59 protein-coding genes and 1 pseudogene (1 of these 60 running past the window's edge) are annotated in these 55,388 nt (G+C 58.7%); 22 read left to right on the top strand and 38 right to left on the bottom strand.

Annotated elements, in window-relative coordinates; translation table 11 throughout:
• The 3 genes from TU76_RS23460 to TU76_RS23450 form a co-directional block, all read left to right on the top strand.
• Positions 1–154, top strand: the final stretch of a protein-coding gene (locus TU76_RS23460; RefSeq protein ID WP_019828149.1) for a methionine ABC transporter ATP-binding protein. 854 nt of this gene lie to the left of the window's left edge; 154 of the gene's 1,008 nt are visible here — the last part of the coding sequence; its start codon lies off the left edge, out of view; its stop codon occupies positions 152–154.
• The gene (locus TU76_RS23455; RefSeq protein WP_019828150.1) at positions 154–828 is read left to right on the top strand and encodes a methionine ABC transporter permease; all 675 of its coding nucleotides are present in this window, start codon (positions 154–156) and stop codon (positions 826–828) included. The genes TU76_RS23460 and TU76_RS23455 overlap by 1 nt, the downstream gene beginning before the upstream one ends.
• Before the next feature lie 81 nt (positions 829–909).
• Positions 910–1,680, top strand: coding sequence for a MetQ/NlpA family ABC transporter substrate-binding protein (locus TU76_RS23450; RefSeq protein ID WP_019828152.1), 771 nt, complete (start codon positions 910–912; stop codon positions 1,678–1,680).
• A 183-nt stretch (positions 1,681–1,863) separates the two neighbouring features.
• Here the strand turns inward: TU76_RS23450 and TU76_RS23445 are convergent, their stop codons facing one another.
• The 9 genes from TU76_RS23445 to coxB form a co-directional block, all read right to left on the bottom strand.
• A complete protein-coding gene (locus TU76_RS23445; RefSeq protein WP_048352585.1) occupies positions 1,864–2,499 on the bottom strand; it encodes an SCO family protein in 636 nt (211 codons plus the stop codon).
• Complete coding sequence (gene cyoE / locus TU76_RS23440) at positions 2,496–3,395, bottom strand: heme o synthase (protein WP_048352584.1); 900 nt, start codon at positions 3,393–3,395, stop codon at positions 2,496–2,498. Before cyoE ends, TU76_RS23445 begins: the two co-directional genes overlap by 4 nt.
• Positions 3,383–4,432, bottom strand: a complete 1,050-nt coding sequence (locus TU76_RS23435; protein WP_019828156.1) for a COX15/CtaA family protein — start codon at positions 4,430–4,432, stop codon at positions 3,383–3,385. Before TU76_RS23435 ends, cyoE begins: the two co-directional genes overlap by 13 nt.
• Positions 4,433–4,443: 11 nt before the next feature.
• Positions 4,444–5,037: a hypothetical protein gene (locus TU76_RS23430; RefSeq protein ID WP_048352583.1), complete on the bottom strand. Its 594-nt coding sequence runs from the start codon at positions 5,035–5,037 to the stop codon at positions 4,444–4,446.
• Positions 5,012–5,749, bottom strand: coding sequence for an SURF1 family protein (locus TU76_RS23425; RefSeq protein WP_048352582.1), 738 nt, complete (start codon positions 5,747–5,749; stop codon positions 5,012–5,014). The genes TU76_RS23430 and TU76_RS23425 overlap by 26 nt, the downstream gene beginning before the upstream one ends.
• A 7-nt stretch (positions 5,750–5,756) precedes the next feature.
• A complete protein-coding gene (locus tag TU76_RS23420; protein WP_019828161.1) occupies positions 5,757–6,644 on the bottom strand; it encodes a cytochrome c oxidase subunit 3 in 888 nt (295 codons plus the stop codon).
• A gap of 12 nt (positions 6,645–6,656) precedes the next feature.
• Positions 6,657–7,229, bottom strand: coding sequence for a cytochrome c oxidase assembly protein (locus tag TU76_RS23415; RefSeq protein ID WP_019828162.1), 573 nt, complete (start codon positions 7,227–7,229; stop codon positions 6,657–6,659).
• A gap of 82 nt (positions 7,230–7,311) precedes the next feature.
• On the bottom strand, positions 7,312–8,901 hold the full coding sequence (ctaD, locus tag TU76_RS23410) for a cytochrome c oxidase subunit I (protein WP_048352581.1): 1,590 nt from the start codon (positions 8,899–8,901) through the stop codon (positions 7,312–7,314).
• A gap of 82 nt (positions 8,902–8,983) precedes the next feature.
• A complete protein-coding gene (coxB, locus tag TU76_RS23405; protein WP_048352580.1) occupies positions 8,984–10,108 on the bottom strand; it encodes a cytochrome c oxidase subunit II in 1,125 nt (374 codons plus the stop codon).
• Between the two features lie 345 nt (positions 10,109–10,453).
• On the opposite strand from coxB, the gene TU76_RS23400 reads away from it, so the two are divergent.
• Complete coding sequence (locus TU76_RS23400; protein WP_019828166.1) at positions 10,454–11,089, top strand: hypothetical protein; 636 nt, start codon at positions 10,454–10,456, stop codon at positions 11,087–11,089.
• A gap of 88 nt (positions 11,090–11,177) precedes the next feature.
• Here TU76_RS23400 and TU76_RS23395 read toward each other — a convergent pair whose 3' ends face one another.
• The 3 genes from TU76_RS23395 to TU76_RS23385 all read right to left on the bottom strand — a co-directional run bounded on the left by TU76_RS23395 (position 11,178) and on the right by TU76_RS23385 (position 13,105).
• A complete protein-coding gene (locus TU76_RS23395) occupies positions 11,178–11,891 on the bottom strand; it encodes a carbonic anhydrase (RefSeq protein WP_019828168.1) in 714 nt (237 codons plus the stop codon).
• Positions 11,892–11,981: 90 nt separating this feature from the next.
• The gene (locus TU76_RS23390) at positions 11,982–12,473 is read right to left on the bottom strand and encodes a 2-thiouracil desulfurase family protein (protein ID WP_048352579.1); all 492 of its coding nucleotides are present in this window, start codon (positions 12,471–12,473) and stop codon (positions 11,982–11,984) included.
• Positions 12,470–13,105, bottom strand: coding sequence for a 2OG-Fe(II) oxygenase (locus TU76_RS23385; RefSeq protein ID WP_019828170.1), 636 nt, complete (start codon positions 13,103–13,105; stop codon positions 12,470–12,472). Before TU76_RS23385 ends, TU76_RS23390 begins: the two co-directional genes overlap by 4 nt.
• A gap of 152 nt (positions 13,106–13,257) precedes the next feature.
• Here TU76_RS23385 and TU76_RS23380 point away from each other — a divergent pair, with 152 nt between their 5' ends.
• A complete protein-coding gene (locus TU76_RS23380; RefSeq protein WP_048352578.1) occupies positions 13,258–14,010 on the top strand; it encodes a DUF2059 domain-containing protein in 753 nt (250 codons plus the stop codon).
• A 34-nt stretch (positions 14,011–14,044) separates the two neighbouring features.
• Here the strand turns inward: TU76_RS23380 and bipL are convergent, their stop codons facing one another.
• A complete protein-coding gene (bipL, locus tag TU76_RS23375; protein WP_046809339.1) occupies positions 14,045–14,986 on the bottom strand; it encodes a phospholipase BipL in 942 nt (313 codons plus the stop codon).
• Between the two features lie 108 nt (positions 14,987–15,094).
• Between bipL and TU76_RS23370 the strand changes: the two genes are divergently transcribed.
• Both TU76_RS23370 and TU76_RS23365 read left to right on the top strand, forming a co-directional pair.
• Positions 15,095–15,679, top strand: a complete 585-nt coding sequence (locus tag TU76_RS23370; protein WP_048352577.1) for a DUF6436 domain-containing protein — start codon at positions 15,095–15,097, stop codon at positions 15,677–15,679.
• Positions 15,680–15,719: 40 nt separating this feature from the next.
• Complete coding sequence (locus TU76_RS23365) at positions 15,720–18,101, top strand: penicillin acylase family protein (RefSeq protein ID WP_048352576.1); 2,382 nt, start codon at positions 15,720–15,722, stop codon at positions 18,099–18,101.
• A 154-nt stretch (positions 18,102–18,255) separates the two neighbouring features.
• Here the strand turns inward: TU76_RS23365 and ubiA are convergent, their stop codons facing one another.
• Together ubiA and TU76_RS23355 are read right to left on the bottom strand one after the other, a co-directional pair.
• Positions 18,256–19,146 carry a 4-hydroxybenzoate octaprenyltransferase gene (ubiA, locus tag TU76_RS23360; RefSeq protein ID WP_046809336.1) on the bottom strand — a complete coding sequence of 297 codons (891 nt, stop codon included), beginning with the start codon at positions 19,144–19,146 and terminating at the stop codon, positions 18,256–18,258.
• Positions 19,146–19,709 (bottom strand): chorismate--pyruvate lyase family protein, encoded by a 564-nt coding sequence (locus TU76_RS23355; RefSeq protein WP_019828177.1) that lies wholly within the window; start codon positions 19,707–19,709, stop codon positions 19,146–19,148. Before TU76_RS23355 ends, ubiA begins: the two co-directional genes overlap by 1 nt.
• A gap of 203 nt (positions 19,710–19,912) precedes the next feature.
• Here TU76_RS23355 and TU76_RS23350 point away from each other — a divergent pair, with 203 nt between their 5' ends.
• From TU76_RS23350 to TU76_RS23335, 4 genes are all read left to right on the top strand, one after another.
• Positions 19,913–20,080: a rubredoxin gene (locus TU76_RS23350; RefSeq protein WP_003437744.1), complete on the top strand. Its 168-nt coding sequence runs from the start codon at positions 19,913–19,915 to the stop codon at positions 20,078–20,080.
• Positions 20,081–20,119: 39 nt separating this feature from the next.
• On the top strand, positions 20,120–21,268 hold the full coding sequence (locus tag TU76_RS23345) for an NAD(P)/FAD-dependent oxidoreductase (RefSeq protein ID WP_048352575.1): 1,149 nt from the start codon (positions 20,120–20,122) through the stop codon (positions 21,266–21,268).
• A 189-nt stretch (positions 21,269–21,457) separates the two neighbouring features.
• Positions 21,458–21,733, top strand: coding sequence for an HU family DNA-binding protein (locus TU76_RS23340; RefSeq protein WP_016782719.1), 276 nt, complete (start codon positions 21,458–21,460; stop codon positions 21,731–21,733).
• Positions 21,734–21,925: 192 nt separating this feature from the next.
• Positions 21,926–22,306: a helicase gene (locus tag TU76_RS23335; RefSeq protein ID WP_048352574.1), complete on the top strand. Its 381-nt coding sequence runs from the start codon at positions 21,926–21,928 to the stop codon at positions 22,304–22,306.
• A 61-nt stretch (positions 22,307–22,367) separates the two neighbouring features.
• Here the strand turns inward: TU76_RS23335 and TU76_RS23330 are convergent, their stop codons facing one another.
• From TU76_RS23330 to exbB, 6 genes are all read right to left on the bottom strand, one after another.
• Entirely contained in the window at positions 22,368–23,762 is a 1,395-nt protein-coding gene (locus tag TU76_RS23330) for an aminoacyl-tRNA deacylase and HDOD domain-containing protein (RefSeq protein WP_048352592.1), read from the bottom strand.
• A 79-nt stretch (positions 23,763–23,841) separates the two neighbouring features.
• Positions 23,842–25,917, bottom strand: a complete 2,076-nt coding sequence (gene recG, locus TU76_RS23325; protein WP_019828183.1) for an ATP-dependent DNA helicase RecG — start codon at positions 25,915–25,917, stop codon at positions 23,842–23,844.
• A gap of 8 nt (positions 25,918–25,925) precedes the next feature.
• Complete coding sequence (locus TU76_RS23320; RefSeq protein ID WP_019828184.1) at positions 25,926–26,846, bottom strand: hydrogen peroxide-inducible genes activator; 921 nt, start codon at positions 26,844–26,846, stop codon at positions 25,926–25,928.
• A 160-nt stretch (positions 26,847–27,006) separates the two neighbouring features.
• Positions 27,007–27,753, bottom strand: coding sequence for a TonB family protein (locus tag TU76_RS23315; RefSeq protein ID WP_019828185.1), 747 nt, complete (start codon positions 27,751–27,753; stop codon positions 27,007–27,009).
• The gene (gene exbD, locus TU76_RS23310; protein ID WP_019828186.1) at positions 27,750–28,175 is read right to left on the bottom strand and encodes a TonB system transport protein ExbD; all 426 of its coding nucleotides are present in this window, start codon (positions 28,173–28,175) and stop codon (positions 27,750–27,752) included. The genes TU76_RS23315 and exbD overlap by 4 nt, the downstream gene beginning before the upstream one ends.
• A 6-nt stretch (positions 28,176–28,181) precedes the next feature.
• Entirely contained in the window at positions 28,182–29,162 is a 981-nt protein-coding gene (gene exbB / locus TU76_RS23305) for a tonB-system energizer ExbB (RefSeq protein ID WP_019828187.1), read from the bottom strand.
• 189 nt (positions 29,163–29,351) lie between these two features.
• Between exbB and TU76_RS23300 the strand changes: the two genes are divergently transcribed.
• On the top strand, positions 29,352–30,209 hold the full coding sequence (locus TU76_RS23300) for an SDR family oxidoreductase (RefSeq protein WP_048352573.1): 858 nt from the start codon (positions 29,352–29,354) through the stop codon (positions 30,207–30,209).
• Between the two features lie 25 nt (positions 30,210–30,234).
• On the opposite strand, the gene TU76_RS25365 is transcribed toward TU76_RS23300, so the two are convergent.
• From TU76_RS25365 to TU76_RS23270, 6 genes are all read right to left on the bottom strand, one after another.
• Positions 30,235–30,975, bottom strand: a complete 741-nt coding sequence (locus tag TU76_RS25365) for a hypothetical protein (protein WP_048352572.1) — start codon at positions 30,973–30,975, stop codon at positions 30,235–30,237.
• 67 nt (positions 30,976–31,042) lie between these two features.
• Positions 31,043–31,423: a RidA family protein gene (locus tag TU76_RS23290; RefSeq protein WP_019828190.1), complete on the bottom strand. Its 381-nt coding sequence runs from the start codon at positions 31,421–31,423 to the stop codon at positions 31,043–31,045.
• Positions 31,424–31,447: 24 nt separating this feature from the next.
• Positions 31,448–33,553, bottom strand: coding sequence for a bifunctional GTP diphosphokinase/guanosine-3',5'-bis pyrophosphate 3'-pyrophosphohydrolase (spoT, locus tag TU76_RS23285; RefSeq protein ID WP_019828192.1), 2,106 nt, complete (start codon positions 33,551–33,553; stop codon positions 31,448–31,450).
• A 60-nt stretch (positions 33,554–33,613) separates the two neighbouring features.
• A complete protein-coding gene (gene rpoZ, locus TU76_RS23280) occupies positions 33,614–33,877 on the bottom strand; it encodes a DNA-directed RNA polymerase subunit omega (RefSeq protein WP_016782707.1) in 264 nt (87 codons plus the stop codon).
• A gap of 168 nt (positions 33,878–34,045) precedes the next feature.
• The gene (gene gmk, locus TU76_RS23275; protein ID WP_019828193.1) at positions 34,046–34,666 is read right to left on the bottom strand and encodes a guanylate kinase; all 621 of its coding nucleotides are present in this window, start codon (positions 34,664–34,666) and stop codon (positions 34,046–34,048) included.
• A gap of 13 nt (positions 34,667–34,679) precedes the next feature.
• Positions 34,680–35,543 (bottom strand): YicC/YloC family endoribonuclease, encoded by an 864-nt coding sequence (locus TU76_RS23270; protein WP_019828194.1) that lies wholly within the window; start codon positions 35,541–35,543, stop codon positions 34,680–34,682.
• 194 nt (positions 35,544–35,737) lie between these two features.
• Here TU76_RS23270 and rph point away from each other — a divergent pair, with 194 nt between their 5' ends.
• Together rph and TU76_RS23260 are read left to right on the top strand one after the other, a co-directional pair.
• A complete protein-coding gene (gene rph, locus TU76_RS23265) occupies positions 35,738–36,460 on the top strand; it encodes a ribonuclease PH (protein WP_019828195.1) in 723 nt (240 codons plus the stop codon).
• A 49-nt stretch (positions 36,461–36,509) separates the two neighbouring features.
• Positions 36,510–36,878, top strand: a complete 369-nt coding sequence (locus TU76_RS23260; RefSeq protein ID WP_019828196.1) for a DUF4870 domain-containing protein — start codon at positions 36,510–36,512, stop codon at positions 36,876–36,878.
• Positions 36,879–37,024: 146 nt separating this feature from the next.
• Here TU76_RS23260 and TU76_RS23255 read toward each other — a convergent pair whose 3' ends face one another.
• Complete coding sequence (locus TU76_RS23255; protein WP_003437806.1) at positions 37,025–37,804, bottom strand: exodeoxyribonuclease III; 780 nt, start codon at positions 37,802–37,804, stop codon at positions 37,025–37,027.
• Positions 37,805–37,886: 82 nt separating this feature from the next.
• Between TU76_RS23255 and pyrE the strand changes: the two genes are divergently transcribed.
• On the top strand, positions 37,887–38,528 hold the full coding sequence (pyrE, locus tag TU76_RS23250) for an orotate phosphoribosyltransferase (RefSeq protein ID WP_046810733.1): 642 nt from the start codon (positions 37,887–37,889) through the stop codon (positions 38,526–38,528).
• Between the two features lie 111 nt (positions 38,529–38,639).
• Here pyrE and argB read toward each other — a convergent pair whose 3' ends face one another.
• From argB to coaBC, 4 genes and pseudogenes are all read right to left on the bottom strand, one after another.
• Positions 38,640–39,545, bottom strand: coding sequence for an acetylglutamate kinase (gene argB, locus TU76_RS23245; RefSeq protein WP_019828199.1), 906 nt, complete (start codon positions 39,543–39,545; stop codon positions 38,640–38,642).
• 25 nt (positions 39,546–39,570) lie between these two features.
• Positions 39,571–40,944: pseudogene (locus tag TU76_RS23240) on the bottom strand (phosphomannomutase/phosphoglucomutase); the annotation flags it as partial.
• A 101-nt stretch (positions 40,945–41,045) separates the two neighbouring features.
• Complete coding sequence (dut, locus tag TU76_RS23235) at positions 41,046–41,501, bottom strand: dUTP diphosphatase (RefSeq protein ID WP_019828201.1); 456 nt, start codon at positions 41,499–41,501, stop codon at positions 41,046–41,048.
• Positions 41,502–41,506: 5 nt separating this feature from the next.
• Entirely contained in the window at positions 41,507–42,715 is a 1,209-nt protein-coding gene (gene coaBC, locus TU76_RS23230; protein WP_019828202.1) for a bifunctional phosphopantothenoylcysteine decarboxylase/phosphopantothenate--cysteine ligase CoaBC, read from the bottom strand.
• Between the two features lie 122 nt (positions 42,716–42,837).
• Between coaBC and radC the strand changes: the two genes are divergently transcribed.
• On the top strand, positions 42,838–43,512 hold the full coding sequence (radC, locus tag TU76_RS23225; RefSeq protein ID WP_046810731.1) for a RadC family protein: 675 nt from the start codon (positions 42,838–42,840) through the stop codon (positions 43,510–43,512).
• A 3-nt stretch (positions 43,513–43,515) separates the two neighbouring features.
• Here the strand turns inward: radC and TU76_RS23220 are convergent, their stop codons facing one another.
• Complete coding sequence (locus tag TU76_RS23220; RefSeq protein ID WP_048352570.1) at positions 43,516–45,102, bottom strand: ABC transporter substrate-binding protein; 1,587 nt, start codon at positions 45,100–45,102, stop codon at positions 43,516–43,518.
• A gap of 502 nt (positions 45,103–45,604) precedes the next feature.
• Here TU76_RS23220 and rpmB point away from each other — a divergent pair.
• Positions 45,605–45,838: a 50S ribosomal protein L28 gene (gene rpmB, locus TU76_RS23215; protein WP_019410280.1), complete on the top strand. Its 234-nt coding sequence runs from the start codon at positions 45,605–45,607 to the stop codon at positions 45,836–45,838.
• A gap of 11 nt (positions 45,839–45,849) precedes the next feature.
• Positions 45,850–46,005 carry a 50S ribosomal protein L33 gene (rpmG, locus tag TU76_RS23210; RefSeq protein WP_003437824.1) on the top strand — a complete coding sequence of 52 codons (156 nt, stop codon included), beginning with the start codon at positions 45,850–45,852 and terminating at the stop codon, positions 46,003–46,005.
• Between the two features lie 100 nt (positions 46,006–46,105).
• Here rpmG and TU76_RS23205 read toward each other — a convergent pair whose 3' ends face one another.
• The gene (locus TU76_RS23205; RefSeq protein WP_048352569.1) at positions 46,106–46,402 is read right to left on the bottom strand and encodes an I78 family peptidase inhibitor; all 297 of its coding nucleotides are present in this window, start codon (positions 46,400–46,402) and stop codon (positions 46,106–46,108) included.
• A 229-nt stretch (positions 46,403–46,631) separates the two neighbouring features.
• Positions 46,632–46,994 (bottom strand): cupin domain-containing protein, encoded by a 363-nt coding sequence (locus tag TU76_RS23200; RefSeq protein ID WP_019828207.1) that lies wholly within the window; start codon positions 46,992–46,994, stop codon positions 46,632–46,634.
• Between the two features lie 169 nt (positions 46,995–47,163).
• Between TU76_RS23200 and TU76_RS23195 the strand changes: the two genes are divergently transcribed.
• Positions 47,164–48,657: an aldehyde dehydrogenase gene (locus TU76_RS23195; RefSeq protein WP_048352568.1), complete on the top strand. Its 1,494-nt coding sequence runs from the start codon at positions 47,164–47,166 to the stop codon at positions 48,655–48,657.
• A gap of 139 nt (positions 48,658–48,796) precedes the next feature.
• Positions 48,797–49,945, top strand: a complete 1,149-nt coding sequence (locus TU76_RS23190; protein ID WP_048352567.1) for an MFS transporter — start codon at positions 48,797–48,799, stop codon at positions 49,943–49,945.
• On the opposite strand, the gene TU76_RS23185 is transcribed toward TU76_RS23190, so the two are convergent.
• Positions 49,946–51,496 carry a phospholipase D family protein gene (locus tag TU76_RS23185; protein WP_037032670.1) on the bottom strand — a complete coding sequence of 517 codons (1,551 nt, stop codon included), beginning with the start codon at positions 51,494–51,496 and terminating at the stop codon, positions 49,946–49,948.
• Between the two features lie 35 nt (positions 51,497–51,531).
• A complete protein-coding gene (locus TU76_RS23180) occupies positions 51,532–52,953 on the bottom strand; it encodes an aminotransferase-like domain-containing protein (protein ID WP_019828211.1) in 1,422 nt (473 codons plus the stop codon).
• A 171-nt stretch (positions 52,954–53,124) separates the two neighbouring features.
• Between TU76_RS23180 and TU76_RS23175 the strand changes: the two genes are divergently transcribed.
• Positions 53,125–53,358, top strand: coding sequence for a DUF1127 domain-containing protein (locus tag TU76_RS23175; protein WP_046810730.1), 234 nt, complete (start codon positions 53,125–53,127; stop codon positions 53,356–53,358).
• Positions 53,359–53,407: 49 nt separating this feature from the next.
• Here the strand turns inward: TU76_RS23175 and TU76_RS23170 are convergent, their stop codons facing one another.
• Entirely contained in the window at positions 53,408–54,709 is a 1,302-nt protein-coding gene (locus TU76_RS23170) for an NAD(P)/FAD-dependent oxidoreductase (RefSeq protein ID WP_046810729.1), read from the bottom strand.
• Positions 54,710–54,856: 147 nt separating this feature from the next.
• Between TU76_RS23170 and TU76_RS23165 the strand changes: the two genes are divergently transcribed.
• The gene (locus TU76_RS23165) at positions 54,857–55,210 is read left to right on the top strand and encodes a YkgJ family cysteine cluster protein (RefSeq protein WP_019828214.1); all 354 of its coding nucleotides are present in this window, start codon (positions 54,857–54,859) and stop codon (positions 55,208–55,210) included.
• The last annotated feature ends 178 nt before the right edge of the window (positions 55,211–55,388 follow it).

The following is a 55,388-nucleotide window of genomic DNA, read 5'->3' as shown; positions in this document are numbered from 1 at the left end:
AACGGGTGTGGACTACAGCATCCTGGCTGGTCGCATTGACCGCATCAAAGACACCCCTTATGGGCAACTGACCCTCGCCATCACCGGTGGGGACATGGAAGCGGCTTTCGCCAGCTTCGTTGCCGCTGACGTTCATATGGAGGTGCTGCGCTAATGGACGCTTTCTTGAGTTTTTTCTCCAACATCGACTGGCTGGAAATCTGGCTGGCCACCGGCGACACCCTGATGATGCTCGGCGGTTCGCTGCTGTTCACCATCGTGCTGGGCCTGCCGCTGGGTGTGTTGCTGTTTTTGTGCAGCCCGCGCCAACTGTTCGAACAAAAGACCGTGTACGCCTTTCTGTCGCTGGCGGTGAACATTCTGCGTTCGCTGCCGTTCATCATCCTGCTGATTGTGATGATCCCCTTCACAGTACTGATTACCGGCACCTCGCTGGGCGTCGCCGGTGCAATTCCGCCACTGGTGGTGGGCGCTACGCCGTTCTTCGCCCGTCTGGTAGAAACCGCACTGCGTGAAGTGGATCGCGGGATCATCGAGGCCACCCAGGCAATGGGCGCCAGCACCCGTCAGATCATCACCAGCGCCTTGCTACCTGAAGCGCGCCCCGGCATCTTTGCAGCCATTACCGTGACCGCCATCACTCTGGTGGGTTACACGGCGATGGCCGGTGTGGTCGGCGCAGGCGGTCTGGGTGACCTGGCAATCCGTTTCGGCTATCAACGCTTCCAGACCGACGTAATGATCGTCACAGTGGTGCTGTTGCTGATTCTGGTGCAAATTCTGCAAACCGTTGGCGACAGGCTGGTGGTTCACTTTTCGCGTAAGTAAACGCGACCCGCGTCAATAAACGTAACCGCCAGCCAACGGCTGGCAGATACCTGAACCCAGGTATTCACAAGGAGTTGCTGAATGAAGAAGTTATTTGCTGCTGTGGCCGCTGTTGCGGCGTTTTCGGCCCACGCGGGCGACCTGTCGGTAGCCGCTTCTCCGGTGCCGCATGCCGAGATCCTGGAGTTCGTGAAACCTGCACTGGCCAAAGAAGGCGTGAACCTTAAGGTCAAGGTCTTCACCGACTACATCCAGCCAAACGTACAAGTGGCCGAAAAGCGTCTGGACGCCAACTTCTTCCAGCACCAGCCGTACCTGGATGAGTTCAATAAGGCCAAGGGCACACACTTGGTCAGCGTTGCAGCCGTTCACCTCGAGCCGCTGGGTGCTTACTCGAGCAAGTACAAAAAGCTGGATGAACTGAAGGACGGCAGCACCGTTGTCATCCCCAATGACGCCACCAACGGCGGCCGTGCCCTGCTGTTGCTGGACAAGGCAGGCCTGATCAAGCTCAAGGACTCGACCAACATCCTGTCCACGGTCAAGGACATCACCGCAAACCCTAAAAACCTGAAGTTCCGCGAGCTGGAAGCCGCCACCATTCCGCGCGTGCTGACCCAGGTTGATCTGGCGCTGATCAACACCAACTACGCGCTGGAAGCCAAACTAAATCCGGAAAAAGATGCGCTGGTCATTGAAGGCAGCGACTCGCCTTACGTGAACATTCTGGTAGCTCGCCCGGACGACAAAGAGTCGGCTGACATGCAAAAGCTGGTGGCTGCCCTGCATACCCCGGAAGTGAAAGCCTTCATTCTGGAAAAATACAAAGGCGCCATCGTTCCGGCGTTCTAAGCACTACCTTGTAGAGACTCTGTTGCAGGTCAGGCCCTATTGGGGGAGCGAGCAGGCTCGCTCCCACAGTTGCCGTTTCCTGCCGCTGCCGCAGGCTGCGATAAGGGCAGTAGGACCTTCATAGACTGAGGGTCGCTTCGCACCCCTTCGCTGCCTTCGGCAGCGACTACAGGCTTCTTTCCCTTACTTGCGCTCAACCAACCCCGGCAATTGGGCAACCATCTTCTGGTTGTTGAACGGTGCGCGGATGAAACCTCGCTGAGTGCCGTCCGGCCCGATCAGCGCCAGGTTGCCGCTGTGATCCACGGTGTAGTTCGGTTTGCTGGTGTCCGCCGGAATAAACGGAATGCTCACTGCGTTGGCCAGTGTTTGCAGTTCCTCGATGGAAACTGGGGTCAGGCCCACAAACTGCGGGTCAAAGTAGCCCAGGTATTGCTTGAGCTGTTGCGGTGTATCGCGATTGGGGTCGACGCTGACCAGTACGATTTGCAGTTTGTCCTGCACCTCTTTAGGCAGCTCGCTTTTGATCTGACGCAGCTGAGCCAGGGTGGTCGGGCAAATGTCCGGGCAGAAGGTGTAGCCAAAAAACAGCATGCTCCACTTGTCTTTCAGCGCGTTCATCACCACCGGCTGACCGTCTTGGTTGGTCATCGTCACATCCGGCAACTGGCGGCTTTGCGGGAGCAGAATGATCCCGGCATCAATCAGGGACGTGTTGTCGCCCTGCTCCTTGCCCGACATCATTTTGTTGAACGTCAGGCCCATGACCAACGCCACCAGCGCAACGAGGATATAGACGGTTTTTTGAGTTTTAGTCATAGGTTCAACACTAGGTAGTGATCGACAAGCAGCGCGATAAACAGCAAGAACAGGTAGTAGATAGAATACTTGAACGTGTTGATCGCCGCGTGCGGCTGGGTGCCACGGTACAGCACCCACGCCCAATGCAGAAAGCGTGCGCCCAACCCTAGCGCACACACCAGATAGAGCAAGCCGCTCATGTGAATCACAAACGGCAGCAAGCTGACTGCCAGCAGCACCAAGGTGTACAGCACGATATGCACCTTGGTGTAGTGCTCGCCATGGGTCACCGGCAACATCGGGATATCCGCCTTGGCGTATTCCTCCTTGCGATGAATGGCCAGCGCCCAAAAATGCGGCGGGGTCCAGGCGAAGATAATCAACACCAGCAGCAGCGGCTCGGCGGTGACATGCCCCGTGACTGCCACCCACCCGAGTAATGGCGGTGCCGCCCCGGCCAAGCCGCCGATCACAATATTTTGCGGCGTGGCCCGCTTCAAGAAACCGGTGTAAATCACTGCATAACCGAGCAAGGAAGCCAGCGTCAGCCAGGCGGTTAGCGGATTGGTAAACACCAGCAGCAACCCCATCCCCGCCAAGGCCAACAACAGGGCGAAGGACAGCGCGCCAAGCGGTGACACACGCCCCTGAGCCAACGGGCGTTTATGGGTGCGAGCCATGACGGCGTCAATGCGCCGGTCCACCACATGGTTGACCGCCGCCGCACCGCCCGCACACAGACCAATCCCCAGATTCCCGAAGATCAGCACAGTCCAGGGCACACCGGCGCGAGTTGCCAAAAACATGCCCACCAGCGAGGTAATCAGCATCAGTACCAGCACTTTGGGTTTGGTCAGTTCCAGATAATCCCGCCACACCGCTTGCTGCGCTCGTTCGCCAATCAAGGTCGCCACGGCTGTTCTCCTTTAAGGCTGAAGGTCCAGCGGGCAAAGCGCGGGGCCCTGACTCTGACCAGTGCCGTACGCGCGTGGTAATTGACCAGCACCAGCGTGAGCAATAACGCCGCGCCACCGGCGTTGTGTGCCACCGCCACCACCAGTGGCAAACCAAACACTACATTGCTGAGCCCCAGACTGACTTGCACCGCCAGCGCCACCAGCAGTAACCCCGCCAGGCGGGTCATGCCTACCCTGCGCAACTGCCAGGCCAGGCCTAGCAGCACCAGCGTCAGCAACAACGCGCCAAGTCGGTGGGTCAGATGGATCGCCGTGCGGGCTTCACTGTCCAGTTGCCCGCCAAGGTAGTTGGGGCCGATGTGCTGGGTCAGATGAAAACCATTGGCGAAATCAGCCTCGGGCCACCATTGGCCGTGACAGGTCGGTACGTCGACACAGGCCACGGCGGCATAGTTTGAGCTGACCCAGCCCCCGAGCGCGATTTGCATGATCGCCAGCACTAACCCGGCGGTGGCCCAACGCTGCAAGCGACGCGGTACGGCCAGCGCTGGCAATACGCCAGAAAGGCGCAGGGTCAATAAAAACAACAGGCTCAAAGTTGCAAAGCCGCCCAGTAAATGCCCCGTAACAACCTGCGGCCACAATTTGAGCGTTACCGTCCACATGCCAAAAGCCGCCTGGGCGATCACCACCAGTAAAATGAACAACGGCAGCTTGAGCGGTTGATCCGGCAAACGACGTTGCCGCCACGCCCGCGCCGCCAGCAGCACAATCAATAAGCCCAAGGTGCCGGCGAAATAACGATGGGTCATCTCACTCCAGCCCTTGTCGGCCTCCACGGGCGTATCGGGAAAGTGCAGTTCAGCGTGAGCCAGTTGAGCCTCGGTCTTAGGCACGCTGATAAAGCCGTAGCAACCGGGCCAGTCCGGGCAGCCGAGCCCGGCGTGGGTCAGGCGGGTGTAGGCGCCGAGCAGCACCACCACCAGCGCCAGCAGGGTGGCAAACAACGCGAGGCGAAATCCAGCTTTGGCCATGACATAGCCCTCTATCCGATATTGGACAGCTTGAGCAGGAGGCGCAGATCGTTGAGCACGTCCTTGCCGATAACCCCGGGGCCGTAGCGCAGCACCAGATTGCCGTGGGGGTCGATGATCCACAGTTGCGCGGCACCGTTGCCCTCGGCGCCCTGTGTATAAGTCGGCACGTCCAGGCTGTAGCGCTGTAACTGCGGGTATTCGAGTTGAAGTTTGGCCGCGTAGGCCGGGTCTACAGGCTGTGCAACCGCCAGCCCGTGGCTGGCACGGGAGGCATCGCGGCCCAGACCGATTTGCAGTTGGCGGGCCAGATACACCAGTTGCTGACAATCCGCTGCGCAGGCTTGTGGCGCGGTCACCAGCAATTGCCAGCGCTGCTCATCGGCAGCTACCCCAAGGGCGGCCCGGGTTTGCCCGTCGCCGATCAGCTCACCGTGATAGCTACGGCTGTCGGGCACCCAGAATTTGAGTTTGTACATGCCCGTGGCCAACACCATGGGGCCAACGGTAAGCAGCAAAATAAGGATCAGTTGCAACCGCCCGCGCCGACGTGCAGCCGGGGACGGGACGCGTGCGATATCAGGCTGATTGATGGCCGTTCCCATGGCGTTTCTCCTGAGCAGTGTGCCAACCGAGGTACAGATAAAGACCGAGCAAGGCCAGCGCCATCGCGAACCACTGCACGGCATAAGCGGTGTGTTTCTCCGGGCCCATGCCCGTGGAGATCAGCGGCCAGTCGGCCTGATACGCTGCGGGGCCCGGAGCGATGCGCACCTCTTTGGCAAAGCCTTCGCGGCTTAGCTCGACCCACAATTTGTCAGGGGTCACTGCCGTCACCAGCCGTGGCCAGGGCGCGTCCGACGGATCGGCGTGTAACTGAAAGGGCGCGCCCGGAGACTCATAGACCCAGGCCTGGACATCCAGTATGTGTTCGGGGGTACTGAACACGGGCGGCGTCTGGCGACTCGGCCACGGCAGCCAGCCGCGGTTGAGCAACAGCCACTGCCCGCTGGCCTGATCCTGAAACGGTTGCAGCAGCTCGACGCCGACCTTGCCGTCGCGTACACGGTTGTCCAGCAGCAGGCTGTGCTGCCCATCGAAATGCCCGCGCAACTGCACGCGCCGAAAGGCCGGGTCGTCAAGGGTCAACAGTTGCCCAACCGTCACCGGCGCGGCCATCTGGCGTTCGGCGTAACTGTCGAGCAGCACACGTTTTTGCTCACCGCGACCGAGCTGCCAGAACCCCAAAAACACCAGTAACGGCAGCAACGCCAACACCACCAAAGTCGGCGCGATACCGGGGCGAAAGCGCGTCATGACCGGCTCATATTACGTAAACAAACAAGAACAGACCGAGCCAGACCACGTCCACAAAATGCCAATACCACGTCGCGGCCTGAAAGCCGAACTGGTGCTCGGCAGTGAAATGCCCCCGCATGATACGAATCAGCATAATCAACAAAATCAGCGCACCAATGGTGACGTGGGCCCCGTGAAAACCGGTGAGCATAAAGAACGTCGCGCCGTAGATCCCTGAGCCAAGGGTGAGTCCCAGTTCCTTGTACGCGTGGACATATTCTTCGGCCTGGAACCCCAGAAAGCCGACGCCCAGCAGCACCGTCACTCCCAACCAGAACTTCAATGCACCTCGATGACCCTTGTTCAGTGCGAAGTGGGCGATGGTGAGCGTGATGCTGGAGCTGACCAGCAACACCGTGTTCAGCAGTGGCAAGCCCCAAGGGCTGATAGTGCCTTTGGGCGGCGGGTAAAGGGCTGGATCGGGGGTGTGCAGCAGCGGCCAGGTAAATTGAAAGTCAGGCCACAACATGTGCGCTACCCCCTTGCTGCCTTCGCCCCCCAGCCAAGGGCCCGCAAAGTGGCGTACGTAAAACAGCGCACCAAAAAACGCGAGAAAGAACATCACCTCGGAAAAAATAAACCAGGTCATGCCCCAGCGAAACGAGCGGTCTAGTTGAGCGCTGTAGAGCCCGGCACGACTCTCCTTGATGACCGCTGCGAACCAGCCAAACATCATGTAGGCGACGATCAAGGCACCGACAAAGAAGATCAGCGGCCCATGGGATTCCGGCCGCACCGCCTTCAGATCGTTGAACCAGGTTCCCAGGCCATACACCGTGACCAGCAAGCCTATCGTGGCAATGATCGGCCACTTGCTTTGCGCCGGGACGTAGTACTGATCGTGAGTTGCCATGGGGCTTTCTCCTTATCGGGAAGGCTGGTCAGCGTCCTTGCCAGCGATAGCGGCGACGGGCGGATGGCGAGCGGTGATGTCGAACAGCGTGTAAGCCAGCGTCAGGTGTTTCACATCCTTGGGCATGGCCCGATCGACGATAAAGCGCATCGGCATTTCGATCCGTTCACCCGGTTGCAGCACCTGTTGGGTAAAGCAAAAACACTCGGTTTTGTGAAAGTACTGGGCCGCTTCAGCGGGAGAAATACTCGGCACCGCTTGCGCCGACATGGGGTGGTCGGTGGGGTTGTAGGCCACAAAGACCATCTCGTTGACCGAGCCCGGGTTGACCACTAACTGATCGCCCTTGGGGTAAAACTCCCACACCATGTCGATGGCATTGGTAGACAAAAACTGCACCTTCACCTGACGACTCGGGTCCACCACTTGCTCACCTTCGTACTGCCCGGCGGTTTTGCCGTTGATACCGAAGGCCCTGCACATCACGTCGTAAATCGGCACCAGTGCGAAGCCGAAGGCGAACATCACCACCACCATCAATGACAGGCGCAGGACCAGGCGTTTGATCGGCTTTGAGTTGTTCACACCCAATCTCCTCTAGAGCAAAAGCCCCTCACCCTAGGCCTCTCCCAAAGGGAGAGGGTTGGGGTGAGGAGCTTTTGGATGTTCACTTGATCTCCGGCGGCGTTGTAAAGGTGTGATACGGCGCCGGTGAAGGCACGCTCCACTCCAGGCCTTCGGCACCGTCCCACGGCTTGGCCGGTGCTTTCGGGCCGCCGCGAATGCATTTAATGACGATAAACAGGAACAGAAACTGCGTTGCACCGAACATGAATCCGCCAATCGACGACACCATGTTGAAGTCAGAAAATTGCAGGTTGTAGTCCGGGATCCGTCGCGGCATGCCCGCAAGGCCCACAAAGTGCATCGGGAAGAAGGTCAGGTTCATGCCCACAAACGACAGCCAGAAATGCAGCTTGCCCAAGGTTTCGTCGTACATGTGGCCGGTCCATTTCGGCAGCCAGTAGTAGGTCGAGGCGAAGATCCCGAAGATTGCCCCCGGCACCAGCACATAGTGGAAATGCGCCACCACAAAATAGGTGTCGTGGTACTGGAAGTCCGCAGGGGCAATGGCCAGCATCAACCCGGAAAACCCGCCAATGGTGAACAGAATCACAAAGGCCACGGCGAACAGCATGGGTGTTTCAAAGGTCAGCGAGCCTTGCCACATGGTGCTGGCCCAGTTGAACACCTTGACCCCGGTCGGCACCGCAATCAGTAACGTTGCGTACATGAAGAACAGCTCGCCAACCAAGGGGATCCCGACCACAAACATGTGGTGTGCCCACACGATGAACGACAGGAACGCGATGCTGGCCGTGGCGTAGACCATCGAGGTGTAGCCGAACAAGGGCTTGCGCGAGAAGGTCGGAATGATCGCGCTCACAGCACCGAATGCCGGCAGGATCATGATGTAGACCTCGGGATGGCCGAAGAACCAGAACACATGCTGGAACAAGACCGGGTCCCCTCCCCCTGCCGCGTTAAAAAAACTGGTGCCGAAGTGAATGTCCATCAACATCATGGTCACCACGCCTGCCAGCACGGGCATTACTGCGATCAGCAAAAAAGCCGTGATCAGCCAGGTCCAGACAAACAGCGGCATTTTCATCAAGGTCATGCCGGGGGCACGCAGATTGAGGATGGTGGCGATCACGTTAATCGCGCCCATGATCGAACTAATGCCCATCAAATGAATAGCAAATATGAAGAACGTTACGCTTTCGGGTGCATACGTTGTGGACAGCGGCGCATAGAACGTCCAGCCGAAATTTGGCCCGCCGCCTGCAGTAAACAAGGTCGAAATCAGCAGCAGGAACGCTGCGGGGAGCAGCCAGAAGCTGAAGTTGTTCATCCTCGGCAAGGCCATGTCGGGTGCGCCGATCATCAACGGAATCATCCAGTTGGCCAGGCCGACGAACGCCGGCATCACCGCGCCGAACACCATGATCAGCCCATGCATGGTGGTCATCTGGTTGAAAAAGGCCGGAGCCACAATCTGCAGACCGGGCTGGAACAGCTCGGCGCGAATGACCATGGCGAACGAACCGCCGAGCAGGAACATGCAGAAGCTGAACCACAGGTACAAGGTGCCGATGTCTTTATGGTTTGTAGTCAACACCCAGCGCATCAGGCCTTTGGCCGGACCATGGGCCTGACCGTCTGCATGTCCGTGGTCATCGATAACAGCACTCATGTCCTGACTCCTGCTAACAGCTGGACCAAGAAGCCGGCGGCAGATTGCCCCCGACCGTCGCGTGCGCACATCACTGAGCGGCTCACTTGCCTTGCGCCTGTTTGAGCGCCAGCACGTCTTTTGGCGTCACCATGTCGCCCTTGTTGTTGCCCCAGGCGTTGCGTTCATAGGTCACGACGGCGGCGATATCGACTTCGGACAGCTGCTTGCCGAAGGCGGCCATGGCCGTGCCCGGCTTGCCGAAATACACGCGGTGCAGGTGATCGGCGGCTGGGCCGATGGCAATCGGCGAGCCCTTGAGCGCAGGGAACATGGGCGGCAGCCCCTGGCCTTCGGCCTGGTGACAGGCCACGCAGGCGGTGTGATAGACCTTGTCCCCACGGGCCACCAGCTCGTCGAGGGTCCATTCCTTGCTGGTCAGCTCCTTGAGCTGTGCAGCCTGGGCCTTGCGCTCGGTCAGCCAGGTGTCGTAGTCCGCACGAGTTTTGACATCGACCACAATCGGCATAAACCCGTGGTCCTTGCCGCACAGCTCGGCGCATTGACCCCGATAGATCCCGGGCTTCTCGACCCGGGTCCAGGCCTCGTTGATAAAGCCCGGAATGGCGTCACGCTTGACCGCAAAGGCAGGTACCCACCAGGAGTGGATAACGTCAGCCGAGGTCACCAAAAACCGCACTTTGGCGCCAATGGGCAGCACCAGCGGCTCATCGACTTCGAGCAGGTAATGCTCGCCCTTGGGGGCCTGGTTATGGATTTGATCGGCAGGAGTGGACAGGTTGCTGAAGAACTCGACGTCCTGGCCCAGGTATTTGTAATGCCACTTCCACTGATAGCCGGTGACCTGGATGTCCACATCCGACTCACTGCTGTCGTAGATATTGATGAGGGTTTTGGTCGCAGGCACGGCCATCGCGATCAGGATTACCAGGGGGATGACGGTCCAGAGAATTTCGACCGTGGTGCTTTCATGAAACTTGGCCGCCACCTGTCCGGTGGAGCGGCGGTGAACGATCATCGACCAGAACATGGCACCGAAGACGATGATGCCGATCACCACACAGATCCAGAAGATGATCATGTGCAGGTCGAAAACCGCATGACTGACTTCCGTCGCCCCAGGCGACATGTTCACGGTCCAGGCCGCATGAGCCTGGCCGAACACTGACCACAACAGCAAGCCCATCCATAGATGTGGATGTCGCATCGCGGTGCTCCCCTTTATTTTTCTTGTTATTGCGCCGGTCTGCATCTGTGAAACGGGCAGCGCTACAAGGGGGCGGTTTTAAAACCTGCGAACTCTTACCGCCGAGCCTCGTCTGCTCAAGCAGTCGGGCGTCATCGAAAAACGGTTACAAAAACGAGTATAGACACCGAGCCCAACCCCGCAATGCGAGGGGTAAAAACAATGAAATAAGCCCCATCGACAAATGGCACTCACTGCCCGGTCATAAAATGAATAACAATACTCCCCCTGAAAAAAAGGCACTCCTTGACTTGAGGAGGGCTACTTTTAAAGTAATTCCCTGCCTAGCACCCCCCTGGAGTTCCAATGAACACCGCCGCCATCCGCGTGCAGATCTCGCGTGCCCAAGAACATGAGGCCGAAACGGGCCTGCTCGCCAAGCATCTGGCCGCTCAATTGCCACACCTTCACACCGCCATTCAACTGCCTGAAGTCGACCGCAATCTGGTGATGACGCGTTTCGTCAGCGCCTATATCGACCAGGTACCCGACCTGCTGGATGCGGCCAATGAGGTCGCTCGCGAGGCCGGTATCGAATCGCAAATCAAGCCGATACTGAAAATCGCCGAACAGTTTTTTGCTCAGCCACTGCCCCTGCTCACTGGCCACGAAGGGCTTGAGGGTTTGCTGGACGAGGCTTACCTGGCGCATCGCCTGGTTGAAGAGGTCAACGATCTCTACATCAAGCACTTCCAGCAGCCGTTGATCCCGCTGGACATGACCGTGGCCAATCTGATTGCCCATCAATTGATTGGCGAAGACTTTGCCAACCAGCTGGACGCTGCCGTGCATCACGCTGTTGACCTGATGCTTAACGACGAGAGCTTCGCCCTGGAGTCGGTCGAAGCCTACCGCGAGCGCCTGACCAGCCCAGAGACCGGCGCAGCCTGGAAACGCTGGCCATGCCTGTCCAAGCAATTGGGCGTTGGTTTGGCGCTGTAACAGTGGTTGCAGGAAGACTTCAGCTGTGGGAGCGAGCCTGCTCGCGAAGGCCATTCGCGAGCAGGCTCGCTCCCACAGGTCATGCTGTTTAAAACCGCGCTTTAGGCGTCGCACTCGGGATCGGGTTGGTGCCATCCAGTGGCAGAAAGGCGCCCTTGTCGGCGTCGTAGGCCTTGATCTGGCTGGTTTCGATGTCGTACACCCAACCATGAATAAACAGATGCCCGTTGGCCATGCGTGATGCCACCGACGGGTGCGTGCGCAAGTGCTGCAACTGGGCGATCACGTTCTCTTCGGTCAGCACGTGCATGCTTTCGGCCTCGTTGGCGCAGTTACAGTTGTCCTGCACCATGGTCTTGGCCACTTCAACATGATGCAACCAGGCTTTTACCGTCGGCATTTTTTTCAGGCTGGCGGGGTTGAGCACTGCACGCATCGCACCGCAATCGGAATGCCCGCAAATGATGATGTGCTGCACACCCAGTGCCAGTACCGCGTACTCGATGGCTGTCGAAACACCACCATTCATCTGACCGTAAGGTGGCACAACGTTGCCAACGTTGCGGGTCACGAACAAATCACCCGGCGCGCTTTGGGTGATCAGCTCCGGCACGATTCGCGAATCGGCGCAGGCGATAAACATCGCACGCGGGCTTTGTGCCGTGGCGAGTTTTTTGAAAAAGGCTTCTTGTTCAGGGAAGATTTCGTGATGAAAGTGCAGAAAGCCATCAACGATATGGTGCAGTGCTGTATCAGCACTTTCAGCCGCGGCCGAGGGCTGTGGTTTAGGCTTGTCAGTCATCGGTATATCCCTGGGCAAAGTGGAGACGAATGTTACCTGAACTCAAATCCTGCTGAAAATACACAACCCGTAGCAACTTTCAGCAACGGACTACAAATCCAGGGCTGCCAGCGCCTGTGCCGCGTCTTCCAGTTCCAGTTCACTGAACACCTGAACGCCCGCCCGGATCAACAACGCCGCCGTCACGCCCTGCCCCTCGACCTTAACGCCGCCAAAACTGCCGTCATAGGTCAGCAAATTGCCGCAAGACGGACTGTTGGCCTTGAGGATAGCAATGCGGATACCGTGCTGCGTCACCAACTCCAGCGCCTGCTGGGCACCCGATACAAACGCTTCGGTCACATCCTCGCCTACGGCGGTCATCACCGGTGCTCTGCCCGCGAGCACATCGACCCCTTGGCCGCCGGGTATTTCCGCCGGTGCACGGGGAGTCGGCAACCCTCCCGCCACTTCCGGGCACAAGGCAACGACCCGGCCTTCAGCCTGCCATTGGGCCAATTGTGCATACGGACCGCTGGCTCCGCCGTCGTAGCGCACGGGATGGCCCAGCAGGCAGCGGCTGATCAACAGTTTGTGGCTCATAGAAATATCTCGGTGGCACGACGGCGAAACCAACCGGTCAACGACAGTCGATCACGGGTCGCAGGCATCACTTCGTGAGGGATCTCCCCTGAGAGGAATACCACCAGACAACCGCCTATAGGCAGCACGTCATAGTCGACATTTCCGTCGAGGTACATGCGCAAATGTCCACCGTGCTCGGGCAGCCAGCTCTGGTTGAGGTACACCACGGCCGACACCATGCGTCTGTCGTCGTCGCGAAAACGGTCCAGATGCTTGAGGTAGAACGCGCCGGGGGGGTACAGCGCGAAGTGGCTTTCAAAGTCCTCCAGTCCCAAAAAAAGCCTGCGATTCATGGCGACTCGCAGGCTTTCCATTAGCTCCAGATAACTGTCACAGGCCAGCGCCTCTCCCGGTTCCAGCCATTGGATATGGTCACCGCGTATACCCTCTCGAACCTCCTGCGTCAGGCCGCGTCCAACCGCTGCGGGAGTGAGTTCACCTTCAGCAGAACGTTTATGGCACTCAGCCGCTAGCTCGAGGGTCAAAGCCTCGGGCAGGAAAATATTTTGCTGTGACCATCCCTGTGCGTACAGGTCGTCGACGATGCGTAGAAACAGCGGGTGATCAGAGGGGATTGGCATGGCGCGCATAGTATCGAGCCGCCTCAAAATCTGACAGCTCCGTCTGGCTGGCAACGTCGAAAAATTTCACCTGCGCATTTAAAGCCCATTAGAGCGAGACGAATTCTCGACAAGTCCTACGCCACACCCGGACAATAGCGCCCTGCAGACAGGAGCCCCTCATGCGCCGCTTGTTTTTACTGTTAATGATGTTTTGTACGTTACCCGCATGGGCAGACAACCTTGATGATCTGTTTACGGTCGCCGGCTGGCCGCAGCAACGCGCGCATTTCAATGATGCCCTGAGCGCCGCTCAGCAGCGCTACAGCAACAATCTGCCGCCTGCGGTCTACCAGGCTCTGGTCAACAACAGTAACCAGCGTTTTGCCCCTGAGGCGATGGACAAACGGGCCAGGGACCAGATGCGCAAAAACCTGCCCGATGCAAATCCTGCCCTGAGCTTTTTTCAGTCACCGCTGGGCCGCAAGATCGTGGCCGCCGAACTGCTGGCCACCCGCCGCGATCAACTGGCCAAGCACGCGCAAGGCTTGCCACGCATGGAAGCCAGCGCCACCCGTCAACTGCTGATCAATCATTTATCCCGCGCACTGCCTGCCCGTGAAGCCGGGGCGGAAGTCAGCCTGGCCATTGCGGGCGTTGCCGCCGACAGTTTGAGCTCAATGATCCCGGGGTTGCTGGGGGGCGGTCAGGCCCAAAGCATGTTGAATGGCCAGCGCCAGCGGTTGATGGACCAGATCGCAGGTGAGCTGGATAACACGTTGCTCTACGTGTATCGCGACCTGTCTGACCCGGAACTGGAAGAATTCGTCACCTTTGCTGAATCCCCTGAAGGTAAAACCTATTACCAGGCGGCTCTGGCCGCGATCCGCGCCGGGCTAGCGGTCGGGCAAAGTACTTCAAACCTGACCCAGTAGCCTTACAACCGCACCTTCAGGATCACTGCCAACTTCAAAAAAACGTATCCAGAAAGGCGAAATACTGAGCACGTATTTCTGCGGTTTCATTCGCCAGATGGTGCCGTGCTTCAGGCAGTAACAGCACCTGCGGCTGCTTGAACCGGGTCTTCAATACTTCAAGGTTATGTTGCCAATCCACCGTCTTATCGGCCTGACCCTGAATCACCAACGGCTGGCGCACACTCGGTGATGCACCTTCAATACGCGGTATCCAGCGCGCCAGCGCCCCCACCCACGCTGTTGGCAAACGGATCGGCTGCAGCGGATCGGCTTGTAGAAACGCCAGAAAATCCGGGTCGTTGGAGTTCTCGCTAAAGCGCCGGGCAATGCCGCTGACGAAAGGGCGCAGTAAGTAATAACTGAACTTTGACCAGCCCCAGCCTTTGGGCCGAACCAGCGGCGAGAGCAAAATGGCCTGACCCTGAGCCGGGCTTTGTTCGCCGTGATTCAGCAAGTGATCGAGGACGATTGCCCCTCCCGTGCTTTGCCCGCACAGGTGCCAAGGCTGCGGCAATTGCAACGATTGCGCCTCGATAAACAACCCTTGCAGCACCGCCTGGTACTGCGCGAAATCGTCGATGCTGGCCCGCTCGCCACTCGACAGCCCATGCCCCGGAAGGTCACAGGCAATCACCACAAATCCCCGGTTCAACCCCCACTCGATCACATGCCGATACAGCCCCATGTGGTCATAAAAACCGTGAATCACAAACAGGGTTGCCACTGGCGGAGCGTCGGGCCACCACACTTGGCTCACCAGTTCGAAGCCCTCCGCGCTAAAGCGCCCCAACTGACGTTTGACCGCCGCCTGACGCTGAGGAAAATCCAGCCCATAAAAGTGCTGATATGCCAGACCCTCTCTCGATAACGGCTGACCCGCCACCAACGGCTTTAAGCTGGCGCGCAAGGTATCGGGGGCAAACGGGGCAGGCATAAGGGCTTCCAGACAGGGCGCACGAGCGCAAAACAGGCTTTATAGACCATCGATATTCATCTGTCAGGTCAGGCATGGCAAGCTACGCGACCTTCAAGGAGCTTTTGCATGCCGGTGCCCACGTTGAAAACCCTGCTGGCCTGTCTGCTGACGCTGATCTGCGCAGTGGGGTTGTGGCTCGCTTATGACTGGTTTCAGGGCCGCTACATTCGCGCCTTCAGCGATCAAACAGCGCTATTTGCAGGCGACGTGCTGAGCCTGCCCGCCGAACTGTCCGGCCCGGGCGCCATTCGCGTGGTGCACTTCTGGGACCCGGCCTGCCCGTGCAATGTGGGTAACCAGCAGCATCTCAGCGAACTGCTGGCCCATTACGTACCGCAAGGCGTCGAATTCTATTCCGTGCAAAAGGCCGGCACCCAAGACCAATTGCCATCCACCTTGGGCGCGATCAAACCCTTGGCCAACCTGCCCGGCGCCGAGCGCCTGAGCGCTAGCCCGGCCGTGGCCATCTGGGACCGTAGCGGCCAACTGGCCTACTTCGGCCCTTACAGCGAAGGCGCCACCTGCAACGCCAGCAACAGCTTTATCGAGCCGATCCTGCAAGCCCTGAGCGAAGGCCGCCCGGTCAAGGCCACCCACACCATGGCCGTGGGCTGTTACTGCTCGTGGCAGGACGATCACACCGCGCGTTGATAGCGTTGCGGCGTACATGAGCCGAACAAGGAGTAGTTCCATGAAACGCAGCCTGACCATCATTGCCCTAGTCGTTGCGTCCCTGGCAGGCGGCGGGTTCTGGTACGTGCAAAGCAAACTGCCGACACGCCAGGGCCAAGTCGAACTGACTGCACTTCAAGGGCAGGTCACGGTGCGTTATGACGAACGGGGGGTGCCGCATATTCGGGCGGGAAACCAGGCTGACCTGTACCGCGCCCTTGGTTATGTGCAGGCCCAGGACCGGCTGTTTCAGATGGAGATCATGCGGCGTCTGGCTCGGGGCGAGTTGGCCGAGGTGCTGGGACCCAAGCTGGTCGATACCGACAAATTGTTTCGCAGTCTGCGCATCCGCGATCGGGCGGCCAGTTACCTGACTGAACTGGATACTCAGTCCCCGGCTTTTTTGGCCTTGCAGGCGTATCTGGACGGAATCAATCAGTATCAGGCCAACAACCCCAACCCCGTTGAGTTCGACCTTCTGGGCATCACCCCACGGCCCTTTACCGCCGAAGATACCATCAGCGTCGCCGGGTACATGGCCTACAGCTTTGCTGCCGCCTTTAGGACCGAACCGTTGCTGACGTATGTGCGCGATCAACTGGGCAACGACTACCTGAAAATCTTTGACCTCGATTGGCAACCCCAGGGCGTATTGGCCCCGGCACTGGCGGCCAGCGACTGGAAAACCCTGGGCGCGCTGGCCCAACTCAGTGATCAGGCCCTGAGCCAGGCAGGTTTACCGCAATTTGAGGGCAGCAATGCATGGGTGGTCGCGGGCAAACGCACCCAAAGTGGCAAACCGCTGCTGGCAGGCGACCCGCATATCCGCTTTTCGGCGCCATCGGTATGGTACGAAGCCCAACTTTCGGCACCGGATTTTGAGCTGTACGGCTACCACCAGGCCTTGGTTCCGTTCGCCTTTTTGGGCAACAACCGCGACTTCGGCTGGAGCCTGACCATGTTCCAGAACGACGATCTGGACCTGATCGCCGAGAAGACCAACCCCGAGAATCCCGATCAGGTCTGGTACCACGGTCAGTGGGTCGACATGACCAGTACCGAGCAACAGATTGCCGTCAAAGGCCAGGCCCCGGTCACGCTCACACTACGCCAATCGCCTCACGGGCCGATCATCAACGACGTGCTGGGCGCAACGGCGGGTAACACGCCGATTGCGATGTGGTGGGGTTTTCTGGAGACGAAAAATCCGATCCTCGAAGGCTTCTACCAGCTCAACCGTGCAGACAGTCTGAGCAAGGCGCGAACGGCCGCGACCCTTATTCAAGCACCGGGGCTCAATCTGTTGTGGGCCAACACCCAGGGCGATATTGGCTGGTGGGCAGCAGCCCAGTTGCCCAAGCGCCCGGCTGGGGTTAATCCGGCATTCATTCTGGACGGCAGCACCAACCAGGCTGACAAGGACGGTTTCTACCCGTTCAGCGCCAACCCCCAGGAAGAAAACCCGGCACGAGGCTATATCGTGTCGGCCAACTTCCAGCCGCTATCGCCTGCTGGCATCGAGATTCCCGGTTACTACAATCTGGCGGACCGTGGCCAGCAGCTAAATCGCCAGCTCAGCGATAACAGCGTGAAGTGGAACCTGAAAAATAGTCAGGCCCTGCAACTGGGTACCGCCACCGACTACGGCCAGCGTGTGCTCAAACCCCTGTTGCCGGTACTGCGCGACGTGGTCAGCGATCCGGCCGAACGTCGATTGGTGGAGCAACTGGCGCAATGGAAAGGTGATTACCCGCTGGACTCGACTGCCGCCACCGTATTCAACCAGTTCTTGTACAGCCTCACTGAAGCCACCATGCGCGATAAATTGGGCGATGCCTTTTTTGACACCATGCTAACGACCCGAGTGATCGATAGCGCCTTGCCGCGCTTGGCTGCAACCCCGGACTCACCGTGGTGGGACAACCGCACGACACCGCAAAAAGAGAGCCGCGCTGACACGGTCAAAGTGGCCTGGCAGGCCAGCATTGCCCACTTGAAGGCCGTCCTGGGCGACGACCCCGGGCAATGGCGCTGGGGCCGCGCCCACACCCTGACCCACGAGCACCCGCTAGGGCGACAAAAACCTCTGGACTGGCTGTTCAATGTCGGCCCCTTCGCCGCCCCCGGCAGTCACGAAGTGCCGAACAACCTTAGCGCCAAACTCGGCAACGCACCGTGGCCGGTGACCTACGGCCCATCAACACGGCGCCTGATCGACTTTGCCGACCCGGCCCACGGGTTGACCATTAACCCGGTGGGGCAAAGCGGCGTGCCCTTCGACAAACACTACCGGGATCAGGCCGAGTCCTACATCGAAGGGGACTACGACAAGCCTCATATGGATGAAGCCGAAATCCAGCTCAACACCCGCAGCACCTTGCGGCTGATACCGGTGCGGTGAGTTGGGTGGCAAATGTTCTGTAGCCGCTGAAGAGCGCAGCGAGGCTGCGTTCGGCGGCGTAGCCGTCGAAAACCGGACACTGCACCGTCTCAGGAAAACCCGGATGGAGGGTTTACGGTCGCTGCGCTCCTCAGCGGCGACACATCACTTTTGGCTAGCGCAGTGCGTAATCCAGCACGATCCCCACAAAAATCGATAAGCCTGCCCAGTGGTTGTGCAGGAAAGCTTTAAAGCAGCGCTGTGGATCACGGTCGCGGGTGTACCAGAATTCCCACACAAAGCACGCCGCCGCACCGAGCAGGCCGAGGTGGAACCAGCCCCCCAGCTCAAAGTGCGAACCTGCCAGCAGCAGACAGCCCAGGGCCAGACCCTGCAGGCTCAGGATGATCACGCGATCGGCATCGCCAAACAGAATCGCAGTGGATTTGACACCGATTTTCAGATCGTCTTCACGGTCCGTCATGGCGTAGTAGGTGTCGTAGCCCACCGTCCACAACAGGTTGGCGATGTACAGCAACCACGCCGCAGCGGGCAGGCTGCCGGTTTCGGCCGTGAACGCCATCGGTATGCCCCACGAGAATGCAGCACCCAGTACCACTTGCGGGTAGTAGGTGTAGCGCTTCATGAACGGGTAAGTGGCAGCCAGCGCCAGTGCGCCGAATGACAACCAGATGGTTGGCGCATTGGTGCACAGCACCAGCAGGAAACTGAGCCCCATCAGCAAGGCAAAAAACACCAACGCCTCTTTGCTGCTGATTTTTCCGCTGGCCATCGGCCGTTGTTCCGTTCGTTTTACGTGCCCATCCACCTTGCGATCGGCAAAGTCGTTGATCACGCAACCCGCCGCTCGCGTCAGGATCACGCCGAAGACAAAGATCAGCAGGTTACTCAGCGAGGGCACACCCTTAGCGGCAATCCACAGTGCCCACAGAGTCGGCCACAGCAGCAGGTAAATGCCGATGGGTTTGTCCATACGGGTCAGCTGGATGAAGTCCCAGGCACGAGGGTTGAGGCGGTTGAGTGATTTGAGCAGGCGCAAGTACATCAGTTGTTCTCCGACCGGGCACTGAGGGCGGCCCACAGTTTGGGTAAAAACACTTCGGCCACCAACACACTCAGTGCGCCACGCACAAAGCGCGAGCGGCGGGCCCACAGGTGATCGGCCTGGTCGGCCAGTGGTAACCAGTGGCGCGGGTAGTGACACACCTGCAGCGCGCCGCGTTCAAAGGCCTGATCGCTAAACAGCAACTCGCCCAATGAACGGGTGCCGAGTTCATCCATGTTCAGGCCGCCATCCTCCAGCGAGCTTTTGGCCGCCACGCTGCGGGCAAACACCCACGGCTGGCCGTGCCCTCGTAAATACACTTCACGTACCCAGCCTTGAATGCCCTCGGGCAGGTCAAGCGCAGCACATTCGTCAGGGCGCAACTCTTGCCAGCCTTCAAAAAGTGGCTGAACGCTGAAGGAATCGTCTGAAATCGCAGTGAGACGCCGGGTCAGTGAGCCCTCATCAAACAGCCAGTCGAACGTGTGTGTGTCAGGCAGGGCGCGAAGTTGGCCTTGCTCAAGCCAGACGGGGGAGACAAGCGCAGAAGTTATGTGCGGCACAGTGGGTCATAATTGGCAGCCATTGAGGTCGGCGAGCTTATCACGCTGGTCCTTGATTGAGCGGCCTTGGGCCCTTTGGCAGTATTGGTGCTTGCATCTGCCGGTGGTCATCAGTACAAAACGCCCTGAATTTGACGAGCAACACGGCGGGTCTTTAGAAGTCTGTGGTCTCGTCCAAGCCTGAACCTTTAGGAAGTACCCCGATGAAAAAGTGGCAATGCATTGTATGTGGACTGATTTATAACGAAGCCGACGGTTGGCCGGACGATGGCATCGCCCCAGGCACCCTGTGGCAAGACGTGCCAGAAGACTGGCTGTGCCCGGACTGCGGCGTCGGCAAAATGGATTTCGAGATGATTGAAATCAACTGATCGCCCCTTTAAAACCTGATTCACCCTTTGGAGATTGGAATGAACGCACCTGTCGTGATCGTTGGCACCGGGCTGGCTGGCTATAACCTGGCCCGCGAGTTTCGCAAGCTGGACAGCGAAACCCCGCTGCTGCTGATCACCGCCGATGACGGCCGTTCCTACTCCAAGCCCATGCTGTCCACCGGCTTCGGCAAGAACAAGGAAGCCGATGGTCTTAGCATGGCAACGCCCCAGGCCATGGCCGAGCAACTCAAGGCCCAGGTACGCACCCACACCCGTATCAGCGGAATCGATCCTGGCCACAAGCAATTGTGGATCGGCGAAGAGGCCGTGCCGTATCGCGACCTGGTCCTGGCATGGGGCGCACAAACGGTGCAGGTGCCAGTGGAGGGCGATGCCCAGGGCGCCATCTTCCCGATCAATGATCTTGAAGATTACGCGCGCTTTCGGGAAGCCGCGGCAGGCAAGCACCGGGTACTGATCCTGGGGGCCGGGTTGATCGGTTGCGAATTTGCCAATGACTTGATCGCGGGGGGATATGAGGTCGATCTGGTGGCGCCTTGCGAGCAAGTGATGCCAACCCTGTTGCCTGCTGCTGCCGCGGCGGCGGTGCAGGCTGGCCTCGAGAGCCTGGGCGCACGCTTTCACCTGGGCCCGGTCCTGACTCGCCTGCAACGCACCGATGCAGGACTGGATGCGCATTTGTCGGATGGCAGCGTAGTCCCGTGTGATGTCGTCGTGTCAGCCATCGGTTTGCGCCCACGCATTGATATGGCAGCCGCGGCCGGGATCAAGGTCAATCGCGGGATTGAGGTGGATCGCCAGCTTCAAACTTCGCACCCCAACATCTACGCGCTGGGTGACTGTGCCGAGGTCGATGGCTTGAATCTGTTGTACGTGATGCCGCTCATGACGTGTGCTCGCGCACTGGCGCAAACACTGGCAGGCAACCCGACGACGGTCAGTTACGGGGCAATGCCCATCACCGTCAAGACCCCGGTTTGCCCGCTGGTGGTATCTCCTGTACCACGCGGCTGCGACGGCGTGTGGACCGTGGAAGGCCAGGGAGCAGATATCAAGGCGGTGTGCCGCGACGCGGATGGCAAATTGCTCGGTTATGCCCTGACCGGCGAAGCCGTTCGCGAAAAACTCGCGCTGAACAAAGAGCTGCCTGCACTTTTGGCGTAAACACTGCGCACTCTGTCGGATATGGCACTGCCTTGGCTCAACAAAGCCTGTGCGAAGGCTGGCGCCGGCCTTGGCCGCGTGCCATCCTCACACCGGTCTGCCGCAGTTTAGAGCCTGCGGCGCCTTGGGCGCTGCTCCGTAGAGAGCAGCACGGACATAACAACAAAAAACCGTCAAAGAGGCTTCATCATGCGTAAACCAGATCTCGCCGCCGCTATTGCTGAAAAGGCCGACCTCACCAAAGAACAAGCCAACCGCGTACTCAATGCCGTGCTTGAAGAAATCACCCAGGCCCTGCATCGCAAAGACAGCGTCACGCTGGTCGGCTTCGGTACCTTTATTCAGCGTCATCGCGGTGCCCGTACCGGACAAAACCCGCAAACCGGTCAGCCGGTCACCATCAAGGCCAGCAACACGGTCGCGTTCAAGCCGGGCAAATTCCTCAAGGACAGCGTTAATCCTTAAGGCACTGGCGACATGAAGAATGGGCAAGCTGGCGATGCTAGCGGCCCATTCTTGACTGCAAACGGATCGATTGTGCGGCCATAAGCGGCAAAACCTACCCCATCTACGCCCATACTTGCAGATATATAGCGTTCTTCTCTCAAATCGTTAAACTGCGCCGGCCATTTTTTTATTCCCCCCGAGGCCGCGTACATGAAATTTCGTTTTCTGCTCTGGATGCTGGGCTTTCTAATGAGCAGAGCCAGCCGTAAGAACCCCGCCTTTGCGCAGCAACTGGCTGACAAGGATCTGGTGTTCCAGCTACAAACCCTCGACGGCAAAGTGGCTCGTCATTTCAAGGTCAAAAACCAGCGCATCACCAGCTACGGCGGCCTGTATCCGGAGCCTGCGTTTGCCATCGCCTTTAAAGATGCCGCCTACGGCTTCGCCACGTTGCAAGCGAAGAACAAGCAACTGGCGTTCATGACCGGGATTCAGGACAAGTCGATTCAGATCAAGGGCAACCCGGCGCTGGTGATCTGGTTCCAGGGCCTGACCAAATACCTCAAGCCGCGTAAAAAAGCCAAGGCTTAAGGTCAAGAACCCCTCACCCCGACCCTCTGGGAGAGGGTTAGGGTGAGGGGCTTTCAGTGATTCAGGCCTGACCGAACTGCGCCGCCATCTCGCGCAGTAACACTTCAGCCTCCAGCACTTTACTGACCACCGCTTCGGCCTTGTCGCGGGTCACACCTAAACGCTCAAACAGCGCATCCGGTATCGGGGCACTCGCACCGTGCCCAATGCCGTGATTTCGCAGTAACCCCAGCGCAAGACACACCAGATTCGGGTACGCAGCATCTGTGCCGATGTAAGCCGGATCATGTTGAAAGCGCACCGCGATCGCCAGCTCGTCAGGCATCCCCCAGAACCGCATCAACCAGGCTCCCATTTGCTCACGGCTGATGCCCAGCAAGTGCTGTTCAATCAGGCTGTGGCTGACGTGGGGGTTGACCTCAAGATGACGGCAAATCAGCGAAAAATGCGGCGGAAACACATAGGCCAGCAACAAGTAACCAAAGTTGTGCAACAGCCCGCCTAGGTAGGTCATGCCGACTTCAGGGCGTTGTTCCCGAGGCATGGCGCGGGTCAGCCCTTCAATCACCGCTGCGGTGTAGATCGACTGCTGCCAGTAGGGCGTACTCGATTGAGGATTGTCCTTGGGCAGGCTCAGGCTCTTGCCCAGCGACAGGCTCAACGCCAGGTTGATCACCAGATCGACCCCCAGCACCCGCACAATGGCATCTTCGACCGAGCGAATCTTGCTCTGTGACGCGTAGTACGACGAGGACGCCCAGCTCATGACTTGTGCCGCCAGTGCCGGGTCGGTTTCGACAACACTGGTGATCTCATCGATGGTGACCTCGGGGTCGGACCGTAGCCGCATGATTCTGCGCACGCTCTCTGCCAGCGGCGGCAACTCGATGGTGGCTTCAAGCCGCTGCTGAATCCGTCGCGCAGTGAATGCCTGGACGGCTCGGGTAATGGCCTCGCCGTCGTCCCCTGCGTAATCAAGTTTGATCGCACTCAGGGGCTCGCCAAAACCACCCACGCTGGCGTTCTTGAGCAGGCGCTTGAAGTCTTCCCGGGTAATTTCGAGCAACTGCCCCGGTTCACCGGCGCTGATCAGCAGCGTGGATTGTTGCAGCAATTGCTCTTCGTACAGGCAGGGCGAGTTGATCAGCGCGGGCAGGCCCGGCAACAGGCTCAGGCCCTGCTTGTCGAGCAGGGTCTGGAGGCGATCGGGCGCAAGGGCGGTCATGCGGCGCCCGATCAAGTCAGCCAGACGGTTCAAATCCAGCAAATGGCTCTGCGTGAACAGCACCATCAGGATGCCGACCGAGTCATCGAGCAGTACGGCCTGGACCTTGCGCGCAGGATCGAGCGCCGGGTGATCAGGGACTTCGCGATAGTCGATGGCCAAGTCACCGAGCAAGCGCCCGATAACAGACGGCGTGCTCGCAACGGCAGGGGCGCTGGCAACTTCAGTCATGATCTGCATCCGTTCTGTACAACTCAAATTTGATAAGCCGTTACTAGATCGGCAGCCGGGGCATTTACTGAATGGTGTTTTACACCTGCCCGTATTGCTGACCGTGACGCAGCCATCGATCCAGCAAAGGACTGACATGGCCGGGCCAGCGCTCAATCAACGCTTGGGCCGCCTCGCGCACGGCGGGCAGCAGGTCGGCATCGCGCATCAGGTCGGCAACCTTGAATTGTAAAAGGCCAGTCTGGCGGGTGCCGAGCATTTCTCCGGGGCCGCGCAGTTCAAGGTCTTTTTCGGCGATCACAAAGCCGTCGTTGGTCTCGCGCATGATGCCCAGACGCTGGCGGCCAATTTGCGACAGTGGCGGGTGATACAGCAGCACGCAATGGCTTGCGGCGCTGCCCCGGCCTACACGCCCACGCAACTGGTGAAGCTGTGAAAGGCCCAGCCGCTCAGGGTTTTCGATGATCATCAGGCTGGCATTGGGCACGTCGACGCCCACTTCAATAACCGTGGTCGCCACCAGCAACTGCAACTCGCCGGCCTTGAACTGGGCCATGACGGCCGCTTTTTCAGCCGCTTTCATGCGCCCGTGGATCAGGCCGACGCGCAACTCGCCCAAGGCACTGGAAAGGTCTTCGAAGGTGGTTTCAGCGGCCTGACAGGTCATCTCTTCGGATTCTTCGATCAGGGTGCAGACCCAATAGGCCTGTCGCCCCTCGGCGCAGGCAGCGCGCACCCGCTCAATCACTTCGATGCGTCGCGTATCGACCACCAGCACGGTGTTGACCGGGGTGCGGCCAGGCGGCAGTTCGTCGAGAATCGAGGTGTCGAGGTCGGCGTAAGCGCTCATGGCCAGGGTGCGCGGAATAGGGGTCGCGGTCATGATCAACTGATGCGGGCACATCACGCCGCCCACGCCCTTGTTGCGCAGTGCCAGGCGCTGCTGCACGCCGAAGCGGTGCTGCTCATCGATGATGACCAGCGCCAGATTGTGGAACTGCACATGTTCCTGAAACAACGCATGGGTGCCCACAACCATGGGTACGCCACTGGCAATTTGCTCCATCGCCGTCACGCGGGCCTTGCCCTTGAGTTTGCCGGCCAGCCAGGCGACTTCAAGCCCCAAAGGCTCCAGCCAGCGCTTGAAGTTAATGAAGTGCTGCTCGGCGAGGATTTCCGTCGGTGCCATCAATGCCACCTGATACCCCGCCTCAAGGGCCTGCAGGGCAGCCATCGCCGCCACCACCGTCTTGCCGGACCCTACGTCGCCCTGGATCAGGCGCAGCATGGGCTCGGGCTGGCTGAGGTCATAGGCGATTTCGTTGCCGACCCGAGCCTGGGCTCCCGTCGGCGGGAAGCCCAGATTGGCCAGAAACTGCACCGGCAGTTTCGTAGCCTTGGGCAATGCTGGCGCCTGCTGGGAGCGCAAGCTCTCGCGCAAGCGCTGTTGGGACAGTTGATGAGTCAGCAACTCTTCAAAGGCCAGGCGGTGTTGTGCCCAGTGATGGCCCAAGGCGAGTTCTTCAACATCGGCATCGGCAGGAGGCTGATGCAAATAACGAATGGCCTGGTCCAGCGGGGCCAACTGGTAATCCTTGGCCAGCTCCGGCGGTAACCAGTCGGGCAGGCTGCGCGGGCCGAGCATGGCCAGGCTCTGCTGGCTCAGCTGGCGCAAGCGCTGCTGGGTCAGGCCTTCTGTGGTGGGATAAATCGGCGTCAGCGTGGTATCGACAGGCGGCGGCTCGTCACCGGTAATGGCGCGGTATTCGGGGTGGTAGATTTCCAGACCCGACGCCCCGGGCCGGGCCTCGCCATAGCAGCGCACTTCGGTGCCGCGCTTGAGGCTATCCTTTTGCGCATTACTGAAGTGATAGAAGCGCAGGCTCAGGCCGCCGGTGCCGTCGTTGATGCGCACCAGCAAGCTGCGACGCTTGCCCATGACCACATCAGCACCGATGACCCGCCCTTCAACCACCGCATCCTGACCAGGCCGCAAGGCACCAATCGGCACCACGCGGGTTCGGTCCTGATAGCGCAATGGCAGATGGAACAATACGTCCTGGACGTTTTCCAGTCCGACCTTGGCCAGTTTCTCGGCCATGGCCTCGCCCACGCCCTTGAGCGCGGTGACCGACACTTTCGACAACTCGGTCATCGGCAGACTTACTTCGCGGCAGGCGGCTTGGCCACCGAACACAGGCGGATCGAGTCGGCAAGGATTTCAATTGCCTTGGGCCGCGGGAAGCTGGCACGCCAGGCAATGGCGACCGTTCGAAACGGCACCGGTGGGGTCAACGGGCGCACGGCCAGGATGCCGGGAGCGTAATGGTGACTGTCCACGGCAGACAACGGCAGGATCGAGATACCCAGACCGGACGCCACCATATGGCGGATGGTTTCCAGCGAACTGGACTCAACCGTCGTGTGCATGGCGCCATCATTGCCTTTGGCCACGGTCGGGCACGCCTCAAGGACCTGATCGCGGAAACAGTGACCTTCGCCCAGCAACAGCAGGCTCTTGTCGTTGAGCAGACTGGCGTCGATGGTCTCTTTTTTGGTCCACGGGTGCTCACTGGGCATCAGCACGTAAAACGGCTCGTCATAGAGCGGCAGAGTCAGGACGTCAGCTTCCTGGAACGGCAGCGCGATGATGATCGCGTCCAGCTCACCGTTGCGCAGTTTGTCACGCAGCACGTGGGTGAAGTTTTCTTCGATGTACAACGGCATCTGCGGGGCAACCCGGTGCAGTTGTGGAATCAGGTGCGGGAACAGGTACGGGCCCACGGTGTAGATCGCGCCGACCTTGAGAGGGGCCGTCAGCTGATTCTTGCCGGCCTGTGCCAGCTCGCGAATCCCTTGGGCCTGCTCCAGCACCTTTTGGGCCTGAGCCACGATGCTTTCACCGACCGGAGTGACGCGTACCGCACTTTTGCTGCGCTCGAAAATCAGCACACCGAGTTCGTCTTCCAGTTTTTTCACACCCACCGACAGGGTCGGCTGGCTGACGTGACAACGTTCGGCCGCGTGACCGAAGTGTTGCTCTTGGGCGAGGGTAACGATGTAGCGTAATTCTGTAAGCGTCATAGCGTGCGTCCCTGTGGTTGCGGGCCAAGCATAGCGGCTGCAATCGATAGACGCACGTTATCAGACATTGCCCCAAGAGCTACAGTCGCTAATCAAAGGCAGGGCTGATTTATCTTGCTCGCAGATGCACAAAGGGCACCCTGAGGTGCCCTTTGCGGTGTTATCGCCGACGCTTATCGATGGAATAAACGAAGGGTGCCACGATCTCGATGCTGCCATTGGTCAGCATCTCGGGCGGCGGCTTGGGCAATGGCTGTGCCCGGCGAATCATTTCCAGGGTGGCCCGGTCCAGATCAGCATTGCCGGAACGTCCGACTAACTCGTAGGACAGTACCTTGCCTTCAGCATCCACTACGAAGCGCAGACGGTTCAGACCTTCCTTGCCACGGGATTGCGCAGCAGGCGGGTACTTCTTGTACTTGCCCAAGTGACTGAGCAAGGTGCCTTCCCAGCTGGCTTTGGCTGCCAGTTGTTGCGCAGACGGCCCCGGGGCCGGTGCAGCGGATTTCTCACTGGTGTTCTTGGTCGGCGTCGCGTCGCTGGGTTTCTCTTCGGAAGGTTTCTCTTTGACCGGGTCCGGTTTTTCCACAGGCTTGGGCGGCTGAGGCTTTTGCTTGGGCTTGACCGGTTTAGGTACAGAGATCTTCGGCTTGGGCGCTTCGGCCAGCTTGGGTATCGGCAACTCTTCCACTGGCGCCGGCGGTTGTGGCGGTGTCACCACTTTTGGCGGCGCAGGAGGCGGCGGTGCCGGCAGTGGTGCCAGATCAACCATCATCGCTTGCGGCGGAAGTTCGATCGCGCGCGGGTTGGACCATTGCAGGGCAAGAATCACTGCCACTGCATGGACACCCAATACCACGGCCAGGCTGGTTGCGTAACGCGTCATCTTTTGGCGCGCTATGGTCATTTCTTGGCTGCCGTCTCAAGTCCGACCAGACCCACCTTCAAGTAACCAGCTGCGCGCAAAGCATCCATCACGCTCATCAAGTCACCGTAGTCCACGCCCTTGTCGGCCTGGAAGAAGATCGTCGTGTCTTTGTTGTTGTGGGTCCTGGCATCCAGGGTCGGGCCCAACGCTTCAACCGTGACCGGTTCTTCGCCCAGATACAGCCGCTGGTCAGCCTTGACGCTGAGGAACACGGGTTTCTCGGGACGAGGCGCCGGTTTGGCAGTTGAAGCTGGCAGGTCAACCTTGATATCCACAGTGGCCAGCGGTGCTGCCACCATGAAGATGATCAGCAGTACCAGCATCACGTCAATAAACGGGGTGACGTTGATTTCGTGGTTCTCGGCGAGATCGTCATCGCCTTCTTTTAAATGCAGGCCCATGGCCGATTACCCCACTTTCACCATGTGCGGTTGCGAGCTACGCTCGGGCGGCAGGTGATCGAGGTCACGGCTAACCAACAGCAACACTTCAGCAGACGCATCCGCCACCTGGGCCTTGTAGCCGGTGATGGAACGGGCGAAAACGTTGTAAATCACTACCGCAGGGATCGCGGCAACCAGACCCAGTGCCGTGGCCAACAGGGCTTCAGCAATGCCCGGCGCAACGACGGCCAGGTTGGTGGTCTGGGTTTTGGCGATACCGATAAAGCTGTTCATGATGCCCCATACCGTACCGAACAGACCGACGAACGGTGCGGTGGAACCGATGGTGGCGAGTACGCCCGTGCCGCTGCTCATGTTGCGGCCGCAAGCGGCTACCAGACGCTCAAGACGGAAGCTCACACGCTCCTTGATGCCTTCTTTTTCACGGCTGTTGGCCGACAGGCGCATTTCTTCCAGGGCGTCCTGCACCAGCAGGTGGGCCAACGTACCTTCTTTGGCCGCTGTCTCACTGGCTTCTTTCAGGGTGCGGGCTTTTTTAAGGTTGGCGATTTCAACGCGCAGACGACGCTTGGCGCCCAGCACTTCAAAGCCTTTGGCAATCCCGATGGTCCAGGTAATGATCGAGGCGATGGCCAGACCGATCATCACGATTTTGACGACGATGTCCGCGTTTTTGTACATGCCCCAAGGCGACAGGTCATGGGCCATGCCCAGGCTGTTATCTTCTTCGGCAATAATTTGCGGCGCGTCATCAGCCGGGGCAACAGCACCCTCAACCAGTGTAGGATCAGTCGCACCCGGTGTTGCGACAGGTGCCGGGGCAGCAGCTTCAGTAGCAGCGGGTGCGGCAGGGGCAGCAGGTTCGTCGGCATAGGCCGCGACAGGTGCCAACATCAAGCTGAACATCAGCGCCACTACCCCACGCCAGACGCGTGATGGGCTCAAAAGCTGGGTTGGCGAAGCGGTGGAATGATTGCGTGTCATGCTAGCCGGACCTGAGGAAAGTAATGAGGTAATGCCCTACAACGCGGTGTAAGACCAAGGGCAAAATGATGCGTTATTATTGCAAGTAATTCTTGTTAACAAAAGCAATAGCATCTGTTTTTTTCGAAAGTCACGACTTAGGTCGTGTCAAATCACGTCGTTTTGTAACTTTTCATTAGGGATTTTGCGATGCCAAAAGCTTCTGTATTGATCGCCGGGTGCGGTGATATTGGCAGCCGCCTGGCCACTCGGTTGCTCGGCAGTGACTGGCAGGTATATGGCCTGCGACGCTCCATCGATCGTTTACCTGCAGGCGTCATCGGGGTGGCGGGCGACTTGTTCGGCGCGCAATGCCCGGCGCAATGGCCAACCGGCCAGATCGACTATCTGGTGTACAGCGCGGCGGCGACCGATCATGACGAGGCAGGTTATCAGGCAGCGTATGTCGACGGTTTGAAACACACCCTTAACTGGCTCGAGCAAAACGGCCAACGGCCTAAACGGCTGCTGTTCGTGTCCAGCAGCAGCGTTTTTGGCCAGAAGGACGGCGAGTGGGTTGACGAGACCTCCCCGGCCCAGGCGTCGAATTACTCTGGCCGCATCATGCTCGATGCCGAGCAGGTGGCGCTAAACAGTGCGCTGGCAGCCAGCGTAGTGCGCCTTACCGGGATCTACGGACCGGGTCGCGAGTGGATGCTGGGGCAGGTGCGCAAAGGGTATCGCGTGGCTGTCGATCCTCCACTGTATGGCAACCGGATCCATGCCGACGACGCCGCGGGCCTTCTGGCGTTTTTGCTTGAGGCAGATCGCGAGGGCAAAACCCTGGACGACATCTATATAGGCGTCGACAACGCACCGGTCCCCTTGGCTGAGGTGGTCGGCTGGTTGCGCGAACGTCTGGGGGTGACTGAGTGGGCCGAAGAGACAAGCACTCGCCGGGCCGGGAGCAAACGATGCAGTAACGCCCGCGCCAAGGCACTGGGCTGGGAGCCTCGATACTCAAGTTATCGCGAGGGCTATGCCGCGATACTGGACGGTAAAGCGTAGGTTTATGGGGAAACCGTAGCAGCTATTACAGTTTCTCCAGCAACCACTCACGCTGCCCCGGGTAAAACTGGGGCATGTCATCCGGGGCGGAAGCATCCAGCGCCTGGAAGATTTCCAGTTTGCGGCCATCGCGAACAAAAATGTGCGCCGCACCCATTTCACCTTGCTGCAACCAGAGGCTGTCGTACTCGCCACTCATCGATGCGCAATCGCCCGCCAGGCACAGCACGTAACCCTGGATGCCGGGCACGCCTTGAAGCTTGCCGTCCGGGGTGAAAGTCACTTGATTGCCCTGGCCCATACCGCTGACCACACGCCAATTGCCGCCCATATAGGCAGAGTTGAGTGACGTTTCAAAGCTGGAGCCCAATGGCGCGTCGCTTGCAACACTGACACGCGAACGAACAAACGCCTGCCGGGGCTCTGCGTCGGTCTCGTCCTGAACAAGCGTTTCGCCATCCAGTCTCAGACCCGTAGCGCTGCTCCCATAAAAGCTGACCTGCCAACCACCATCGTCTGCGGGCAACAACTTGCCCTCAACAAGCTCAAAGCCATTGGTGTAGTAAGCCGTCGAATTTTTGGCGTCGATGTCCCATTCAAGGTTCGGCCCATAGGCCAGCAGGGCTTCACGCAGGTTGCCGCCATTGGCAGCTGCGTCGATGGCGGCCTGATTGATCCAGACACCACTGATGTCGCGGTGGGCGGGTACGCTGGCACAACCACCCAAAACAAAAGTGAGCAGTGACAACACGAGCGCTTTGCGCATGGCGGGGTCCTTTGGAAACTAGGAGGAGCGGGGGTTGGCGCAGCATGAAAACGCTGCGCCGGGGGGGTTACTCAATAACCAGAATAGCGTCCATCTCTACCTGCGAACCCTTTGGCAGGGCTGCAACGCCGATGGCGGCGCGGGCCGGGTACGGCTGTTCGAAGTACGTACCCATGATCTCGTTGACCTTGGCGAAGTGGCTCAGGTCCGTCAGGAAGATGTTCAGCTTGACGATGTCCTTGAACGACCCACCAGCGGCTTCAGCTACCGACTTCAGGTTTTCGAATACCTGAATGGTCTGGGCCTCAAAGCCTTCAACCAGTTCCATGGTTTTTGGGTCCAGCGGGATTTGACCGGACATGTAGACAGTATTGCCAGCTTTGATCGCCTGAGAATAAGTACCGATTGCAGCAGGTGCCTTGTCGCTGGTGATAACAGTCTTGGTCATGGGTGACTCCTTGTAATTAGTTGGCTACGCACGCATACGAGTGATGCGGATTACCCCGGTAAGGGCGCGCAGTTTTTTGATCACGCGAGCCAGGTGCACGCGGTCGTGCACGCTGACTACCAGTTGGACCACGCTGATGCGACCATCGCGTTCGTCCATGCTGATCTTTTCGATGTTGCCGTCGGCGGCGTTGACGCTACTGGCCAGCAGCGCAATCAGGCCGCGCTGGTGTTCCAGCTCGACGCGCAATTCGACGTTGAATTCGCCGGTAACGTCCTTGGCCCACGACAGCTGGATGCACTTTTCGGGGTTATGGCGGATTTCACTGATATTGCGGCAGTTGTCCAAGTGCACAACCATGCCTTTACCCGCCGACAAATGGCCAACAATCGGATCCCCCGGGATCGGCGTACAGCATTTGGCGTAGCTGAGCACCAAACCTTCTGTACCGCGAATCGCCAGCGGACCTTCAGGGCTCGGCAGAGCCTCGCCTTCGCCCAACAGACGTCGAGCAACCACGTAAGCCATGCGATTGCCCAAGCCGATGTCTTCGAGCAGGTCTTCGATTTGTTCCAGACGGTATTCCTGGAGCATCGCCTGAACGCGCTCGGCCGGGATTTTGTCCAGCGAGCTGTTAAAGCCGTTGAGCACCTTGTTCAGCAGGCGTTCGCCCAGGTTGACCGACTCGGAACGACGCTGCAGCTTGAGGGCATGACGAATGTGCGTGCGCGCCTTGCCGGTGACCACAAAGTTGAGCCAGGCCGGATTGGGCCGGGCGCCGGGCGCACTGACGATCTCGACCGTGGAGCCACTTTGCAGTGGTTCGGACAACGGGGCCAGGCGGCGATTGATCCGGCATGCAATGCAGCTGTTGCCGACATCGGTGTGAACGGCGTAAGCAAAGTCGACCGCTGTGGAGCCTTTGGGTAGCTCCATGATCCGGCCTTTGGGCGTGAACACGTAGACTTCGTCCGGAAACAGGTCGATCTTCACGCTTTCGATAAATTCGAGGGAATTGCCTGCGCGCTGCTGCATTTCCAGCACGCCCTTGACCCACTGCCGCGCCCGGGCGTGCGTGCCCGTGTGCTGCTCGTCGCCACTGGACTTGTACAGCCAGTGGGCGGCGATACCGTTGTTGGCCATTTCTTCCATCTCACGGGTACGGATCTGAATTTCGATCGGTACGCCATGCATGCCAAACAGCGTGGTATGCAACGACTGATAGCCGTTGGCCTTGGGAATGGCGATGTAATCCTTGAAACGCCCCGGCAAGGGTTTGTACAAATTATGTACAGCTCCTAACACGCGGTAGCAGGTGTCGACCTTGTCAACGATGATACGGAACGCATAAACGTCCATGATCTCGTTGAAGGCCCGACGCTTGCCGCGCATCTTCTTGTAGATGCCGTAGATATGTTTTTGACGACCGCTAACTTCGCCCTGAATGCCATCAATGGCCAGACAGTGACTGAGAGACTCTTCGATTTTGTTGACGATTTCCTTGCGGTTGCCCCGGGCGCGCTTGACCGCCTGATAGATGCGCGCAGAACGCATCGGGTACATCGCCTTGAAACCGAGGTCTTCGAATTCGATACGAATGCTGTGCATACCCAGCCGATTGGCAATGGGTGCGTAGATTTCCAGGGTTTCCTTGGCAATCCGTCGGCGTTTTTCGCCGGACAGCACTTCGAGGGTGCGCATGTTGTGCAGACGGTCAGCCAGCTTCACCAGGATCACGCGGATATCACGTGCCATGGCCATGGCCATCTTCTGGAAGTTTTCAGCTTGGGCTTCGGCTTTGGTTTCGAAGTTCATCTGAGTCAGTTTGCTGACCCCATCGACCAGGTCGGCCACGGTCTCACCGAACTGCGCAACGAGCGCTTCTTTGGCAATACCGGTGTCTTCGATGACGTCATGCAGCATGGCTGCCATCAGGCTCTGATGGTCCATATGCATATCGGCAAGAATGTTTGCCACTGCCAGCGGGTGCGTGACATATGGCTCGCCGCTACGTCGGCGTTGGCCGTCGTGGGCTTGCTCTGCGTAGAAGTACGCCCGGCGGACCAGATTGACCTGGTCCGGGCCGAGGTACGCCGACAAGCGATCGGCGAGGGCGTCTATGCTCGGCATGAGGAAACCTCCTGCCAAAACTTTTTACCCTTCGCCGTGCTACGTCGACCGGGCATAGGCTTAGTTCGCCTCGTTGGACTCGTCCTCGAACGCTGCGAACAGCGGTTCGTCTTCGACGATTTCAGCGTTGGCGATAAACTCGTAGCTCATCAGGCCTTCTGCGATTTCGCGCAGGGCAACAACGGTAGGCTTGTCGTTTTCCCACTGCACCAGAGGCTCTTTACCGCCGGTGGCCAGTTGACGGGCACGCTTGGTAGAGAGCATGACCAGCTCAAAGCGGTTATCCACGTGTTCTAGACAGTCTTCAACGGTTACGCGGGCCATGGTCTTCCTCGTAGCAAATGCAATATGCGCGCTGCCCGGATGGGCGAGCGGACTGAACAGTTTAAAAAATCACCAGCCATTAGGGAAGCGCTGATTTTTCGGGCACTGCACCAAAAACCCCTGTAAGCGCCAATGTAAAGCCCTTACAGGGGTTTTGGGAAGAGCTGTTTAACCGAGCAGTTCGGCCAGTAATTTGCCAAATCGCTGCTGCTGACGTTTTTGCTGGAGGCGATTGGCCCGAAAAATTGCCTTCAGATCCTCAAGCGCCAAGGCAAAATCGTCATTGATGATCAGGTAGTCATAGTCGACATAGTGGCTCATTTCGCTCACGGCTTCGCGCATCCGGCCGTCAATGATTTCATCGCTGTCCTGGCCGCGGTTATCCAGACGCTGACGCAAGGCCTCCTGGCTTGGCGGCAAGATAAAGATCGAACGCGCCTGCGGCATCAGCTTGCGGACCTGCTCCGCACCCTGCCAGTCGATTTCCAGAATCAGGTCATGGCCTTCATCCAGGGTCTGCTGCAAATGGCTTTGCGAGGTGCCGTAAAGGTTGCCGAAGACTTCGGCGCGCTCCAGGAAGTCACCGTGCTCGATCATTTTCACGAACTCTTCGCGCTCGACGAAATGATAGTTCACGCCATTCACTTCACCCGGGCGCATGGCGCGGGTAGTGTGCGAAACCGAAACCCGGATCTGCGGCTCAACGTCGATCAGCGCCTTGACCAGGCTGGTCTTGCCTGCGCCCGAAGGGGCAGAAACGATATAAAGGGTGCCAGTGCTGTGGTTCATGTCAGGGGGTGCCTTACTCAATATTCTGTACTTGTTCACGCATCTGCTCGATCAACACCTTGAGGTTGACCGCTGCTTGGGTGCTGCGTGGATCGAATGCCTTGGAGCCCAGGGTATTGGCCTCACGGTTAAGTTCTTGCATCAGGAAGTCCAGACGGCGGCCCGCAGCCCCTCCCGACTTGAGCACGCGTCGCACTTCAAGAATGTGGGTGCTGAGGCGATCCAGCTCTTCGGCGACATCGCTTTTTTGCGCCAGCATGACCATTTCTTGCTCAAGACGCTGCGGATCAAGTTCGGCCTTCATGTCGGCAAAGCGATCGAGCACCTTTTGGCGCTGAGTGGCGAGCATTTGCGGCACCAGCTCGCGCAGGGTGTCGACGTCACCTTCAATCGCCGTCAAACGCTCGCTGATCAAACGGGCCAGCTCCGCGCCTTCGCGCTCGCGGCCGTTTTTCAGCTCCTGCAGGCCTTGCTTGAACAATGCCAAGGCCTGGGTATTCAAGGCTTGCGGGTCGCTTGCATCCGCCACCAGAACGCCAGGCCAGGCCAGCACTTCCAGCGGGTTGAGCGGGGCCGGCTGCTTGATCAGGCTGGCGATGGTCTCGGCAGCGGCTACCAGTTGCGCGGCACGTTCGCGATCAACCTGCAGCGGCTTGCCAGTGGTTTCTTCGGTAAAACGCAAGGTGCATTCCAGCTTGCCTCGCGAAATCCCCTGACGCAGTGCTTCACGCACTGCACCTTCGAGATCACGGAAAGATTCAGGCAGACGCAGGTGCGGCTCCAGGTAGCGGCTGTTGACCGAGCGCAGCTCCCAACTCAGGGTGCCCTGAGTGCCGGCGCTTTCGACGCGGGCAAAGGCGGTCATGCTATGCACCATGGACGGTACCTCGCGATTTAATGAATTAGGCCTGACGGCAATTAAGACCGCCGATTGTAACGCAGTGCAGCGGATGGCCCCAAATGACGTCGGTCGCAAATACGCTCATATGATGACAAACCGACGCTTCCTGCGCCGCCACGGCCTTTCCTTTATAATGCTCGGCAGTTTTCCGTCCCGTACAGGTATCCCACATGAAACGTCCAAGTGGTCGCGTTGCCGATCAGCTCCGCCCGATCCGCATCACCCGCAACTACACCAAACACGCAGAGGGTTCTGTACTGGTCGAGTTCGGTGACACCAAAGTCATCTGCACCGTCAGCGTCGAGAACGGCGTACCGCGCTTCCTCAAAGGCCAGGGCCAAGGCTGGCTGACTGCCGAGTACGGCATGCTGCCACGCGCTACCGGCGACCGTAACCAGCGTGAAGCCAGCCGCGGCAAGCAAGGCGGGCGCACCCTGGAAATCCAGCGCCTGATCGGCCGCTCCCTGCGCGCAGCACTGGACATGTCCAAACTGGGCGATATCACTTTGTACGTCGACTGCGATGTGATCCAGGCTGATGGCGGCACCCGTACCGCGTCCATCACCGGCGCCATGGTTGCACTGGTCGATGCACTGAAAATCATCAAAAAGCGTGGCGGTCTCAAAGGCGGCGACCCGATCAAGCAAATGATCGCAGCCGTATCGGTTGGCATGTACCAGGGTGTACCGGTCCTTGACCTGGACTACCCTGAAGATTCGGCAGCCGAAACCGATCTCAACGTTGTGATGACCAGCAGCGGTGGTTTCATCGAAGTTCAGGGCACTGCGGAAGGCGCGCCATTCCAGCCTGAAGAGCTGAATGCGATGCTCGCACTGGCACAAAAAGGCATGAATGAAATTTTCGCCCTGCAGCACGCTGCCCTGGCGGACTAATCGGCCGGATTGATTGTCAAAGCCTTCAAACGACCCACCGGAGAGCGCTATGAGTGAGCTGGACCTTTCAAAACCCCAACCGAGCCGCGACGCTCGTAAATGGGCCATGTTTTGTCACTTTTCGGCGTTTCTCGGGATGTGGTTTCCGTTTGGCAGCCTGATCGGCCCGCTGATCCTCTGGCAACTCAAGCGCGAGAGCGATCCCTTTATCGACGACCAGGGCAAGGAAGCACTGAACTTTCAGATCACCGTGGCGATTGCTTCAGCTATTTGCTACGTGCTGATGTTCATACTGGTCGGGTTCGCCTTGCTCGGTCTGGTGCTGATCGGCGCAGTGGTGCTGGTGGTGATCGCAGGCGTGAAGGCCAATGACGGGGTTGTATACCGCTATCCCTTCACCTGGCGCCCATTGAAGTAACACATTGACCTTGTGGAAGCGGGCTTGCCCGCGATGGTATCAACGCCAGCAAGCCCGCTCCCACATCGCCCGCCACCACAATGGGTTGCGCAAAAAAAATGCCCGTATCGTTCGATACGGGCATTTTTTATGACGGCGACAAACACTTAGATAGTCAGTGTCCAGTCGTAGTCCACGATCAATGGCGCATGTTGCGAGAACCGTGGCTGACGCGGCAAACGAGCACTTCGTACAAAGCGACGCAAGCCTGGTGTCAGCAACTGGTAGTCGAAACGCCAGCCCAGATTGAGCATCTCGGCTTGTTCGTTGTCCGGCCACCAGCTGTACTGATCGCCTTCACGACTGACTTCACGCAGGGCATCGACATAGCCCATGTTGCCGACAATCTCATCCATCCAGGCCCGTTCAGGCGCCAAGAAACCAGGGGATTGCTGGCTGTCACGCCAGTTTTTAATGTCGAGTTTCTGCTGCGCCACATACAGCGAGCCGCAGTAGATGTACTCACGACGTTTGCGACGCTGCTTATCAAGGTAGCGCGCAAAGTCGTCCATTAGCTTGAACTTCTGGTTCAAGTCTTCATCGCCGTTCTGCCCCGAAGGGAGCAGCAAGGTCGCGATGCTGACCTTATCGAAATCGGCTTGCAGGTAGCGCCCGTAGCGATCGGCCGTCTCGAAGCCAAGCCCAGTGATGACTGCTTTCGGTTGCAACCGCGAATACAAAGCCACACCGCCTTGGGCAGGGACTTCAGCTTCGCAGGCGTAAAGAAAGTAGCCATCGAGCTGGTAAGCTGGATCGTCCAGTTCAAAGGCGGAGGCGCGGGTGTCCTGCAGGCAGATAACGTCGGCATTCTGAGCTTGCAGCCAACTGAGCAAACCGCGCTCGACTGCCGTCTGAATACCATTGACGTTCACACTGATGATCCGCATAAATGGCCCCAAAAATCACGTGCGTGTATGATACACGCGGTCTTACTAATTAGCTAAATCCGTGGTATCTGGGGCTTTTTTCATGCAAGCGTATCAGCGCGACTTCATCCGTTTTGCCATCGATCGCGGCGTACTGCGCTTCGGTGAGTTCACCCTGAAGTCGGGGCGTACCAGTCCTTACTTCTTCAATGCCGGCTTGTTCAATACAGGTTCTGCGCTGGCTCAACTGGGGCGCTTCTATGCTGCTGCCATCGTTGACAGCGGCATTTCCTTCGATGTGCTCTTTGGCCCGGCCTACAAGGGTATTCCCTTGGCTGCGACCACTGCTGTAGCACTGGCCGAGCACCACGACCGCGACATGCCGTGGTGCTTCAACCGCAAGGAAGCCAAGGCCCACGGCGAAGGTGGAAGCCTGGTCGGATCGCCGCTCGAAGGTGACATCCTGATTATTGACGACGTGATCACCGCTGGCACCGCCATCCGTGAAGTCATGCAGATCATCCAGGCCCAAGGCGCCAAGGCCGCGGGCGTGATGATTGCCCTCAACCGTCAGGAGCGCGGCAATGGCGAGTTGTCGGCCATCCAGGAAGTCGAGCGCGACTTCGGCATTCCGGTGATCAGCATCGTGTCGTTGAACCAGGTTTTGCAGTTCCTGGCCGAAGACGAAACGCTACAACAGTACCTGCCTGCCGTTGAAGCGTACCGGGCGCAGTACGGGATTTAACCCCCGCCCATGACTCACTAGAAGCGTGGGTGCGAGCAGGCTCGCTCCCACAGATTTTCAAGTGAAAAAAAGCCCCGCCCGGCATCACCGGGCGGGGCTTTTTTGTTCTGCTTACAGCGGTTTGCTGTTGGTAATGAGCGTCCCAACACCGGTGTCGGTGAAGATTTCCAGCAGCACGGCATTTGGTACACGACCGTCAACAATGTGTGCCGTGGTCACGCCACCCTGTACGGCTTCCAGCGCGCAACGAATTTTTGGCAGCATGCCGCCGTAAATGGTGCCGTCGGCTATCAGGTCATCCACCTGAGCAGTTGTCAGACCGGTCAGCACCTTGCCTTCCTTGTCCATCAGGCCTGCAATGTTGGTCAGCAGCATCAGCTTCTCGGCCTTGAGAGCTTCGGCAACCTTACCCGCCACCAGGTCCGCGTTGATGTTGTAGGACTCGCCATTGGCACCCACACCGATCGGCGCGATCACCGGGATGAAATCGCCCTTGGTCAACATGTGCAGCAGGTCGGTATTAATGTCGATGACCTCGCCCACATGACCGAAGTCGATGATTTCAGGCTTGGTCATTTCCGGCGTCTGACGGGTCACAACCATTTTTTTGGCGCGAATCAGGGTCGCATCCTTGCCTGTCAGGCCGATGGCGCTGCCGCCATGACGGTTGATCAGGTTAACGATCTCCTTGTTCACATGACCGCCAAGTACCATCTCCACCACATCCATGGTTTGCGAGTCAGTCACGCGCATCCCGTCGATGAAATGACTTTCGATGGACAAACGCTTGAGCAAATCACCGATTTGCGGCCCGCCACCGTGTACTACGACCGGGTTGATACCCACGGCCTTCATCAACACGATGTCACGGGCAAAACCGGTTTTCAGTTCGTCGTTTTCCATAGCGTTGCCGCCGTACTTGATCACCAGCGTCTTGCCGACGTAACGGCGAATGTAGGGCAGCGCTTCGGACAAAACCTTGGCGACGTTGGAGGCGGCATCACGTTCGAGGGTCATTCAGGGCTCCGGTAGAACAAGTCGATCAAAACGGTAGTGGAAGATCAGGGGCCACACGCTTCAATTGAGCGTGAAAGACGTCCTTGATGCGTTGCAGCTCAGCCTCGGTTTGGGCCTCAAATCGCAGCACCAGCACCGGGGTGGTATTGGATGCGCGAACCAGGCCCCAGCCATGAGCGTAGTCAACCCGCACACCATCAATGGACGTCAGCTCGGCGGCGTCACCCCATTGAGCGTCGTGCAGAGCCTCAATGATGCTGAATTTGCTCTCATCCGTCACATCGATATTGATTTCAGGCGTAGAAATATCGTTCGGGAAGGTCTCAAACAGCTCCTCAGCTGTTTCCTGGCGCTTGCTGAGAATCTCCAGCAGGCGTGCAGCGCTGTAAATACCGTCGTCGAAACCGAACCAGCGCTCCTTGAAAAAGATATGCCCGCTCATTTCGCCTGCCAGCAGGGCACCGGTTTCCTTCATCTTCTTCTTGATCAAAGAATGACCGGTTTTCCACATCAGGGGTCGACCGCCATTCTCCTTGATCAACGGAGTCAGACGACGCGTGCACTTCACGTCGAAAATGATCTCGGCCGCCGGGTTGCGCTCCAGCACATCCCGGGCGAACAGCATCAGTAAGCGATCCGGGAACACCATGGTGCCCGTATTGGTCACGACACCCACACGGTCGGCATCCCCATCAAAGGCCAGCCCGATATCGGCATTGGTTTCCTTGACCCTGGCAATCAGATCCCGCAGATTTTCCGGTTTGCTCGGGTCCGGGTGATGGTTGGGAAAGTTGCCGTCCACCTCGCAGAACATTGGGACCACATCACAGCCCAAAGCTTCAATCAACTGGGGCGCGATCACGCCGGCAACGCCGTTGCCGCAATCCACCACCACCTTCATGCGCCTGGCGAGCTTGATATCACGGGTGATCACATCGGCGTAGCGCGGCAAAATATCAACGCGCTCGATGCTGCCTTCGCCCCACGTCAGATCGTTGGTCTTGAGGCGCGTGTGCAGCGCCTTGATCTGCTCGTCGGCCAGCGTATCGCCCGCAATCACGATTTTAAAACCGTTGTAATTCGGCGGGTTGTGGCTCCCCGTGAGCATCACGCCGGACTGGCCCGCCAACTCGTGAGTGGCGTAATACAGCGCAGGCGTCGGCACCAGACCTACATCGCTGACCTTGCAACCACTGTCAGCCACACCGCGGATCAAACGCTCGACCAGCTCAGGGCCGGACAAGCGTCCGTCCCGACCCACCGACACATGGGGCTCGCCCTTGGCCAGACTCTCTGCACCAATGGCACGGCCAATCCAGTACGCGGTTTCTGCAGTCAGGGTTTGGGGGACCACGCCACGAATGTCGTAAGCGCGAAAAATACTGTCAGGGAAACTCGGCGGGACACAAGCTGGGCTGCTCATTGCAAGGGAACTCCACGCTCAGAGGATTCAGGAGGGCGCTGAAGGCCAGGCAGAACGCCTGACCTGATGCTGCACAGTCAGAGCTTGCCTGAGTGACCAAAACCGCCAGCGCCACGCTGGCTTTCGTCGAATTCTTCGACCAGCTCAAAATGCGCCTGTACCACCGGCACCAGCACCAACTGAGCGATACGTTCGCCGATAGTGATGTTGAATGCGGTCTGGCCACGGTTCCAGCACGACACCATCAGCTCGCCCTGGTAATCAGAGTCGATCAGGCCGACCAGGTTGCCCAGCACGATGCCGTGCTTATGCCCCAGGCCCGAGCGCGGCAGGATCAGCGCGGCAAGGCCGGGATCGCCGATATACACCGACAGGCCGGTCGGGATCAGCAGGGTCTGGCCCGGTTCCAGAACGGTGTCTTGTTTAAGCATGGCGCGCAGGTCCAGGCCTGCGGAGCCGGGAGTGGCGTACTGCGGCAGCGGGAATTCGTTACCAATGCGTGGATCAAGGATCTTGGCTTGCAAAGCGTGCATACGAGTTAAACCTGGTTCAGACGTTCGGCGATAAAAGTGATCAGCTGGCGGGCAATCTTGCCCTTGCTGGTCTGGGCAAACACAGTGGCGTGCAGTTCGCGGTCAATCACGCTGCATGCGTTCTCTTCACTGTTGAAGCCAATGCTGGGGTTAGCCACATCGTTGGCGACAATCAGGTCGAGGTTTTTGTCTTTGAGCTTGCGCGCAGCGTAATCGAGCAAGTGCTCGGTTTCTGCGGCGAAGCCGACACTAAAAGGGCGGTCAGGACGCGAAGCGATGGTGGCCAGAATGTCTGGATTGCGCACCATCTGCAGCAACAGGCCGTCGCCCTTGGTAGGGTCTTTCTTGAGTTTTTGCGGGGCAACGACTTCAGGTCGATAGTCCGCAACTGCAGCAGAGGCAATAAACACGTCACACGGGATCGCGGCTTCACACGCCGCGAGCATGTCTCGGGCACTGACCACGTCGATGCGGCTGACCCGATCCGGGGTAGGCAGGTGGACCGGCCCGGTAATCAACGTTACACGAGCACCGGCTTCAACGGCCGCTTCGGCCAGGGCAAAGCCCATTTTTCCGGAGCTGTGGTTGGTGATGTAGCGCACCGGGTCGATGTTTTCCTGGGTCGGACCTGCCGTAATCAGCACGTGCTTGCCGGTCAGCACTTGGCGTTGAAAACACTCGGCAGCACTGTGCACCAGGTCATCCGCTTCCAGCATGCGGCCAAAACCTACGTCACCACAGGCCTGACTCCCGGAGGCGGGGCCAAACACACGCAGACCACGACTCTCAAGCAGTCGGGTATTGGCCTGAGTGGCCGGATCACGCCACATGGCCTGGTTCATCGCAGGCGCAATGGCCACCGTTGCATCGGTGGCGAGCACCAGCGTGGTCAACAGATCATTCGCCAGGCCTTGGGCGAGACGGGCAATCAGGTCAGCAGTTGCCGGCGCAATCAATACCAGATCGGCCCACTTGGCCAGCTCGATATGCCCCATGGCCGCTTCAGCTGCAGGGTCGAGCAAATCCAGATGAACGGGGTGCCCGGACAACGCCTGCATGGTCAGAGGGGTGATGAATTCGCTGCCGCCCCGGGTCATGACAACCCGTACTTCTGCGCCTTGATCCAGCAGGCGACGAACCAGCTCTGCACTCTTGTAAGCCGCGATGCCGCCGCCGACGCCCAAAACAATGCGTTTTCGATACAGCCGCTGCATAGGCCTGCCTTTTAGTTCGATGATGACTGCGCGGAAAATGGCCAAATGCCACGCAAAAATGATGGGCTAAGATAACACAGCGCCTGCCAGGGAACAGCGGCGCCCACTCACAAGGAGGTGTTATGAGCATTCGAGATTGGCCCGCAGCCGAGCGGCCGCGCGAGAAGCTTTTGGAACACGGATCATCCAGTCTGTCCGATGCCGAACTGCTGGCAATTTTCTTGCGAACCGGGGTTTCGGGCAAAAGCGCGGTCGATCTGGCCCGTCATTTACTTACTGAATTCGGCAGCCTGCGAGCCTTGCTCGAGGCCGATCTACGCGCGTTCTGTTGCCAGGTCGGGCTGGGGCCCGCCAAGTTCAGCCAGCTGCAGGCGGTACTGGAAATGAGCCGTCGCCACCTTGCTGAACGCTTGCGCAGAGACAGCGCGCTAGAGAGCCCGCAAGCGGTTCGGGATTATCTGAAATCGCTGCTGCGCCATGAGCAGCATGAAGTCTTCGGTTGTCTGTTTCTGGACTCCAAGCACCGCATGCTGGCCTTCGAAGTGCTCTTCAGGGGCTCAATCGACAGCGCCAGCGTTTACCCGCGCCAAGTGGTTAAGCGAGCACTTGCTCATAACGCGGCAGCGGTGATTTTTTGCCACAACCACCCTTCCGGCGTCACCGAGCCCAGCCAGGCGGACCGCACTTTGACCAAACGCTTGATCCAGGCCCTGGATCTGATCGAAGTGCGGGTGCTGGATCATTTCATCGTCGGCGACGGCCACCCCCTTTCAATGGTCGAACACGGCTGGATGTAGCGCTCAAGGCTTAACGCTGACCGTCGAAAAGTCCTGACGCCCAAAAGGACTCACCTGATAACCCTGAACGTCTTTGCGGGTGAGTGTGTAGGCCGTCGGATGCGCCAGCGGCAGCCACAGCGCCTGCTGCTGGATCTGCGCCTGGGCCTTTTGATACAGCGCACTGCGCTTGTCCTGATCGGTAAGGGTTTTGCCCTCGCTGATCAAACTGTCCAGAGTCTTGTCGCAATAACGCGCAAAGTTGGTCCCGGACTTCACCGCCGCACATGAAAACTGCGGCGTCAGAAAGTTGTCCGGGTCGCCGTTATCACCTGCCCAGCCCATAAACAGCAGGTCGTGCTCACCCGCTTTGGCGCGGCGAATCAGCTCGCCCCACTCGATCACTCGAATGTCGGCCTGGATACCGATCTTGGCCAAATCGGCCTGCAACAATTGCGCCCCCAGACTTGGGTTCGGATTAAGCACACTGCCGGTCGGACGCGTCCAGATGGTGGTTTTAAAACCGTCTTTAAAGCCGGCCTTGGCCAGGAGATCGCGGGCTTTTTGAGGATCGTGGGCATACCCCGGCAAGTCTTTTGCGAAACTCCAGGTTGTGGCCGGGTAAATACCGTTGGCGGCCTGGGCGCTGTTTTCAAACACGGCCTTGAGATAAGTGTCCTTGTCGAAAGCCAGGTTAATGGCCTGGCGCACCTCTGGCTTGTCCAGAGGCGGATGCTGACTGTTGATGGCCACAAACGCAGTCATGAAGGCAGGGGTTTGCGTGACCGCCAACGCGGGATCTTTGATCGCTGCCGCCACGTCCAGTGGCTTGGGCGAGAGCGCAATCTGGCACTCATTACGGCGCAATTTTTGTAGCCGCACGTTGGCGTCCGGCGTGATGGCGAAAATCAGCCCGTCCACTGCGGGCTTGCCTGCGAAATAGTCCGGATTGGCCTTGTAACGTACCACCGCATCTTTCTGGAATCGGCTGAACACGAAAGGTCCGGTGCCGATCGGCTGGCTGTTCATCAGTTCAGGGGTGCCGGCCTTCATCAGTTTGTCGGCGTACTCGGCCGAGTAGATCGAGGCAAAACCCATGCTCAACGCTGGTAGAAAGGTGGAATCAGGACGACTGAGCGTGAAACGGACCGTCAGGGGGTCCGGCGTTTCGATCTTTTTTATCAGTTCTGGCAACTGCAAGGATTGAGCATGGGGGAAACCGCTTTGAGCCACCTTGTGCCACGGGTTGGCAGGGTCGAGCATGCGCTCGAAGCTGAAACGCACGTCATCGGCATTCAGCTCTCGGCTCGGGGTGAAATAGGGTGTGCTGTGAAACTTGACGCCAGGACGCAGCTTGAAGTCGTACACAAGGCCATCAGGGGACACTGACCAGCTTTGCGCCAAGCCAGGCACCAGCTTGGCGGCCTGGGCGTCAAAGTCCACCAGGCGGTTCATCAGCACGTCTGCCGAGGCATTGGTGGTACTGAGCGAGTTGTACTGCACCACATCGAACCCTTCGGGGCTGGCCTCGGTGCAAACGCTCAAAGTGGCCGCCTGTACCAGTGGGGTCAGGCAAAAGGTGAGCACAAAGGGGATGGCAGCGAGGCGCATGATCTGTTTCCTTTACAAGTCGATGAGGCCCATCTGCACATGCAGTCTGGAAAAGTCCTACCCTAGTGTTCCGCTACTCAAATGACTACTTTTTAATGGCGTTTGAAGCCCTGTAGTCGCTGCCGCAGGCTGCGAAGGGTTGCGAAGCAACCCGTTTTCCCGAGTCAGTGCGGGTCTTTTCGCAGCCTACGGCAGCGACAACAGGTGCAAATTCCACCTCAAGTCTTTCACCCCGCGACGAGCGGTAAAACGCTTTAAGGCATAGACGCCGCGTGGATTGGCGTTAAAATGGCGGCTTCATTAATTACAGCAAATCACACTGCCTGTTGTTGCTCTTTAGTCTTTCTGGTATAAAGCAGCGCTCTTTTCTAGGGGCCCGGTTCCTGCGTTTGTAGGTGTAGCCGGTAAGACCCTTAAAGAAACGCGGCGCCTGGCGCCATGACTGAGAGATTAAGCGGCCAACCCATGCCGGGTTGGGCATGTGGTTTTAGAGGGCTGAGGCATGTCGAGAGTCTGTCAAGTTACCGGTAAGGGTCCGGTGACTGGGAATAACATTTCCCACGCAAATAACAAAACCCGTCGTCGTTTCCTGCCGAACCTGCAGCATCACCGCTTCTGGGTTGAAGAAGAGAAACGTTTTGTTCGTCTGCGCGTATCTGCTAAAGGCATGCGTATCATCGACAAGCGTGGCATTACTGTCGTGCTGGCCGAAATCCGCCGTGCTGGCAAGATCTAAGGGAGCTAATCATGCGTGAATTGATCCGTTTGGTGTCGAGCGCTGGTACAGGCCATTTCTACACCACTGATAAGAACAAGCGCACCACTCCGGACAAAATCGAAATCAAAAAATTCGATCCGCGGGTTCGCAAGCACGTGATCTACAAAGAAGCCAAAATCAAGTAATTGGTTTTACTTCTTACAAAAAAGGCCCATATCTCACGATACGGGCCTTTTTTGTTGCCTACGGTTTTATCCGTACTTACACAGCGCTACGGCACCCTGCTCAACCACAACTCAGGGAACTGAGTTTTTTACCTTCGTTGACCAACACCCTCAGGCGATAGCGATTGAACTCCTTGGTATAGCCCTCGCCAGGGACCTCCACGCGGACCTCCCGGGCTCCGTAAATGTTGCGCCAGAACTCCACCAACTGCGGCGTCACTTCAGGTGCAACCACATAGTTGAGCGTCAAATTCTTATCGCACAGGCCCTCTTCAGCAGCCATCGCAGGCAGTGAAAGCGCTGCGAGCATCATGCTTGCCGCCAGCGCGGCGATTTTGGAAACAGTCATCTTCGACATGATTCATCCTTGTTAAATAATCCATAGTGAGTGCGGAGGCTGACAGTGCCTGCTCGTCCATGAGTGTTTGGCACCGCAATTCCTTGCCCTCCAAAGACTGGCTCACTTTGACGCCCGCATCCGCGGCGACGTGTTTCCTGGTTTGTCTTTCAAGGTGCGGCAAATGCCCATAAAAAAGCCCCGCCCTCAATATCAGGCAGGGCTCTTAAAGCGCTCTGGATCAGCCGTTTCAAACCTTCTGTTCAAACACCACGTAAATCTTCCTACAAGGCTCAAGCACTTCCCACGTCCCGCGAAAACCTGCCGGGATGACAAAACGATCACCGGCCCGGAGAGTCTTGGCGTTACCGTCATGGTCACGCAATACAGAAACGCCCTGCACAATTTCGCAATATTCGTGCTCGGTGTAATTGACCGTCCACTGGCCCACAGCGCCTTCCCACACGCCCGCGCTCATTTGCCCGCACGGGCTGTCGTAATGGTTGTGGATAACTTGTTCAGGGGCACCCTTGAGCACCTTTTCCGGTGCCGGGCTGAAGCGATCAGCCTGGGTGTTGGCAGTGCTGAAATCGACGATGGTTGCGATGCTCATGGTTCTTGTCCCCCCGAAATTGCGGTGTATGCGGTCAGAAAACCAAAGTCTATGTTTATTAAAACGAACAAGCCATGCCGTTTGCGACACTCGTGTCAAATATATTGAAAGTTCCAGGGCCACTGGTTTAGGGTGGCGTTTCCATTTCAATAGAGAGGAGGACACTCGAATGACCACCCTGACGCGTGCTGATTGGGAACAACGGGCCCAAGAGCTGAAAATCGAAGGTCGCGCCTACATCAACGGTGAGTACACCGATGCGGTCTCCAACGAAACGTTCGAGTGTCTGAGCCCGGTTGATGGCCGCTTGCTGGGCAAGGTTGCCAGCTGCGACAGCGCTGACGCCCAGCGAGCTGTAGAAAATGCACGCCAGACCTTTGAATCCGGTGTGTGGTCCCGCCTGGCTCCGGCCAAGCGCAAAGCCGCGATGATCCGCTTTGCCGGCTTGCTGAAACAAAACGCCGAAGAACTGGCACTGCTTGAAACCCTGGACATGGGCAAGCCGATCAGTGACTCCCTGGGCATCGATGTGCCCGGTGCCGCCGGTGCGCTGAGTTGGAGCGGCGAAGCCATCGACAAGATCTACGACGAAGTCGCTGCCACTCCGCACGACCAATTGGGCCTGGTGACCCGTGAAGCCGTCGGCGTTGTCGCTGCTATCGTGCCGTGGAACTTCCCGCTGATGATGGCCTGCTGGAAACTGGGCCCTGCCCTGTCGACCGGTAACTCGGTGATCCTTAAGCCGTCCGAAAAATCCCCATTGACTGCCATCCGTATCGCAGCTCTGGCCGTTGAAGCCGGTATTCCAGCGGGCGTACTCAACGTGCTGCCAGGCTATGGCCATACTGTTGGCAAGGCTCTGGCACTGCACATGGACGTCGACACCCTGGTGTTCACCGGCTCGACCAAGATCGCCAAGCAATTGATGATCTATTCCGGCGAATCCAACATGAAGCGCATCTGGCTTGAAGCCGGCGGCAAGAGCCCGAACATCGTCTTCGCCGACGCACCGGACCTGCAGGCTGCGGCCGAATCCGCGGCCAGCGCCATCGCCTTCAACCAGGGCGAAGTCTGCACCGCCGGTTCGCGCCTGCTGGTCGAGCGCTCGATCAAGGACACGTTCCTGCCGCTGGTGATCGAAGCCCTCAAAGGCTGGAAGCCCGGCAACCCGCTGGACCCGGCCACCACCGTGGGTGCCCTGGTGGATACCCAGCAAATGAATACCGTGCTGTCGTACATCAAGTCCGGCCACAGCGAAGGCGCAAAACTGGTAGCGGGCGGTAATCAGATCCTGCAAGAAACCGGTGGAACCTACGTTGAACCGACCATTTTCGACGGCGTTAGCAACGCGATGAAAATCGCCCAGGAAGAAATCTTCGGTCCAGTGCTATCGGTCATCACTTTCGACAGCGCCGAAGAAGCCATCCAGATCGCCAACGACACGCCTTACGGCCTTGCTGCAGCGGTCTGGACGGCAGACATCTCCAAGGCTCACCTGACCGCCAAAGCCCTGCGTGCCGGTAGCGTGTGGATCAACCAGTACGATGGTGGCGACATGACCGCACCGTTTGGCGGCTTCAAACAGTCGGGCAACGGTCGTGACAAGTCGCTGCATGCGTTCGACAAATACACCGAGCTGAAATCCACCTGGATCAAGCTGTAAACATTTAACCGCTACACCTTGTGGGAGCGAGCCTGCTCGCGATGGCAGCACTGGGTCTGACTGACAGACCGCTGTGTTTTCTTCGCGAGCCAGGCTCGCTCCCACACTGGTTTTTACACCACGCAATTGGAGCGCAGACATGCGTTGGGCGACTTATTTCGCCGTACTGGCCTCGGTTCTCAGTGTCGGCCTGGCACTGGGCGTGAGCATGCCACTGGTCTCGTTTCGGCTTGAAAGCTGGGGCTACGGCGGGTTCGCGATTGGCGTCATGGCCGCCATGCCGGCCATTGGCGTACTGGTGGGCGCCAGCGTGGCGAGCAAGCTGGCAGCCCGCTTCGGCACGCCCGGCCTGATGCGCCTGTGTTTGTGGTGTGGCGCGCTGTCCATCGGGCTACTGGCGTTGCTGCCCAGCTATCCCGTGTGGCTGGTGCTACGGCTGCTGATCGGCGTGGTACTCACGATTATTTTTATTCTCGGCGAAAGCTGGATCAACCAGCTGGTGGTCGAACAATGGCGAGGTCGTCTGGTTGCGCTGTATGGTTCGGCCTATGCCTTGAGCCAACTGTCCGGGCCACTGCTGCTGGGCCTGGTCGGCTCTGAAGGCAACTACGGATTTTGGATCGGCGTTGCATTACTGACCCTCGCGCCTTTACTGCTGATGGGCCGCGACGGCGCACCGACCACCGAATCATGCAGCGTGACCTTCAAGGATTTACTGGGCTTCTGTCGAGGCTTGCCGGCGATTGCATGGGCCGTAGCGCTGTTTGCTGCTTTTGAGGCGATGATTCTTACGCTTCTGCCCATCTACTGCCTGCGTCAAGGCTTTACCGCAGATATCGCACTCGCGATGGTCAGCACCGTGGTGGTGGGCGACGCCCTGCTGCAACTGCCGATTGGCGCGCTGGCCGACCGCCTGTCCCGGCGCTCGCTGTTTACCGGCTGCGCGGTGCTGCTGATGCTGTCGAGCCTGGCAGTGCCGTTCTTGCTCAATACGCTGCTGATCTGGCCGCTGTGGGTGATCTTTGGCGCCAGCGCCGGTGGCCTGTTCACTTTGTCGCTGATTCTGATCGGCGAGCGCTACCGTGACGACGCCCTGGTGCGCGCCAACGCCCACATCGCGCAACTGTGGGGCATCGGCTGCCTGATCGGGCCATTGGCCGCTGGCGCGGGCAGTCAGTGGATCAGCGGGCATTCCTTGCCGCTGTTCATGGCCGCAGGCGCTTTGATATTGGTGATCCTGGTGTTACGCCAAGGGGCATTCGGAGCTGAGCAGGCAGCGGCCTCGTAGTTACAACATCTTCTCCAGCCCCACACTCTTGCTGAACCAGGCATTAAACCGGCGCCACCAGTTGCCCGGTTCCCGATGCAAGGTGTGGAGCTGGCCGTTGTCTTCAGTCACCCAGACGATCTTGCCCTGTTCCAGCTTTGGCTCGTAACTCAAGGCCGGAGCCATGCCCTGCAGGGCCAACTTGCGGGCCTCGGCGGCCAGTTCCGGGCTGTCTACCAATACGCCGACCTCGGTGTTCCACAACCCCGAACGCGGGTCAAAATTGAAAGAGCCAATGAATGATTTCTGCTGATCGAAAATCATCGCCTTGCTGTGCAGGCTCGAATCCGAGCTCATCCCGTGCTTGAACAGGCGCGGGCCACTGCCGCCGCTGCTACCCGGCTGGCGACGCAGCTCAAAAAGCTTGACCCCATGTTCCAGCAGCGCCTTTCGATAGGGCGCATAGCCCCCGTGGACAGCGGGTACGTCGGTCGCCTCCAGCGAATTGGTCAATAAACGAACATCGACCCCGGCATCCGCACGACCTGTCAGGTACACCAATCCGGTTTCACCCGGCACAAAATAGGCCGAAATCAGGATCAGTTCCTGATTCACTCCTGCCAGCTCCGGCGCCAACTGCGTGGTCAGCAGCAAGTGCGAGTCTGGCTCGCCCCTGGCCAGCACCTTGCTCGGCGCATCCCACAACGCCTGGTTCCAGGCCCAGATCAGCTCTTTGCGCCACACATCCAGCTGGGGATTGGTTTCATACGAAGCCAATTGTTGATACAGCCCTTGATTGCGTTGCTGCGCAAGCTTGAGTGATGCCTCCAGTTTTTTGCGTGCCTTGGTCAGCTCAGCTGCAGACAGCCGGGATGAGACAAAATCGCTAATTGGCTGGCTAAGGGCGCTGTTCCAGTACTGATCAAAACTGTGCCCCAGCTGCTCAGCCACCGGACCGACACTGAGCAGGTCGATATCGGTGAAATTCAGCTCGGGCTTGGCATCGAAATACTCATCTCCCAGATTACGCCCACCCACAATCGCTACGCTGTTATCGGCCAGCCAGAGCTTGTTGTGCATGCGTCGGTGCTGGCGCGAAAGGTTGAACAACCGCCCCATGCCTCGGGTCACGCCCGTACTGCGCCCCAGTTGCAGAGGGTTGAACAACCGAATCTGGATAGTGGGATGAGCCGCAAGTGTCGCCAGGATATCGTCAAGGCCATCACTGGCGGTGTCATCGAGCAGGATCCGCACGCGTACGCCGCGATCTGCCGCCTTGAGCAGTTCGTCAATCAGCATGCGTGTACTCAGCCCGTCGTGGACGATGTAGTACTGCAGGTCGAGGCTGCTTTGCGCGTTACGGATCAGTTCGGCCCGGGCCCTGAACGCTTCACCGCTGTTAGGCAGCAGGCGAAACCCGGAGCGACCCTGATAAGGCGCAGCCTGGGCCTGGATCGAACGGCCAAAGGCTGAGTCTGCGGCTGGCAACGCCTGGGTTGGCTCACGGGGCACGTCCAAAGTGACACAACCTCCCAGCAATACAGCCAAAAACAATGCACAGAGTGATTTCAACGTGTAGAGCCTCGGGCCGGACGTCACAAGGGTAATTAAACAGCTTCAGCCAACAGTTTACTGGCTGCCATCCCGACCTTGCGCACCGCCTCCTCAATCTGCGGTGTAGGCTTTGCAGCGTAGTTCATGCGCAAGCAGTTACGGTACTTGCCGGAGGCTGAGAAAATACTGCCCACCGCAATCTGTACCCCCTGATCCAGCAGCGCGCGATTAAGACGCAAGCTGTCAAACCCCTCCGGCAGCTCCAGCCAGAGCATAAAACTGCCTTGGGGCCGACTGGCACGAGTGCCGGGTGGAAAGTAGCGGCTGATCCAGCCCAGCATCAGGTCGCGATTGCGCTGATATTGGCTGCGCATTTTGCGCAGGTGCGGCTCGAAATGGCCGTTCTTCAGAAAGTCGGCAATCGCCAGTTGCGGCTGGGGCGCCGTGGAACCGGTGCTGATGTATTTCATGTGCAGCACCCGCTCCAGATAACGCCCCGGTGCAACCCAGCCAACACGTAAGCCGGGGGCCAGGGTTTTGGAGAATGAGCTGCACAGCAAGACCCGGCCATCATCATCGAAAGATTTGATCGTGCGCGGACGCGGGTAGGTGTAAGCCAGCTCGCCATACACATCGTCTTCGATAATCGCCACATCAAAACGCTGAGCCAGCGTCACCAGCGCCCGCTTGCGTGCCTCGGGCATGATGTAGCCCAACGGGTTGTTACAGCTGGGCGTAATCTGGATCGCCTTGATCGGCCACTGCTCCAGCGCCAGCTCCAACGCTTCAAGGCTGATCCCGGTCAGCGGGTCCGTAGGAATCTCTAGCGCCTTCATGCCCAGCCCCTTGAGGGTTTGCATGGCACCATGAAAGCTCGGTGAGTCGACCGCCACGATGTCGCCTGGCTCACACACCGCTCGAATGCTGCACGACAGCGCCTCATGGCAGCCGGTGGTAATCACCAGGTCTTCAGCACCAAGCTGACAGCCCGAATCGAGCAACAGACGCGCCAACTGTTCACGCAGGCCCAGCACGCCGTACACGTTGTCGTAATACAGACCGGGCAAATCCAGGCGCCGGCTGATTTGCGCCAGGCTGCGCAACAGCGGTTTGATGGTCGGCGTGGTGACATCGGGCATGCCGCGCCCCAACTGGATCACGTCTTTTTGCGGCACGGATCGCACCAACTCCAGCACTTGCTCCCACTGCGATATTTCCACTGGCCGCTGGGCAGGTTTGCCCATACCCGGCAACGCAGGCAACTCACGGTCCATGGGCACAAAGTACCCGGACTTGGGCCGTGGCGAAGCCAGCCCGTTGTCTTCCAGCAACCGATACGCCTGCTGCACCGTGCTCAGGCTCACGCCATGCTCGGCGCTTAACGCCCGCACGGAGGGCAAGCGGTCGCCTGGACGATAAAAGCCCTGCTCAATTCGCGTACCGAGCAGGTCGGCAAGATTGACGTAAAGGGTCATGGCAGGGCTCCCGATGGGGGTTGAACAGTACAGATGGGGTAAAAACCAAGGATTCAGCGCCTGAAAAACCGTATCTGTATGCACGTAAAATGACTTTGCTGAATCTGTCATGGTTTTTGGGGCGAGGCCATCATGCTGACTCATGGCGATTGAGTCAAAAGGAGCTGCCTGATGAATGGTATGAGCGATGTCCGCCTGACGCTGCACAGCCAACAACTACTGGCCGAACACGAGGCCCGGGAAATCATGAGCGCCCCCGCCGAGCTGGGCCGCTGGAGCCTGTTCTGGCACCGCGCACGCAGCCGCCGCGTGCTGCTCAACCTGGACGAGGATCAACTGCGTGACGTGGGCCTGAGCCGCGAATTGGCCCGCCATGAAGGCTGCAAACCGTTTTGGCGTTCGTAACCAAAACCTGTAGCCGCCGCAGCCTGCGGCAGCGGCTACAGGGTTTTGTTCAACGCAACTCTTTAAGCCTGTGCCACAGCATCCCCAGCGCCAGTAACGGCGAGCGCAGGTATTTGCCACCCGGGAAGGTGATGTGCGGGACTTTGGCAAACAGATCGAAACCATCGCTGTGCTGGCCACTGATGGCCTCGGCCAGCAACTGGCCTGCCAGGTGGGTCACGTTGACCCCATGCCCTGAATACGCCTGCGCGTAATACACGTTGGGTTGGTCTTGCAGGCGACCGATCTGCGGCAAACGGTTGGCACCGATACCTATCATCCCGCCCCATTGGTAATCGATCTTCACGTGTTCAAGGTGGGGGAATACTTCAAGCATTTTGGGCCGCATATACGCCGCAATATCTTGCGGATCGCGTCCCGAATAATGACAAGCCCCTCCGAACAGCAAGCGTCTGTCGGCCGATAATCTGTAGTAATCCAGCGCCACGCGCTGATCACACACCGCCATGTTCTGCGGCAGCAAGGCGTGTGCCTGGGCCTCACTCAGCGGCTCGGTGGCAATGATGTAGCTACCCGCAGGCAGCACTTTGCCACTGAGTTGCGGATTCAGATTCTTTAGATAGGCGTTGCACCCCAGCACCAGACTTTTGGCCCGCACTGAGCCCTGCGCCGTGTGAACCCGGACTTCAGGGCCGTAATCGATTCGGGTCACGGCGGAGTTTTCAAACAGTTTCACACCCAACTGCGCAGCTGCCGCTGCTTCGCCCAGTGCCAGGTTAAGCGGGTGCAAGTGCCCCGAGCCCATATCGATCAGACCGCCGACATAACGGTCCGAGCCCACCACGCTTCGCACCTCGTTGGCTTGCAGCAAGCGGGTTTCGTGGCGGTAGCCCAAGCCCCGCAGCTCCTGGGCTTCTTCGGCGAAACCTTCAAGGTCACGCGGTTTGTTAGCCAGGTCGCAATAGCCCCAAGTCAGGTCGCAGGCAATATTGAAACGCTCTACGCGGCGGCGAACGATTTCCACCGCCTCCAGCCCCATCAATTTCATCTGCCGTACGCCGTCCTTGCCGATAATGCCTTCAAATTGCTCAAGGCCATGGCCAACGCCGCGAATTAACTGACCGCCATTGCGCCCGCTGGCACCCCAACCGATCTTGCAGGCTTCGAGCAAAACCACGCTCATGCCGCGCTCGGCCAATTCCAGCGCCGTGTTCAGACCGGAAAAACCACCGCCCACTACGCATACATCAGCCACCAACTCGCCCTGCAGCACCGGATGATCGGGCTGCGGCAGGCTGCTGGCGGCGTAATAAGAGGCGGTGTGCTGGCTGCGCTGAACCGGGGCGCTCATGTGCGTAATCCTGATTGTCGATGTTTGTAAAATTTGACGGAGCATAAGCCGGGCTATTCCCACGGGGCAAGAACAGCCGGACGGCGCTGTCTAGAGCGGGGCTTTTCAGGCAGACTTTGCGGCCTTTTCAAAATCGGTACGTTCTGGATGAGCTGCAACAGTCACAAGATCCGCTTTCTCAGGCAGCAAATCCCCTCGTTTGAATGCGTGCCGGGTTGCCATGACTGCTGCGGGCCGGTGACCACCTCATCCGAAGAAATGGCCCGCTTGCCGCGCAAGACGGCCGCCGAGCAGGAAGCCGCGATGGACGAGCTCAACTGTGTGCATCTGGGGCCCAACGGTTGCACGGTGTATGAAGAGCGGCCGTTGATCTGTCGTCTGTTTGGTACCACACCCACGCTACCGTGCCCCAATGGCCGACGTCCTGTGGAGATGATTCATCCTGGCGCAGAGAAGCTGGTGCATGAATACATCGCCAGTACGCGGCAGGTGCTGGTCTAAAAGATCAAAAGCCCCTGACCCTGACCCTCTCCCTAGGGAGAGGGCTGGTGAGGGTAGAAACCGAGTACATCGTTTACGTTTAAGACCGGGTACATCGTTTACAGGTATTAATCATGGTCAGGAGGTACTGACCATGCCCTGGAAACGAGAGTCCGTAATGGATCAGCGAGTTAAATTA

It is taken from the genome of Pseudomonas psychrophila, assembly GCF_001043005.1.
Taxonomy (GTDB): domain Bacteria; phylum Pseudomonadota; class Gammaproteobacteria; order Pseudomonadales; family Pseudomonadaceae; genus Aquipseudomonas; species Aquipseudomonas psychrophila.
The sequence above is the reverse complement of the archived record's forward strand: the minus strand, read 5'-3'. Positions and strand labels throughout refer to the sequence as shown.

Excerpts from the sequence above, each read along its gene's own strand:
- TU76_RS23455 (WP_019828150.1), top strand. The coding sequence starts at position 154 with ATGGACGCTTTCTTGAGTTTTTTCTCCAACATCGACTGGCTGGAAATC.
- TU76_RS23450 (WP_019828152.1), top strand. The coding sequence starts at position 910 with ATGAAGAAGTTATTTGCTGCTGTGGCCGCTGTTGCGGCGTTTTCGGCC.
- TU76_RS23445 (WP_048352585.1), bottom strand. The coding sequence starts at position 2,499 with ATGACTAAAACTCAAAAAACCGTCTATATCCTCGTTGCGCTGGTGGCG.
- TU76_RS23435 (WP_019828156.1), bottom strand. The coding sequence starts at position 4,432 with ATGGCCAAAGCTGGATTTCGCCTCGCGTTGTTTGCCACCCTGCTGGCG.
- TU76_RS23430 (WP_048352583.1), bottom strand. The coding sequence starts at position 5,037 with ATGGGAACGGCCATCAATCAGCCTGATATCGCACGCGTCCCGTCCCCG.
- TU76_RS23425 (WP_048352582.1), bottom strand. The coding sequence starts at position 5,749 with ATGACGCGCTTTCGCCCCGGTATCGCGCCGACTTTGGTGGTGTTGGCG.
- TU76_RS23420 (WP_019828161.1), bottom strand. The coding sequence starts at position 6,644 with ATGGCAACTCACGATCAGTACTACGTCCCGGCGCAAAGCAAGTGGCCG.
- ctaD (WP_048352581.1), bottom strand. The coding sequence starts at position 8,901 with ATGAGTGCTGTTATCGATGACCACGGACATGCAGACGGTCAGGCCCAT.
- coxB (WP_048352580.1), bottom strand. The coding sequence starts at position 10,108 with ATGCGACATCCACATCTATGGATGGGCTTGCTGTTGTGGTCAGTGTTC.
- TU76_RS23400 (WP_019828166.1), top strand. The coding sequence starts at position 10,454 with ATGAACACCGCCGCCATCCGCGTGCAGATCTCGCGTGCCCAAGAACAT.
- TU76_RS23395 (WP_019828168.1), bottom strand. The coding sequence starts at position 11,891 with ATGACTGACAAGCCTAAACCACAGCCCTCGGCCGCGGCTGAAAGTGCT.
- TU76_RS23390 (WP_048352579.1), bottom strand. The coding sequence starts at position 12,473 with ATGAGCCACAAACTGTTGATCAGCCGCTGCCTGCTGGGCCATCCCGTG.
- TU76_RS23385 (WP_019828170.1), bottom strand. The coding sequence starts at position 13,105 with ATGCGCGCCATGCCAATCCCCTCTGATCACCCGCTGTTTCTACGCATC.
- TU76_RS23380 (WP_048352578.1), top strand. The coding sequence starts at position 13,258 with ATGCGCCGCTTGTTTTTACTGTTAATGATGTTTTGTACGTTACCCGCA.
- bipL (WP_046809339.1), bottom strand. The coding sequence starts at position 14,986 with ATGCCTGCCCCGTTTGCCCCCGATACCTTGCGCGCCAGCTTAAAGCCG.
- TU76_RS23370 (WP_048352577.1), top strand. The coding sequence starts at position 15,095 with ATGCCGGTGCCCACGTTGAAAACCCTGCTGGCCTGTCTGCTGACGCTG.
- TU76_RS23365 (WP_048352576.1), top strand. The coding sequence starts at position 15,720 with ATGAAACGCAGCCTGACCATCATTGCCCTAGTCGTTGCGTCCCTGGCA.
- ubiA (WP_046809336.1), bottom strand. The coding sequence starts at position 19,146 with ATGTACTTGCGCCTGCTCAAATCACTCAACCGCCTCAACCCTCGTGCC.
- TU76_RS23350 (WP_003437744.1), top strand. The coding sequence starts at position 19,913 with ATGAAAAAGTGGCAATGCATTGTATGTGGACTGATTTATAACGAAGCC.
- TU76_RS23345 (WP_048352575.1), top strand. The coding sequence starts at position 20,120 with ATGAACGCACCTGTCGTGATCGTTGGCACCGGGCTGGCTGGCTATAAC.
- TU76_RS23340 (WP_016782719.1), top strand. The coding sequence starts at position 21,458 with ATGCGTAAACCAGATCTCGCCGCCGCTATTGCTGAAAAGGCCGACCTC.
- TU76_RS23335 (WP_048352574.1), top strand. The coding sequence starts at position 21,926 with ATGAAATTTCGTTTTCTGCTCTGGATGCTGGGCTTTCTAATGAGCAGA.
- TU76_RS23330 (WP_048352592.1), bottom strand. The coding sequence starts at position 23,762 with ATGACTGAAGTTGCCAGCGCCCCTGCCGTTGCGAGCACGCCGTCTGTT.
- recG (WP_019828183.1), bottom strand. The coding sequence starts at position 25,917 with ATGACCGAGTTGTCGAAAGTGTCGGTCACCGCGCTCAAGGGCGTGGGC.
- TU76_RS23320 (WP_019828184.1), bottom strand. The coding sequence starts at position 26,846 with ATGACGCTTACAGAATTACGCTACATCGTTACCCTCGCCCAAGAGCAA.
- TU76_RS23315 (WP_019828185.1), bottom strand. The coding sequence starts at position 27,753 with ATGACCATAGCGCGCCAAAAGATGACGCGTTACGCAACCAGCCTGGCC.
- exbD (WP_019828186.1), bottom strand. The coding sequence starts at position 28,175 with ATGGGCCTGCATTTAAAAGAAGGCGATGACGATCTCGCCGAGAACCAC.
- exbB (WP_019828187.1), bottom strand. The coding sequence starts at position 29,162 with ATGACACGCAATCATTCCACCGCTTCGCCAACCCAGCTTTTGAGCCCA.
- TU76_RS23300 (WP_048352573.1), top strand. The coding sequence starts at position 29,352 with ATGCCAAAAGCTTCTGTATTGATCGCCGGGTGCGGTGATATTGGCAGC.
- TU76_RS25365 (WP_048352572.1), bottom strand. The coding sequence starts at position 30,975 with ATGCGCAAAGCGCTCGTGTTGTCACTGCTCACTTTTGTTTTGGGTGGT.
- TU76_RS23290 (WP_019828190.1), bottom strand. The coding sequence starts at position 31,423 with ATGACCAAGACTGTTATCACCAGCGACAAGGCACCTGCTGCAATCGGT.
- spoT (WP_019828192.1), bottom strand. The coding sequence starts at position 33,553 with ATGCCGAGCATAGACGCCCTCGCCGATCGCTTGTCGGCGTACCTCGGC.
- rpoZ (WP_016782707.1), bottom strand. The coding sequence starts at position 33,877 with ATGGCCCGCGTAACCGTTGAAGACTGTCTAGAACACGTGGATAACCGC.
- gmk (WP_019828193.1), bottom strand. The coding sequence starts at position 34,666 with ATGAACCACAGCACTGGCACCCTTTATATCGTTTCTGCCCCTTCGGGC.
- TU76_RS23270 (WP_019828194.1), bottom strand. The coding sequence starts at position 35,543 with ATGGTGCATAGCATGACCGCCTTTGCCCGCGTCGAAAGCGCCGGCACT.
- rph (WP_019828195.1), top strand. The coding sequence starts at position 35,738 with ATGAAACGTCCAAGTGGTCGCGTTGCCGATCAGCTCCGCCCGATCCGC.
- TU76_RS23260 (WP_019828196.1), top strand. The coding sequence starts at position 36,510 with ATGAGTGAGCTGGACCTTTCAAAACCCCAACCGAGCCGCGACGCTCGT.
- TU76_RS23255 (WP_003437806.1), bottom strand. The coding sequence starts at position 37,804 with ATGCGGATCATCAGTGTGAACGTCAATGGTATTCAGACGGCAGTCGAG.
- pyrE (WP_046810733.1), top strand. The coding sequence starts at position 37,887 with ATGCAAGCGTATCAGCGCGACTTCATCCGTTTTGCCATCGATCGCGGC.
- argB (WP_019828199.1), bottom strand. The coding sequence starts at position 39,545 with ATGACCCTCGAACGTGATGCCGCCTCCAACGTCGCCAAGGTTTTGTCC.
- dut (WP_019828201.1), bottom strand. The coding sequence starts at position 41,501 with ATGCACGCTTTGCAAGCCAAGATCCTTGATCCACGCATTGGTAACGAA.
- coaBC (WP_019828202.1), bottom strand. The coding sequence starts at position 42,715 with ATGCAGCGGCTGTATCGAAAACGCATTGTTTTGGGCGTCGGCGGCGGC.
- radC (WP_046810731.1), top strand. The coding sequence starts at position 42,838 with ATGAGCATTCGAGATTGGCCCGCAGCCGAGCGGCCGCGCGAGAAGCTT.
- TU76_RS23220 (WP_048352570.1), bottom strand. The coding sequence starts at position 45,102 with ATGCGCCTCGCTGCCATCCCCTTTGTGCTCACCTTTTGCCTGACCCCA.
- rpmB (WP_019410280.1), top strand. The coding sequence starts at position 45,605 with ATGTCGAGAGTCTGTCAAGTTACCGGTAAGGGTCCGGTGACTGGGAAT.
- rpmG (WP_003437824.1), top strand. The coding sequence starts at position 45,850 with ATGCGTGAATTGATCCGTTTGGTGTCGAGCGCTGGTACAGGCCATTTC.
- TU76_RS23205 (WP_048352569.1), bottom strand. The coding sequence starts at position 46,402 with ATGTCGAAGATGACTGTTTCCAAAATCGCCGCGCTGGCGGCAAGCATG.
- TU76_RS23200 (WP_019828207.1), bottom strand. The coding sequence starts at position 46,994 with ATGAGCATCGCAACCATCGTCGATTTCAGCACTGCCAACACCCAGGCT.
- TU76_RS23195 (WP_048352568.1), top strand. The coding sequence starts at position 47,164 with ATGACCACCCTGACGCGTGCTGATTGGGAACAACGGGCCCAAGAGCTG.
- TU76_RS23190 (WP_048352567.1), top strand. The coding sequence starts at position 48,797 with ATGCGTTGGGCGACTTATTTCGCCGTACTGGCCTCGGTTCTCAGTGTC.
- TU76_RS23180 (WP_019828211.1), bottom strand. The coding sequence starts at position 52,953 with ATGACCCTTTACGTCAATCTTGCCGACCTGCTCGGTACGCGAATTGAG.
- TU76_RS23175 (WP_046810730.1), top strand. The coding sequence starts at position 53,125 with ATGAATGGTATGAGCGATGTCCGCCTGACGCTGCACAGCCAACAACTA.
- TU76_RS23170 (WP_046810729.1), bottom strand. The coding sequence starts at position 54,709 with ATGAGCGCCCCGGTTCAGCGCAGCCAGCACACCGCCTCTTATTACGCC.
- TU76_RS23165 (WP_019828214.1), top strand. The coding sequence starts at position 54,857 with ATGAGCTGCAACAGTCACAAGATCCGCTTTCTCAGGCAGCAAATCCCC.